At 69.8% G+C, this 42,526-nt stretch carries 39 protein-coding genes and 2 pseudogenes; 14 read left to right on the forward strand and 27 right to left on the reverse strand.

What is annotated here, in order from left to right:
* The 3 genes and pseudogenes from AB0G47_RS40190 to hemL all read right to left on the reverse strand — a co-directional run.
* Positions 1-263, reverse strand: a pseudogene (locus AB0G47_RS40190) (hypothetical protein); the annotation flags it as partial.
* Between the two features lie 256 nt (positions 264-519).
* The gene (locus tag AB0G47_RS40195; RefSeq protein ID WP_360780865.1) at positions 520-1,212 is read right to left on the reverse strand and encodes a histidine phosphatase family protein; all 693 of its coding nucleotides are present in this window, start codon (positions 1,210-1,212) and stop codon (positions 520-522) included.
* Entirely contained in the window at positions 1,209-2,534 is a 1,326-nt protein-coding gene (hemL, locus tag AB0G47_RS40200; protein ID WP_360780868.1) for a glutamate-1-semialdehyde 2,1-aminomutase, read from the reverse strand. Before hemL ends, AB0G47_RS40195 begins: the two co-directional genes overlap by 4 nt.
* A gap of 380 nt (positions 2,535-2,914) precedes the next feature.
* Here hemL and AB0G47_RS40205 point away from each other — a divergent pair, with 380 nt between their 5' ends.
* The gene (locus AB0G47_RS40205) at positions 2,915-3,355 is read left to right on the forward strand and encodes a hypothetical protein (RefSeq protein WP_135332860.1); all 441 of its coding nucleotides are present in this window, start codon (positions 2,915-2,917) and stop codon (positions 3,353-3,355) included.
* Positions 3,356-3,385: 30 nt separating this feature from the next.
* Here AB0G47_RS40205 and AB0G47_RS40210 read toward each other — a convergent pair.
* The 3 genes and pseudogenes from AB0G47_RS40210 to AB0G47_RS40220 all read right to left on the reverse strand — a co-directional run.
* Positions 3,386-3,664, reverse strand: a pseudogene (locus tag AB0G47_RS40210) (NAD(P)H-dependent oxidoreductase); the annotation flags it as partial.
* A 10-nt stretch (positions 3,665-3,674) separates the two neighbouring features.
* Entirely contained in the window at positions 3,675-4,778 is a 1,104-nt protein-coding gene (locus tag AB0G47_RS40215; RefSeq protein WP_360780961.1) for an LLM class flavin-dependent oxidoreductase, read from the reverse strand.
* 104 nt (positions 4,779-4,882) lie between these two features.
* Positions 4,883-5,494 carry a TIGR03086 family metal-binding protein gene (locus tag AB0G47_RS40220; RefSeq protein ID WP_360780870.1) on the reverse strand — a complete coding sequence of 204 codons (612 nt, stop codon included), beginning with the start codon at positions 5,492-5,494 and terminating at the stop codon, positions 4,883-4,885.
* Positions 5,495-5,576: 82 nt separating this feature from the next.
* Here AB0G47_RS40220 and AB0G47_RS40225 point away from each other — a divergent pair, with 82 nt between their 5' ends.
* Positions 5,577-6,431 carry a helix-turn-helix domain-containing protein gene (locus AB0G47_RS40225; RefSeq protein ID WP_360780873.1) on the forward strand — a complete coding sequence of 285 codons (855 nt, stop codon included), beginning with the start codon at positions 5,577-5,579 and terminating at the stop codon, positions 6,429-6,431.
* 240 nt (positions 6,432-6,671) lie between these two features.
* Positions 6,672-8,114: an MFS transporter gene (locus AB0G47_RS40230; protein WP_360780876.1), complete on the forward strand. Its 1,443-nt coding sequence runs from the start codon at positions 6,672-6,674 to the stop codon at positions 8,112-8,114.
* Here AB0G47_RS40230 and AB0G47_RS40235 read toward each other — a convergent pair.
* Positions 8,111-8,545 (reverse strand): MarR family transcriptional regulator, encoded by a 435-nt coding sequence (locus AB0G47_RS40235; RefSeq protein WP_360780964.1) that lies wholly within the window; start codon positions 8,543-8,545, stop codon positions 8,111-8,113. The genes AB0G47_RS40230 and AB0G47_RS40235 overlap by 4 nt on opposite strands.
* A gap of 231 nt (positions 8,546-8,776) precedes the next feature.
* On the opposite strand from AB0G47_RS40235, the gene AB0G47_RS40240 reads away from it, so the two are divergent.
* The 3 genes from AB0G47_RS40240 (at position 8,777) to AB0G47_RS40250 (ending at position 10,146) form a co-directional block, all read left to right on the forward strand.
* The gene (locus tag AB0G47_RS40240; RefSeq protein ID WP_266863568.1) at positions 8,777-9,112 is read left to right on the forward strand and encodes a YnfA family protein; all 336 of its coding nucleotides are present in this window, start codon (positions 8,777-8,779) and stop codon (positions 9,110-9,112) included.
* Positions 9,113-9,196: 84 nt separating this feature from the next.
* The gene (locus tag AB0G47_RS40245) at positions 9,197-9,973 is read left to right on the forward strand and encodes an SDR family NAD(P)-dependent oxidoreductase (RefSeq protein ID WP_360780880.1); all 777 of its coding nucleotides are present in this window, start codon (positions 9,197-9,199) and stop codon (positions 9,971-9,973) included.
* On the forward strand, positions 9,973-10,146 hold the full coding sequence (locus AB0G47_RS40250) for a hypothetical protein (RefSeq protein WP_360780884.1): 174 nt from the start codon (positions 9,973-9,975) through the stop codon (positions 10,144-10,146). The genes AB0G47_RS40245 and AB0G47_RS40250 overlap by 1 nt, the downstream gene beginning before the upstream one ends.
* 87 nt (positions 10,147-10,233) lie before the next feature.
* On the opposite strand, the gene AB0G47_RS40255 is transcribed toward AB0G47_RS40250, so the two are convergent.
* Positions 10,234-11,427 carry an RtcB family protein gene (locus AB0G47_RS40255; protein ID WP_360780887.1) on the reverse strand — a complete coding sequence of 398 codons (1,194 nt, stop codon included), beginning with the start codon at positions 11,425-11,427 and terminating at the stop codon, positions 10,234-10,236.
* A 192-nt stretch (positions 11,428-11,619) separates the two neighbouring features.
* Here AB0G47_RS40255 and AB0G47_RS40260 point away from each other — a divergent pair, with 192 nt between their 5' ends.
* The 3 genes from AB0G47_RS40260 (at position 11,620) to AB0G47_RS40270 (ending at position 15,065) form a co-directional block, all read left to right on the forward strand.
* Complete coding sequence (locus tag AB0G47_RS40260; protein WP_360780890.1) at positions 11,620-12,522, forward strand: DUF3558 domain-containing protein; 903 nt, start codon at positions 11,620-11,622, stop codon at positions 12,520-12,522.
* Positions 12,523-12,640: 118 nt separating this feature from the next.
* Complete coding sequence (locus tag AB0G47_RS40265) at positions 12,641-13,507, forward strand: DUF3558 family protein (protein ID WP_360780893.1); 867 nt, start codon at positions 12,641-12,643, stop codon at positions 13,505-13,507.
* Between the two features lie 172 nt (positions 13,508-13,679).
* A complete protein-coding gene (locus tag AB0G47_RS40270) occupies positions 13,680-15,065 on the forward strand; it encodes a DUF2637 domain-containing protein (protein ID WP_360780896.1) in 1,386 nt (461 codons plus the stop codon).
* A gap of 269 nt (positions 15,066-15,334) precedes the next feature.
* Here AB0G47_RS40270 and lysS read toward each other — a convergent pair whose 3' ends face one another.
* On the reverse strand, positions 15,335-17,077 hold the full coding sequence (lysS, locus tag AB0G47_RS40275; RefSeq protein ID WP_360780899.1) for a lysine--tRNA ligase: 1,743 nt from the start codon (positions 17,075-17,077) through the stop codon (positions 15,335-15,337).
* Positions 17,078-17,252: 175 nt separating this feature from the next.
* On the opposite strand from lysS, the gene argS reads away from it, so the two are divergent.
* Positions 17,253-19,019 carry an arginine--tRNA ligase gene (gene argS, locus AB0G47_RS40280; RefSeq protein ID WP_360780902.1) on the forward strand — a complete coding sequence of 589 codons (1,767 nt, stop codon included), beginning with the start codon at positions 17,253-17,255 and terminating at the stop codon, positions 19,017-19,019.
* Positions 19,020-19,121: 102 nt separating this feature from the next.
* On the opposite strand, the gene AB0G47_RS40285 is transcribed toward argS, so the two are convergent.
* The 3 genes from AB0G47_RS40285 to AB0G47_RS40295 all read right to left on the reverse strand — a co-directional run bounded on the left by AB0G47_RS40285 (position 19,122) and on the right by AB0G47_RS40295 (position 22,344).
* Positions 19,122-20,333, reverse strand: coding sequence for a PLP-dependent aminotransferase family protein (locus AB0G47_RS40285; RefSeq protein ID WP_360780905.1), 1,212 nt, complete (start codon positions 20,331-20,333; stop codon positions 19,122-19,124).
* Between the two features lie 133 nt (positions 20,334-20,466).
* Positions 20,467-21,777, reverse strand: a complete 1,311-nt coding sequence (locus AB0G47_RS40290; protein WP_360780907.1) for a helix-turn-helix transcriptional regulator — start codon at positions 21,775-21,777, stop codon at positions 20,467-20,469.
* Between the two features lie 93 nt (positions 21,778-21,870).
* Positions 21,871-22,344 carry a carboxymuconolactone decarboxylase family protein gene (locus AB0G47_RS40295; protein WP_360780910.1) on the reverse strand — a complete coding sequence of 158 codons (474 nt, stop codon included), beginning with the start codon at positions 22,342-22,344 and terminating at the stop codon, positions 21,871-21,873.
* 202 nt (positions 22,345-22,546) lie between these two features.
* Here AB0G47_RS40295 and AB0G47_RS40300 point away from each other — a divergent pair, with 202 nt between their 5' ends.
* Positions 22,547-23,425 carry an NAD(P)-binding domain-containing protein gene (locus AB0G47_RS40300; protein WP_360780913.1) on the forward strand — a complete coding sequence of 293 codons (879 nt, stop codon included), beginning with the start codon at positions 22,547-22,549 and terminating at the stop codon, positions 23,423-23,425.
* Between the two features lie 114 nt (positions 23,426-23,539).
* Here the strand turns inward: AB0G47_RS40300 and AB0G47_RS40305 are convergent, their stop codons facing one another.
* From AB0G47_RS40305 to AB0G47_RS40335, 7 genes are all read right to left on the reverse strand, one after another.
* Positions 23,540-24,517, reverse strand: coding sequence for a zinc-binding dehydrogenase (locus AB0G47_RS40305; RefSeq protein ID WP_360780916.1), 978 nt, complete (start codon positions 24,515-24,517; stop codon positions 23,540-23,542).
* A gap of 64 nt (positions 24,518-24,581) precedes the next feature.
* Positions 24,582-25,571, reverse strand: a complete 990-nt coding sequence (gene hemB, locus AB0G47_RS40310; RefSeq protein WP_360780918.1) for a porphobilinogen synthase — start codon at positions 25,569-25,571, stop codon at positions 24,582-24,584.
* A 161-nt stretch (positions 25,572-25,732) separates the two neighbouring features.
* Positions 25,733-27,391: a bifunctional uroporphyrinogen-III C-methyltransferase/uroporphyrinogen-III synthase gene (locus AB0G47_RS40315; protein ID WP_360780921.1), complete on the reverse strand. Its 1,659-nt coding sequence runs from the start codon at positions 27,389-27,391 to the stop codon at positions 25,733-25,735.
* Positions 27,388-28,347: a hydroxymethylbilane synthase gene (gene hemC, locus AB0G47_RS40320; protein ID WP_360780924.1), complete on the reverse strand. Its 960-nt coding sequence runs from the start codon at positions 28,345-28,347 to the stop codon at positions 27,388-27,390. Before hemC ends, AB0G47_RS40315 begins: the two co-directional genes overlap by 4 nt.
* Entirely contained in the window at positions 28,344-30,182 is a 1,839-nt protein-coding gene (locus AB0G47_RS40325) for a glutamyl-tRNA reductase (RefSeq protein WP_360780927.1), read from the reverse strand. The genes hemC and AB0G47_RS40325 overlap by 4 nt, the downstream gene beginning before the upstream one ends.
* A complete protein-coding gene (locus tag AB0G47_RS40330; protein ID WP_360780930.1) occupies positions 30,179-30,934 on the reverse strand; it encodes a redox-sensing transcriptional repressor Rex in 756 nt (251 codons plus the stop codon). Before AB0G47_RS40330 ends, AB0G47_RS40325 begins: the two co-directional genes overlap by 4 nt.
* 318 nt (positions 30,935-31,252) lie before the next feature.
* Positions 31,253-31,528, reverse strand: coding sequence for a glutaredoxin family protein (locus AB0G47_RS40335; protein ID WP_360780933.1), 276 nt, complete (start codon positions 31,526-31,528; stop codon positions 31,253-31,255).
* A gap of 125 nt (positions 31,529-31,653) precedes the next feature.
* Here AB0G47_RS40335 and AB0G47_RS40340 point away from each other — a divergent pair, with 125 nt between their 5' ends.
* From AB0G47_RS40340 to AB0G47_RS40350, 3 genes are all read left to right on the forward strand, one after another.
* Entirely contained in the window at positions 31,654-32,595 is a 942-nt protein-coding gene (locus tag AB0G47_RS40340) for an HAD-IB family hydrolase (RefSeq protein WP_360780936.1), read from the forward strand.
* 301 nt (positions 32,596-32,896) lie between these two features.
* A complete protein-coding gene (locus tag AB0G47_RS40345; protein ID WP_266863626.1) occupies positions 32,897-33,688 on the forward strand; it encodes an ECF subfamily RNA polymerase sigma factor, BldN family in 792 nt (263 codons plus the stop codon).
* Between the two features lie 267 nt (positions 33,689-33,955).
* Positions 33,956-35,185 (forward strand): DUF5667 domain-containing protein, encoded by a 1,230-nt coding sequence (locus tag AB0G47_RS40350; RefSeq protein ID WP_360780939.1) that lies wholly within the window; start codon positions 33,956-33,958, stop codon positions 35,183-35,185.
* Between the two features lie 65 nt (positions 35,186-35,250).
* Here AB0G47_RS40350 and AB0G47_RS40355 read toward each other — a convergent pair whose 3' ends face one another.
* The 8 genes from AB0G47_RS40355 to AB0G47_RS40390 form a co-directional block, all read right to left on the reverse strand.
* Complete coding sequence (locus AB0G47_RS40355) at positions 35,251-36,321, reverse strand: lysophospholipid acyltransferase family protein (protein WP_360780942.1); 1,071 nt, start codon at positions 36,319-36,321, stop codon at positions 35,251-35,253.
* Positions 36,322-36,335: 14 nt separating this feature from the next.
* Complete coding sequence (locus AB0G47_RS40360) at positions 36,336-37,382, reverse strand: NAD-dependent epimerase/dehydratase family protein (protein ID WP_360780944.1); 1,047 nt, start codon at positions 37,380-37,382, stop codon at positions 36,336-36,338.
* Positions 37,383-37,616: 234 nt separating this feature from the next.
* Entirely contained in the window at positions 37,617-37,715 is a 99-nt protein-coding gene (locus AB0G47_RS40365; RefSeq protein WP_003948845.1) for an AURKAIP1/COX24 domain-containing protein, read from the reverse strand.
* Between the two features lie 124 nt (positions 37,716-37,839).
* On the reverse strand, positions 37,840-38,049 hold the full coding sequence (locus AB0G47_RS40370; protein WP_266863634.1) for a helix-turn-helix domain-containing protein: 210 nt from the start codon (positions 38,047-38,049) through the stop codon (positions 37,840-37,842).
* Positions 38,050-38,180: 131 nt separating this feature from the next.
* On the reverse strand, positions 38,181-38,996 hold the full coding sequence (locus tag AB0G47_RS40375; RefSeq protein ID WP_360780948.1) for a phosphatase: 816 nt from the start codon (positions 38,994-38,996) through the stop codon (positions 38,181-38,183).
* A gap of 293 nt (positions 38,997-39,289) precedes the next feature.
* Positions 39,290-40,462, reverse strand: a complete 1,173-nt coding sequence (locus AB0G47_RS40380; RefSeq protein ID WP_360780951.1) for an acetoin utilization protein AcuC — start codon at positions 40,460-40,462, stop codon at positions 39,290-39,292.
* On the reverse strand, positions 40,413-41,636 hold the full coding sequence (locus AB0G47_RS40385; RefSeq protein ID WP_360780954.1) for an MFS transporter: 1,224 nt from the start codon (positions 41,634-41,636) through the stop codon (positions 40,413-40,415). Before AB0G47_RS40385 ends, AB0G47_RS40380 begins: the two co-directional genes overlap by 50 nt.
* A 140-nt stretch (positions 41,637-41,776) precedes the next feature.
* Entirely contained in the window at positions 41,777-42,421 is a 645-nt protein-coding gene (locus AB0G47_RS40390; protein WP_360780957.1) for an HAD family hydrolase, read from the reverse strand.
* Positions 42,422-42,526: the final 105 nt, after the last annotated feature.

Here is a 42,526-nt window from a genome sequence, read left to right on the forward strand (position 1 = left end):
GAGAAGACCACGAACTGCGGGGGCGTCTGCCCCGGCTCCAGCGGAACGGGCTTGGCGGGCTGCCGGGGCTGCTGCCCCGTAAAGGCCGTCGAACCGTCCCCGATCGGCTTTGCCGATTGCTTGTCGCCGCCGTTACCGCCCTTGGCAGGACCTGCCGAATGACTGTCGCCGCTGCCGCCGCCCGTGCCACAGCCCGCAAGTCCCAAAGCGGCCGCGGCGCCGGCCCCGAGGCCCAGCATTCCCCTGCGACTGATGTCGCGCATTCCATCCCCTGTTCGTCGCGCCCTCGCCCCGCCCATGCAGGTCACGCAGGACGGACGCCTCGTTAGAGGGCACGAAGAACAGAGGGGTTCCGACAACTAGGCACATATTGAGCGCCTTTTACCAAGAATGGACATAAAGTCGCGAACCGATTACCCGGCGTAGGCGCCCCATTAGGGGCGCGGGGAACTGCGCGACAAGCCACAACGACGCCGCAGATGAAATACGGCACGTGTCACGGCTATTCCAGCGGAGCGCTCACGCTCCGAACGCCTTGTCCTTCCCCTTCACCGGTTTGGCCCCTGCCAGGAGATGCACGGGGACGAGATCCCGCGCAGGCTCCGTGTACCCCACCGACACGATCTTGTCGCCGCGGTACGTGAACGTCGTCAGCGAGGCCAGCGTGCACTGCCGCTTGCGCGGGTCGTGCCACAGCCGCCGCTTCTCCACGAAGCTGCGCACGACCCAGATCGGCAGCTGGTGGCTGACGCACACCGCCTCGTGCCCGCGGGCCGCGTCCTTCGCCGCGTCGAGCGCGCCCATCATCCGCACGACCTGCTCGACGTACGGCTCGCCCCAGGACGGCTTGAAGGGGTTGACCAGGTGCTTCCAGTTCTCCGGCTTCTTCAGCGCGCCGTCGCCGACGCCGAAGGTCTTGCCCTGGAAGACATTGCCCGCCTCGATGAGCCGGCCGTCCGTCGCGAGGTCGAGGCCGTGCACCTTGGCGATCGGCGTGGCCGTCTCCTGCGCGCGGTCCAGCGGAGAGGCGACGACATGCGTGATGTCCCGGGACGCGAGGTGCTCGGCGACCCGGTCGGCCATCTGCCGGCCGAGCTCGGAGAGGTGGTAGTCGGGAAGGCGTCCGTAGAGGATCCCCTCCGGGTTGTGCACCTCGCCGTGGCGCATCACGTGGACGACGGTGAGCTCGTCGCCCGCTGCCGTACCGCTCATGCGGTGACCTCCGTAGCTTCCGCGGCCGCGCGCGCGGCACCCGGCAGGGCGGCGGCGATCCGCTCGATCGCCCGCTCGTCGTGGGCGGTGGACACAAACCAGGACTCGAACGCCGACGGCGGCAGATACACGCCCTGCGACAGCATCGAGTGGAAGAAGGCGGTGAAGCGGAACGACTCCTGCGCCTTCGCGTCGTCGTAGTTCCGCACCTCACGCTCGGTGAAGAAGACGGAGAACATGTTGGAGGCGTTCTGCAGCCGGTGCGCGACGCCCTCCTTGGTGAGCGCCTCCGTCACGAGTCCGCGCAGCCGCTCGGACACCGCGTCGACCTTCTCGTACGCCGCGTCGTCGAGGAGCCGCAGCTGCGCGAGGCCCGCGGCCGTCGCGATCGGGTTCCCGGACAGCGTGCCCGCCTGGTAGACCGGCCCGACGGGCGCGAGGTGCGCCATGACATCGGCGCGACCGCCAAAAGCGGCGGCCGGGAAGCCGCCGCCCATGACCTTGCCGAAGGTCATCAGGTCAGGACGTACGCCGTCGACGCCGTACCAACCCGCCTTCGACGTGCGGAAGCCGGTCATCACCTCGTCGGAGATGTAGAGGGCGCCGTTCTTGGCGCAGGCGGCCTTGAGGCCTTCGTTGAAGCCCGGCCGCGGCGGCACCACGCCCATGTTGCCCGGCGACGCCTCCGTGATCACGCACGCGATCTCTCCGGGGTACCGGTGGAAGACCTCGTGCACCGCTTCGAGATCGTTGTACGGGACGACGATGGTGTCGCCCGCCTGGGCGCCGGTGACGCCGGGGGTGTCCGGAAGGCCGAGGGTCGCGACGCCGGAGCCGGCGGCGGCGAGCAGGGCATCGACATGCCCGTGGTAGCAGCCGGCGAACTTGATGATCTTGGCGCGGCCGGTGAATCCGCGGGCGAGGCGGATGGCCGACATCGTGGCCTCGGTGCCACTCGACACGAGCCGCACCTGCTCGACGGGCTCGATGCGGGCGACGATCTCCTCGGCGAGCGCGACCTCGCCCTCGCCCGGCGTGCCGAAGGACGTGCCGCGCGAGACGGCCTCCTGGACGGCGGCGATCACATCGGGGTGGGAGTGGCCGAGGATCATCGGCCCCCACGAGCAGACGAGGTCGACGTACTCACGGCCGTCGGCGTCCGTCAGGTACGGACCGGTACCGGACACCATGAAGCGGGGCGTACCGCCCACAGCGCGGAACGCGCGCACGGGAGAGTTCACACCGCCGGGCGTCACGGCCGCCGCACGGTCGAAGAGAGTCTGCGAAACTGGGGCGCTATACGGGAAGCTCACATGAACCATGGTGTCAGAGGCTCCGGGCATCGTGTTCGGGCCCTGGTCCGGTCTCGGTCCGGGCCAGGTGCGCGGGCATCCTGCGGACAGGTGTTTCACCCCACGTTTTAGCGGGTGACCGTGGGGGAGGTCACTGACACGATGATCGGGTTGCGTGGCGGGCGCCGCGAGGCCTAGAAAAGCAGGGGCGGGGCGCCCTGGAAAAGCAGTCGGGTGGAGATATGCATCGCGGTGGCGGACTGGGCGAGGGGACCGACGGCCTGGGTCCCCGGCGTGCCCGGCGGATCGGCAAGCACCGGCGCGAGGCGGAAGCGGCCGACAAGCAGACTCCACGGACGTCGGAGCTGGGCGATTCGGAGCAGGACCGGGCGGCAACCAGGAGTGGCCGGGTGGGCGGGGTGACGTACAAATACTTCGGAGCCCCGGACGGCGCGACCGCCGCCCGTGTGCCCATTTCGATGCGCCCCGAGGAGCTGGGCGGCGATGAGCTCGGCATGGGCGGCATGTTCACGAAGATCAAGCCGGAGACGGTGGCCGCGATGGTCCTGACCGGCATCGAGGGCATACCCCTGCACAAGGTCCCCCCGCTCGAACTGGTCGTCCTGCACCCCGACTACGCCGTGGTCAAGCTCCCCATGACGGTCGTCGACCCGCTGCGCGGCATCGGCGAGGAGTCGGTCGGCGCCGCGGCGTTCATCTGGTCCACGGTCCCCGACCGCGGCGGCCCGCGCGACGCGTTCAACGTGTACCAACTCCTGCACGAATGGCAGGACTTCAGCCACCGGCTGCATGACGCGGGGCATCAGGCCTACTGCCTGGTGTGGCCCTGAGGCCCCGCGCCTCCCTCTTGGCGCGCCGCCCTACTCCGCCCGCAGCGCCGCGAGCTGCCTCTCGAAGGGGATCAGCTCCTCTTCCCGGACCGGCGCGGGCCGCATGATTCCGGCCAGCTCTCCGGCCGCCCGCTCGATGCGCTCGTCGAGTCCGTCCGCTCCCCAGTCCTCGGACGCCGCGTACACGGCCGTCGGCAGGACGACCGCCCGCAGGTAGGCGAACAGCGGGCGCATCGCGTGCTCCAGGACCAGCGAGTGCCGTGGGGTGCCGCCGGTCGCGGCGATCAGGGCCGGCGTACCGGCGATACGACGACGAGCTTCATGCGGTGGCCTCCTCGGTCTGTGCGGTTTGTGCGGCCGCCGCCACGCGGGCGGCGTGCGTCGGTGCGTCCGGGACGTTCGCCGGGCGGTTCTTGGCGAACTCCTCGCGCAGGACCGGGACGACCTCCTCGCCGAGGATGTCCAGCTGCTCCAGGACGGTCTTGAGGGGCAGGCCCGCGTGGTCCATCAGGAACAGCTGGCGCTGGTAGTCGCCGACGGTGTCGCGGAAGGACAGCGTCCGCTCGATGACCTCCTGCGGGGAGCCGACGGTCAGCGGGGTCTGGGACGTGAACTCCTCCAGGGACGGGCCGTGCCCGTAGACCGGGGCGTTGTCGAAGTACGGGCGGAACTCCCGCACCGCGTCCTGGGAGTTCTTCCGCATGAACACCTGCCCGCCGAGCCCGACGATCGCCTGCTCGGGCGTGCCGTGGCCGTAGTGCGCGTACCGGTTGCGGTAGAGCTCGACCATCTTCTTGGTGTGCTCCTGCGGCCAGAAGATGTTGTTGTGAAAGAACCCGTCGCCGTAGTACGCGGCTTGCTCGGCGATCTCCGGGGAGCGGATGGAGCCGTGCCAGACGAAGGGCGCCACGCCGTCCAGCGGGCGGGGCGTGGACGTGAACGACTGGAGGGGCGTACGGAACTTGCCCTCCCACGTCACGACGTCCTCGCGCCACAGGCGGTGCAGGAGCGCGTAGTTCTCGACGGCGAGGTTGATGCCCTGGCGGATGTCCTTGCCGAACCACGGGTAGACCGGGCCGGTGTTGCCGCGGCCCATCATCACGTCGGCCCGGCCTTCGGCGAGGTGCTGGAGCATCGCGAAGTCCTCGGCGATCTTCACCGGGTCGTTCGTGGTGATGAGGGTGGTGGAGGTGGAGAGGATCAGGTTCTCGGTGCGGGCGGCGATGTAGCCGAGCATCGTGGTGGGCGAGGACGGGACGAACGGCGGGTTGTGGTGCTCGCCGGTCGCGAAGACGTCGAGCCCGACCTCCTCCGCCTTCAGCGCGATGGCGACCATGGCCTTGATTCGCTCGTGCTCGGTGGGGGTGCGGCCCGTGGTGGGGTCCGGCGTCACGTCGCCGACGCTGAAGATCCCGAACTGCATGCCGGATCCGGACTGCATGGCTGACTCACTCTCCGCAGGTTGTTGACTGTTCAACTATGCCTACGGAACGGTGGGGGTGGTGGGGGGTATTCCCGGGGGGTCGGCTAGGCGGTCGCGGGGGTCCAGCGGGGGTCGCGGCCGGTGTCGGCGAGCAATCGCTCCAAGGCGGTGGCGTCTGCGGGTGCCGCGACCGGCTCCCCGAAGACGCCCATCTTCCGGGCCGTCGGACCGAAGCCCGCGACCGCTTCCTGGAGCGTCTCCAGTACGCCGCTGCCCTCCGGGGCAGGCCGGTACTCCTGCCCCGTGGCCCGTGCCAGGTCCCAGGCGTGCACGGTCAGGTCGAGCAGCGCCATGCAGCCGACAGTACGTGCGGGCATGTCCATCGCGCCCGTGGTGCCCTCGTCGGCGCCGGGCGCGGACCAGGCGGCCACCAGCTTTCGGGCTTCGTCCGCGAAGCGGTCGCGCCAGTCGGCGCCCTCGGCCACATAATCGGGGCTCTCGCTGAAGTCGGAGTTCCGCTTGGCGGCCAGCTCCTGGAACTGGACGATCACCTGGAGGAGGTGGTTGACCAGGGCCTTCACGTCGTAGTCGGCGCACGGGGTGGGGGCGGCGAGGCGGTCGTCCGGGATCGCGCGGACCACCGGGACGGCCTGCGCGGCGGCGGCGCTCAGCAGGTCGCCGATCTTGTACGCAGGGGTGTCAGAGGTGTCAGTCATGCCCCGACCGTAGGAGGGATCCCTGCCCGACGGCTTGAAGAAACGCGACGCCGGCACAAGCACCCCGCCTTACGATCCAGCCATGGCCGACGCCGCCCCCACCCCAGACGGCATCCCGCACAGCACTCCCCGCACCGACACCAAGGGCATCGTCGACGCGGCCGGGCTCTTCGCCCACGCGCGCTTCCGCCGCCACCTGGCCGCCCCCGCGCTGCGCCCCTACGTGGAGCAGTACTGGCTGATCGACTGGGACCTGACCCAGCCCTACGCCTCGCACGTCGTGCCGCACCCGTCCGTCAACGTCGTCTTCCAGGCACTCGCGGGACAGGAGCCCTTCGCCGAGGTGGCAGGCATCGGGCTCGACCTCTTCACCCAGAAGCTGGAGGGCCGCGGCCGGGTGTGCGGGGTGAAATTCCGGCCCGGCGGCTTCCGGCCGTTCGCGCCGTCGGAGCCGGTGTCCGCCTGGACGGGACGGCGAATGCTCCCCCTGACGGAGGTCTTCGGCGACGTACGCGAGGACCACTGGGTCGACGCGGTGCTCTCCCCCGACGACGAGCACGCACGCGTGGCCGCGCTCGACGCCTTCCTGCTGAGCCTGGGCCCCACCCCCGACCCGCAGGCGGACCACGCGACGGCCCTCGCCGAACGCATCCGCACGGACCGCACGATCCGCCGCGTCGGCGACTTCGCGCGCACCGAGGGCATGTCGGTACGGGCGCTGCAGCGGCTCTTCGCGGCGTACGTGGGGGTGGGCCCGAAGTGGCTGATCCTGCGGCACCGGATCCATGAGGCACTGGAACGCGCAGAGTTGGAGACGGACGTGGACTGGGCCGACCTGGCCGGCACGCTCGGCTACGCCGACCAGGCCCACCTGATCAGGGACTTCACCGCGACGGTGGGGGTCCCGCCGACGGCGTACGGAAATTCCGGCCCGTAAGCCCGTAAGCCCGTAAGCCCGTAGACCCGTCAGCCCGTAGGCCCGTAGGCCCGTCAGCCCGTCAGCCCGTCAGCCCGTCAGCCCGCAACTGAACCGCCTTGACAGCACCGGCCCCTCTCCCGCACATTTATCTGCGTCACGCAGCTTCTGCACAGCGCCGCGCAAATCTGACCCTGCCCCGCTGTGGCCGCGTACCCCAAGACCTCTCACATCCCGTATCCCGCAGATGAAGGACCCACCGTGCACACGGACTCCGCCACGCCCACCGGCGCGGCCACGACCAAAGACCACCCCCCGACGACCCCGAGGCGAGCCTGGGCCGTCCTCGCCGTCGTCCTCGCCGCCGACGTCCTCGACCTCGTCGACGCCACCATCACCAACGTCGCCGCCCCCACCATCGCCGAGGACCTCGCCGGCGGCCCCGCCCTCGTCCAGTGGCTCGGCGCCTCCTACGCGCTCGCCCTCGGCGTACTCCTCGTCATAGGCGGCCGCCTCGGCGACAAGTACGGCAGACGGCGCCTCTTCCTCCTCGGCCTCGCCGGATTCACCGCCGCCTCCGTCGCCTGCGGACTCGCCTTCAGCCCCGAATCGATCGTCGTCGCCCGGCTCGCCCAGGGCGCCTTCGGCGCGCTCGTCATCCCGCAGGGCTTCGGCATCCTCGGCGCGGTCTGGCCACGCGAGGAGATCGGCAAGGCGTTCAGCCTCTTCGGGCCCGTCATGGGGCTCTCCGCCGTCGGCGGCCCGATCCTCGCCGGATTCCTGATCGACGCCGACATCGCGGGCCTCGGCTGGCGCCCCATGTTCCTGATCAACCTCGTCCTCGGCGGCGCCGCCCTCATCGCCGCCGCCCGGCTCCTGCCCAAGGACTCCGGCGACCGCGCCACCTCCGTCGACGGCATCGGCTCCGCACTGCTCGGCGCCACCATGCTCGGACTGCTCTCCGGCCTGATCGAGGGCTCCACCAACGGCTGGTCCACCGCCCCGGTCGCCCTGATCGGCGCGGGGCTCCTCTCCTTCGCGCTCTTCTGCCGCCGCCAGCGCACCGCCGCGAGCCCGCTGATCCAGCCCTCGCTGCTGCGCAACCGGGGCTTCACATCGGGCCTCGTCCTCGGCGTCGTCTTCTTCGCCGCCATATCGGGCCTGCTCTACGTCGTCTCGCTCTTCCTGCAGACGGGCCTCGACCGCTCGCCGTCCGGCGCCGCACTGAACCTGATGCCGCTCTCCGCGGGCATCGTCATCGCGTCCATCGCCTGCTACCGCCTCATCGGCAGGTTCGGCCGCACGCTCATCCTCGCCGGGCTCCTGATCACCCTGGCCGGCACGGGCTCACTGCTCGCGCTGGTCGCCATCTCCGGTACAGGGGTGAGCAGTTGGGCGCTCGTGCCGTCCATGCTCGTCATCGGCCTCGGCATGGGCACCTGCTTCGGCACCGTCTACGACGTCACCATCGGCGACATCGCCCCCGCCGAATCGGGCAGCGCCAGCGGCTCACTGAGCGCGGTGCAGCAGCTGGCCAACGCGATCGGCGCGGCGACCGTCACCACGGTCTTCTTCAAGACCGTCCACGACGGCCCCGCCCACGCCATGACCGTCAGCCTCGCCGTGGTCGCGGGCATCACGCTGCTCTGCTGCCCCCTCGTACGACTGCTTCCGCGCAGGGCGCAGGAGGAACAGCATCACTAGCCGCCGATGGCCGGGGCGTCCAACTCCCCGCCCCGCAACCGCGCCACCTGCGCCGCACTGAACTCCACGGTGCGGCGCATGTGGCCGATCAGCAGGGCCAGTTCATCGTCGTCGTACCGCTCGAAGAGCGCGAACCAGCCGCCGCCGAGCCTGTCCCACATCCGCCCGAACTCCGCCACCTTCTCCGGCACGGTCGAGACCAGAACCCTGCGCCGGTCGGCGGCGTCCCGCTCGCGCACGACATAGCCCGCCTTCTCCAGACGGTCGACGAGCCGCGTCGCCGAGCCGGTCGTCAGACCGGTCAGCTCGGCGATACGGCCCGTGGTGACGGGCTCGGCCTCCAGGCTGAGCAGGTTCACGCACTGCAGATCGGTGGGGTGCAGCTTCAGATGATCGGCGACGGCCTGATTGAAGAGGGCGTACGAGGCCATGTAGCGCCGCGACTCGACGGACAACTCGTCCACCAGAGCCGCACGCCGCCCACCGGTCTTCTTGCTGGCCACGACGGACCACCCTCCTCAACCCATCAGAGATCCGCTTCAGACATCCGCGTCAGACATCTGCGTCAGACATCTGCGTCAGACATCTGCGTCAGACAGAAATCGTACGACGCAGAGATCTGGACGGGAGGCCCAGGGCGCGGCACATGCCACGATCTCCCCATGCTCATCGCCCGCTCCGCCGCCCTCTTCGCCGTCGCAGCCCTCTTCGAGATCGGCGGCGCATGGCTCGTCTGGCAGGGCGTGCGCGAGCACAAGGGCTGGGCCTGGATCGGCGCCGGCGTCATCGCGCTCGGCGTGTACGGCTTCGTCGCCACCCTCCAGCCGGACGCCGAGTTCGGCCGCATCCTCGCCGCGTACGGCGGCGTCTTCGTCGCGGGTTCGATCGCCTGGGGCATGGTCGCCGACGGCTACCGGCCCGACCGCTGGGACGTGACAGGCGCGCTGATCTGCCTCGCGGGCATGGCAGTGATCATGTACGCCCCGAGAGGCCGCTGAGAGTACGGGCGCTCCCGCCTATTCTTGGCGAAGGACAGGACAGGAACGTACGTACGTACGCATCAGAACGCCCAAGGAGCAGCCATGACCGCCGCGAACGCCGCGCCCGCCTCCCGCATCGCGATCGTCACCGGCGCGAGCAGCGGCATCGGCGCCGCCACCGCACGGCAGCTCGCGGCCGCCGGCTACCGCGTCGTCCTCACCGCCCGCCGCAAGGACCGCATCGAGGCACTCGCCGCGGAGCTCACGGCCGCGGGCCACGACGCGATGGCGTACGCACTCGACATCACCGACCGCACCGCCGTGGACGAGTTCGCGACCGCCTTCCGCAAGGTCGCGGTCCTGGTCAACAACGCGGGCGGCGCACTCGGCGCCGACACGATCGCCGCCGGGGACCCCGCCGACTGGCGCCAGATGTACGAGACGAACGTCATCGGCACCCTGAACGTCACCCAGGCCCTGCTCCCCGCACTCACCGCGAGCGCCGACGGCACGATCGTGGTCCTCTCCTCGACGGCCGGCCACGGCACATACGAGGGCGGCGGCGGTTACGTGGCCGCCAAGCACGCCGAACACGTCCTCGCCGAGACCCTCCGCCTGGAGATCGTCGGCACCCCGGTCCGCGTGATCGAGGTCGCCCCCGGCATGGTCAAGACGGAGGAGTTCGCCACGACCCGCTTCGGCGGCGACACGGAGAAGGCGGCGAAGGTCTACGCGGGCGTGGCCGCCCCCCTCACGGCGGACGACGTGGCGGACACGATCACCTGGGCGGTCACCCGCCCGCCCCACGTCAACATCGACCTCCTGGTGGTCCGCCCCCGCGCCCAGGCCTCGAACACAAAGGTCCACAGGGAACTGTGATGCCGACCCCCGAGGAGACACCGTCCCCTGGGCCGGAACCGACCGCCGAACAGCAGCGGCTGACCCAGGAGACGAAGAACGAGAAGCTGATGTGGTGGTACCTGGCGTACTTCCTCTTCGGCATCCACATCATCGCGTTCGTGATGATCTTCGCGATCAAACACGCGGAATGACCCCGAGGACCACGCGGAACTCCCCCTGCGGGCACGCGACTTGACCCCTGCCGACCTCCCGACATGCACCTGGTCCAGCTCCAGCGCTCAGCCCTTCACACAGATGACCTGCTTCAGCTTCGCGACGACCTGAACCAGATCCCGCTGCTGGTCGATGACCTGCTCGATCGGCTTGTAGGCGCCCGGAATCTCATCCACGACGCCCGAGTCCTTGCGGCACTCGACGCCCCGCGTCTGCTCCTCCAGGTCCTGCGTCGAGAAGCGCTTCTTCGCGGCGTTACGGCTCATCCGCCGACCCGCGCCGTGCGAGGCCGAGTTGAAGGACTTCTCGTTGCCGAGACCCTTCACGATGTACGAGCCCGTGCCCATGGACCCCGGGATGATGCCGAAGTCACCGCTGCCGGCGCGGATCGCGCCCTTCCGGGTGACGAGCAGATCCATCCCGTCGTACCGCTCTTCACTGACGTAGTTGTGGTGGCAGGAGATCACCGGCTCGAAGGTCACCTTCGCCTTCTTGAACTCCTTGCGGACCACGTCCTGGAAGAGCCCCATCATGATCGAGCGGTTGTACTTCGCGTACTCCTGGGCCCAGAAGAGGTCGTTCCGGTACGCCGCCATCTGCGGGGTGTCCGCGACGAAGACCGCCAGGTCACGGTCGACAAGGCCCTGGTTGTGCGGCAGCTTCTGGGCCACGCCGATGTGGTGGTCGGCGAGTTCCTTGCCGATGTTCCGGGATCCGGAGTGCAGCATCAGCCAGACCGAACCCGACTCGTCGAGACAGAACTCGATGAAGTGGTTTCCGGACCCGAGCGTTCCCATCTGCTTGGTCGCCCGCTCCTGACGGAACTTGACCGCATCGGCAACCCCATCGAACCGCCCCCAGAAGTCCTCCCACCCCGAGGTGGCGAACCCGTGCAGTCGCCCCGGGTCGACGGCGTCGTCATGCATCCCACGCCCCACCGGAATCGCCTGCTCGATCTTCGACCGCAGCCGCGACAGATCCCCCGGCAGGTCGTTCGCCGTCAGGGACGTCTTGACCGCCGACATTCCGCAGCCGATGTCCACGCCCACCGCCGCGGGGCACACCGCGCCCTGCATCGCGATCACCGAGCCGACCGTCGCGCCCTTGCCGTAGTGGACGTCCGGCATGACCGCCAGGCCCTTGATCCAGGGCAGCGTCGCGACGTTCTGCAGCTGCTGCAGCGCCACGTCCTCGACCGAGGCCGGGTCCGTCCACATGCGGATCGGCACCTTTGCCCCGGGAACCTCCACGTACGACATAACGTCCTCATTCCCCCGTAGTTCAATCAAAGTGTTGAAAGTCTTGAAACGCAAATACCGGCGCCAAGGTCAACGAAAGGGATGACGGACCGGCGTCCACGGCTGTGCGTGCGATACACATTGTGTCCACCGGTCGCCCACCAGCGGCAACCGAATATCCCCCGACATCCCCGGCGAGAAGGAGCCCATACGGTGCAGCGGAAGGCCTACGTACCAGGCGTCGCGGCTCTCCTCGCGGTGCTGCTCGCCGGCTGCACCGGCGGTGGCGGGCTCGGCGGAGAAGCCGACGACTCGAAGCCCGGCGAGCCCGGCAGCTCCACCGCGGCCGCCGAGCCGGGCAAGTACCGCACGCTCCCCGAGCCCTGCGGCGAGGTCGACCCCGCCACGCTCGACTCGATGCTGCCGGGCATCACGGAGATGCCGGACGAGGAGCAGCAGGAGAAGGCGTACGAGGGTGAGCCCACCGTCACGTACGACACCGACCGGCATGTGGGCTGCCGGTGGAAGGTGGAGTCCTCGGACGCCACGCACCACCTTCTCGTCGACTTCGAGCGGGTCGTGTCGTACGACACCGCCGTCAGCGATGACACCCGCGCCACCGAGGTCTATGCGTCGAAGGTGCAGAAGGCGGATCTGCCTGAGCCTTCCGGTAGCGCGTCGAGCGATGCCGACGCCGACGCCGATGCCGACGCCGACGCCGGTGGCGAGCCTTCGGACGGTGCGAGCAGTGCGGACTCGGGTGAATCCGGCAAGTCGGGTGACGAGGGCAAGGGGAAAGAGAAGGAGAAGGGGGACGGCGAGGCGAGCGGCAGTGCCTCCAGCGGTTCGCCCGAGGACGCTGCCACCCCGGCCGGGCTCCAGCCCCGCGTCCTCGACGAGTTCGGCGACGAGGCCTTCCTCGACGACGCCCTCACCACCTCCGCCTCCGCCACCCGGCACCGCACGGTGACTGTGGTGTTCCGCACGTCGAACGTCATAGTGACCATCGAGTACGACGAGCAGCCGGGGCGTCGCACCGACATCCCCGACAGCAAGGAAATGCAGGACAAGGCGCAGGAACTGGCGAGCAGCCTGGCCGACGGTTTCGCCGACTAGCGGCGGTTCGGACGGGCGACCGGCTCACGGGAAGCGGAGTCGTCCGCCGCGAGCACGGCGTACCGTGGCCCATCGAACCGATGATGTAGCCGTCCTGAGTGACTTGAGTGAAGGAACCATGCACCGACCAGCACAGCGACTCACCCGCATACTCACCTGCGCAGCCGCCGTACCGGTGATCCTCGTTGCCTCCGGCTGCTCCTCCGACTCCGACTCGGGCTCGGACGGGGCCAAGAAGGACTCGGGCTCGAAGGCCTCTGCCCCGGCCAAGGCGGGCGACAAGCCCGCGGCGGTGGAGAAGGCCGCGTTCGGCAAGCTGCCCGAGCCGTGTGAGGTCCTCTCGAAGAAGACGCTCGAGGACCTGGTCCCGAAGGCGAAGGACAAGTCGGGCAAGGCCGGCGACTCCGACGACACGTCGACGCGCGGCACCTGCACGTGGGACAGCCTGGAGAACAACGGCGTCGACGGCTCGCAGTTCCGCTGGCTCCGTGTCTCGCTGATGCGTTTCGACTCGGACGCGTCCCTGGGCAGCGGCGAGAAGCGCGCGCAGCAGAGCTTCGCCAACCAGGTCGCGGACGCGCAGAAGACGAAGGACGCGAAGGACGTCAAGACCGAGCCGGTTCCTGGCGTGGGCGACCAGACGACGACCGTCCGGTACGACCTGAAGAAGGACAAGGAAAGCTTCAAGCAGCAGACGGTCGTGACGCGCGTGGAGAACGCGGTCATCACGATCGACTACAACGGCGCGGGCCTCGCGGGCGACAAGGCGCCGGACGCGAAGGACCTGACGAAGGACGCGCAGAAGGCCGCGAAGGAGGCCGCCGCGGCGGTCGTCTCGGCGAACAAGTCGGCCGGTTCGGGCAGCGGCTCGGGCAGTGGCTCTGGTTCCAGCGCGGGCTCCGGCTCCGACTCGGGTTCGGGCTCCGGTTCCGACTCGGGCAGCGACTCGGACGACTCGTCCAGCCCGAAGAAGCGCAAGAGCTAACGCAAGAGCCAGCGCATCCGCTGCCTGCCTCGCGGGCAACTCGCAGCGCAGCAAAGGCAGTTGTGGAGCCCGGCCCCTGATGGGCCGGGCTCCTGCCGTACCGGCACACCTTCTTCCGCATACGTGTGCCAGGCTGTCGCTCGCAATAAACCGAACAGGGAGGGGTTCGCGGGTGGCCGCGATGCAGCTGACACGCACGCACCGAATACTCATCGGCGTGGTCGTCGCCGGTGCGGTCGTCATCGCCGGTATCGGTTTCGCGGGGTCGTACGCGGCCGTGCGCGAGCTGGCCGAGAAGAAGGGCTTCGGCAGCTTCTCGGTGGTCTTCCCGATCGGCATCGACGCGGGCATCTGCGTCCTGCTGGCGCTCGATCTCCTCCTGACGTGGATCCGTATCCCCTTCCCGCTGCTCCGCCAGACGGCGTGGCTCCTCACGGCCGCGACGATCGCCTTCAACGGCGCGGCGGCCTGGCCGGATCCGCTGGGCGTGGGCATGCACGCCGTCATCCCGATCCTGTTCGTGGTCGCCGTGGAGGCGGCGCGTCATGCGGTGGGCCGGATCGCGGACATCACCGCGGACAAGCACATGGAGGGCGTACGCCTCACCCGCTGGCTCCTCTCCCCCGTGCCCACGTTCAAGCTGTGGCGCCGCATGAAGCTGTGGGAGATCCGTTCGTACGAGCAGGTCATCCAGCTGGAGCAGGACCGCCTCATCTACCAGGCCCGTCTCCAGGCCCGCTTCGGTCGCTCCTGGCGCCGCAAGGCTCCGGTGGAGGCGCTGATGCCGCTGCGGCTCGCGCGGTTCGGCGTACCGCTGTCGGAGACGGCGCCCGCGGGGCTTGCGGCGGCGGGGATCGAGCCTGCGCTGCTTCCGCCCGTGCCGGTCTCGGCGTCGGCGGAACAGGTGACGGCGGAGCCGCAGCAGCCGGAGCTGACCGCACCCCCGACCCAGGCGGATCCGCTGACGGTGGAGACGGTGGAGTCGCCGGAAGAGCAGCAGCCCGCGGCCACGCACGAGAGCCCGTGGTTCGCGGCCCAGCACCCTTCATACGTTCCTGAGGAGCCGCACGATCAGTGGTACGCGGAGCAGCAGGCGTACGCGGATCAGCAGGCCTATGCCGAGCAGCAGGCGTATCTGGAGCAGCAGCAGGCGTACTTCGACGAGCAGGGCGCGGGTGCTGCGCCCGCCGCCGAGCCCGAGTTCCCCGTGCCCGCGGGTCCGGGCCGGACGAGGCAGCTCGGCGGCCAGCATCTGATTCCGGGCCCGCGCGAGGAGCAGGCGCCCGAGGAGGCACCGGAGACGCTGCCGGACGACGTACCGGGGCTGCCGGACGACGTCTCGCGTGACGACGCGTACTTCTCGGCGTTCCGCAAATACGTGAGCGAGCTCGGGGACTACCCCAACGCCCGCCAGTTCGGCCTGTACCTGATGGATCTGTACGGCGTCACGGGCCAGGCGGGAGGCCCTCCCGCGGAGAGCACCCTGCGCCCGTACCTGCGTGACTTCCGCAGCCGCTACCAACAGGAGCTGGACGCGGGCGCGGAGCACATCGCGTAGCGCGTACGACGGCCGCCGCGGGCTCTCTTGTCCGCGGCCAATCCGGACCGGGACCGCCCTCCACGGCGGGCGTCTCCCGCCCACCCACCCCGAACACCCCCGGGCAATCGGGCGGGTGGGCGGGAAAGATCCGCCGCGAAGTGGCGGTCCAGTCCGCGGCACGCAAAGCAAGGCGGCACCCCCAGAACCCCGACCCCCGGCAGCCAGGCCCCGCGGCACGCGAAAGGGCGCCGCCCAGACCACTGGACGGCGCCCCCGTTCACGTACCGCTAAGAGCCAAGCAGCTTCCGCACCCGCTCCGCACCCACGGCCAGCAGCAGCGTCGGCAGCCGCGGCCCCGTCTCCCGGGTCACCAGCAGCCGGTAGAGCAGCGCGAAGAACGACCGCTGCGCGACCTTGATCTCCGGCGGCAGTTCCTTCGCCGTGGCGTCCGCGGAGAACCCGGCCCGCACCTTCGGCACGCCGTACACCAGGTGGGTGAGACCGTCGAGGGACCAGTGCGAGTCCAGGCCCTCCAGGAGCAGCCGCAGCGACTCACGGCTCTCGTCGTCCAGGGACGAGAGCAGCTCCGCGTCCGGCTCCGAGCGCACGATCGTCCGCGCGTCGGCCGGGACCTGGGTGGTGATCCAGTTCTCGGCACGGTCGAGCCGCGGCCGCGCCTCGTCCAGCGAGGTGATCGGGTCGGACGGGTCCAGGTCCCGCAGGATGCGGAGCGTCTGGTCCTCGGCGCCGGCCGTGATGTCCGCGACGGACGCGAGCGTCCGGTACGGCAGCGGGCGCGGCGTCCGGGGCAGATCCCCCGCGGCGGTGCGCACCGCGCGGGTGTGCGCGGCGGCGTCGGCGGGCAGCACGGACCCGTCGGCGACCTTCGCGTCGAGCTTGTCCCACTCGTCGTAGAGCCGCTGGATCTCCTGGTCGAAGGCGATCTTGAAGGCCTGGTTGGGCTTGCGCCGCGCGTAAAGCCAGCGAAGCAGCGGCGCCTCCATGATCTTCAGCGCGTCGGCCGGGGTCGGCACGCCGCCCTTCGACGACGACATCTTCGCCATCCCGGAGATGCCCACGAACGCGTACATGGGACCGATCGGCTGCACGCCGTCGAAGATCTCGCGGACGATCTGCCCGCCGACGACGAAGGACGACCCGGGAGAGGAGTGGTCCACGCCGCTCGGCTCGAAGATCACGCCCTCGTACGCCCAGCGCATGGGCCAGTCGACCTTCCAGACCAGCTTGCCCCGGTTGAACTCGCTGAGCCGCACCGTCTCGGTGTGCCCGCAGTCCGCGCAGACGTACGCGAGCTCGGTGCTCTCGTCGTCGTACGAGGTGACGGTCGTCAGGTCCTTCTCGCAGGCGCCGCAGTACGGCTTGTACGGGAAGTACCCGCTGGTGCCGCCGCTGCCGTCGTCCTCGCTCGCGGCGCCGGAGCCCTCGGCGGCCTCCAGCTCGGCCTCGTCGACGGGCTTCTGCGACTTCTTCGCCGGGGCCTTCTTGGTGCGGTACTGGTCGAGGATCGCGTCGATGTCGCCGCGACGCCTCATCGCGTGCAGGATCTGCTCGCGATAGACCCCGGACGTGTACTGCTCCGTCTGGCTGATGCCGTCGTACTCGACACCCAGCTCGTCCAGCGCCTCGGTCATGGCCGCCTTGAAGTGCTCGGCCCAGTTCGGGTACGCGGACCCGGCCGGTGCGGGCACCGAGGTGAGCGGCTTGCCGATGTGCTGGGCCCAGGACTCGTCGATGCCGGGGACGCCGGCCGGGACCTTGCGGTACCGGTCGTAGTCGTCCCAGGAGATCAGGTGGCGTACCTCGTACCCGCGCCGCCGGATCTCGTCCGCGACCAGGTGCGGGGTCATGACCTCGCGCAGATTGCCCAGGTGAATGGGGCCGGAGGGGGAGAGTCCGGACGCGACGACGACCGGTTTGCCCGGGGCACGACGCTCCGACTCGGCGATGACCTCGTCCGCATAGCGGGAGACCCAGTCGGTGGTATCGGTGCTCTGAGCCACGATCGGCACGCCTTTCTTCTTCTACGTGAGTACCGCTTGACGCAGCCATTCTCCCAGCTCCACCCGCAACCGCGAAAACCGCTTTTCCCCCGCCCGCCCAGACCTCCGCCCGCGAAAACCCCTTTACCCCCCGTGGGATACTGGCCGGGTCTATCTGCACCTCGAGGAGAACGGCATCCACTCCATGGCCTCGGTCACGTCCCTCACCGCCTCCGTCCACCAGCGCCTCGCGGACGCCCTCTCGGCTGCCCTGCCGGAGGCCGGCTCCGCGGACCCGTTGCTGCGACGTAGCGACCGGGCCGACTTCCAGGCCAACGGGATCCTGGCCCTCGCCAAGAAGGCGAAGGCGAACCCGCGGGAGCTTGCGACGCAGGTCGTCTCTGCGATCACCGCCCCCGACCTGATCAAGGACGTCGAGGTCTCGGGCCCCGGCTTCCTGAACATCACGGTCACCGACAAGGCGATCACCGAGAACCTCGCGGCGCGGTACGCCGACACGGACCGCCTCGGCGTTCCGTACGCGGAGCACCCGGGCACGACGGTCATCGACTACGCCCAGCCGAACGTGGCCAAGGAGATGCACGTCGGCCACCTGCGGAACTCGGTCATCGGCGACTCGGTGGTCCAGATCCTGGAGTTCACCGGCGAGAAGGTCGTCCGGCGCCACCACATCGGCGACTGGGGCACCCAGTTCGGCATGCTCGTGCAGTACCTGATCGAGCACCCTGACGAGCTGGGCCACGAGCACACCGAGGGCCAGCAGGCGGGCGAAGAGGCGATGTCCAGCCTCAACCGCGTCTACAAGGCCTCGAAGGTGCTCTTCGACGCCGACGAGGAGTTCAAGACGCGGGCCCGGCGCCGGGTCGTGGACCTGCAGGCGGGCGACCCGGAGACCCTCGCGATCTGGCAGCGGTTCGTCGACGAGTCGAAGGTCTACTTCTACTCGGTCTTCAACAAGCTGGACGTGGAGATCGCCGACGCCGACATCGTCGGCGAGTCCGGCTACAACGACATGCTGGCGGAGACCTGCCACATGCTGGAGGAGTCCGGCGTCGCGGTCCGTTCGAACGGCGCGCTGTGCGTCTTCTTCGACGACGTGAAGGGCCCGGACGGCAACCCGTCCCCGCTGATCGTCCAGAAGTCCGACGGCGGCTTCGGGTACGCGGCGACCGACCTCTCCGCGATCCGCGACCGCGTCTTCAACCTGAAGGCGGACACGCTGCTGTACGTCGTGGACGCGCGGCAGTCGCTGCACTTCAAGATGGTCTTCGAGACGGCCCGCAGGGCGGGCTGGCTGACGGAGAACGTGAAGGCGGTGCAGCTCGGCTTCGGCACGGTCCTCGGCAAGGACGGCAAGCCGTTCAAGACCCGTGAGGGCGAGACGGTGCGCCTGATCGACCTCCTCGACGAGGCGATCGACCGCGCGTCGGCCATCGTCCGCGAGAAGGCCCAGGACCTCTCCGACGAGGAGATCGCCGAGCGCGGCGCCCAGGTGGGCATCGGCGCGGTGAAGTACGCGGACCTGTCGACGTCGGCGGTGCGGGACTACAAGTTCGACCTGGACCAGATGGTGTCGCTGAACGGCGACACGTCGGTGTACCTCCAGTACGCGTACGCCCGTATCCAGTCGATCCTGCGCAAGGCGGGCGACGTACACCCGAAGGCCCACCCGGAGCTCGAACTGGCCGACGCCGAGCGGGCGTTGGGCCTGCACCTGGACCAGTTCGCGGAGACGGTGGCAGAGGTCGCGGCGGAGTACGCACCGCACAAGCTGGCGGCGTACCTCTACCAACTGGCGTCGCTGTACACGACGTTCTACGACAAGTGCCCGGTCCTCAAGGCGGACACCCCGACCCAGATCGAGAACCGCCTGTTCCTCTGCGACCTCACGGCCCGCACCCTCCACCAGGGCATGGCACTGCTGGGCATCAGGACGCCCGAGCGGCTCTGAGCATCACGTGACGGTCCCGCGCTTCATACGAGGCGCGGGACCTGAGCGCCCCTTTAGGGGCGCGGGGAACTGCGCGACCAGCCACACACGACCCGCAGCCGACTACCCCCGAAGCGCACCCCCCAGCCTCCGCAGCCCTTCAGCAATCTCATCCGGCGTCTGCGTGACAAAGCACATCCGCAGGGTGGAGACATCCGCCTCCCCCGCCGCATAGAACGGCACCCCGGGAACGTAAGCCACGTCATGCTCGACGACCCCCGGCAGCAGCGCAGCCGTGTCGTACCCCTCAGGCAGCTTCGCCCACACGAACATCCCGCCCTCGGGCCGAATCCAGCTGGCCCCGTCAGGCAAGGCCGCCCCGAGGCCGCCCAGCATCGCGTCCCGGCGCACCCGATACTCCCCCGCGACGCGAGCCACATGCGCGTCGAGATCGTTGTCCGCCAAGTACCGCGCCGCGGCAAGCTGGTTGACGGTGGGCGTATGCAGATCCGCGGCCTGCTTGGCGATGACGCAGGCCCGCAGCAGCGCCGCAGGCCCCCGCAGCCAGCCGAGCCGCAGGCCCGGCGCCATCACCTTGGAGAAGCTGCCGAGCAGTACGGTGCGGTCCTCGGCCCCGGGGTACGAGGCGATCCACGGCACGCGCTCGCCCTCGAAGCGCAGCTCTCCGTACGGGTCGTCCTCGATGATCCATAGCCCCCTGCGGGCCGCGACGTCCGCGATCGCGGCGCGCCGCTCGGCGGGCATGGTGCGGCCGGTGGGGTTCTGGAAGGTGGGGACGGTGTAGAGCAGCTTGGGGCGGTGCAGGGCGACCAGTTCGTCGAGGGCGGCCGGGTCGATGCCCGCCTCGTCGCAGGGCACGGGCACGATGCGCGCGCCGGCGAACCCGAAGGCCTGCAGCGCCGCCAGGTAGCAGGGGCTCTCGACGAGTATGGTCTCGCCGGGCTCGATGAGGGCGGTGGCGAGGAGCGAGAGCGCCTGCTGCGAACCGGTGGTGATCACGAGGTCGTCGGCGCCGGTTGCCAGCCCGCGCACGTCGAAGCGTTCGGCGATGGCGGCACGCAGCGTCGGCTCGCCCTCGGTCGTGGAGTACTGGAGCGCGCGTTCGGGCTGCTCGGCGAGGACCGCGGCGAAGGCGGCGGCGATGCCGGCCTTGTCGAAGAGGCCGGGGGCGGGCAGACCGCCCGCGAAGTTGATCACCTCGGGCCGCGCGGTGACGGCCAGGATGTCCCGTACCGGCGAGCCGCCGACCGAGGCGGCACGCGCGGCGAGCGGCGGCGTGGGGACTGCGGCAGGGGCGGGCTCGGTCACGGTCACGGCGGCGGCTCCTTCGGCTCGGACAGCTGTGCCCGCACCCTAAGCACGTAGGTGTCGCCTACACGCGCCATTCCGGGATACGGACGGGCGGCCGCCGCCGCGGACTTCCTCGGCGCTCACCCGTCGAGGACGCTCACCCGTCGAGCGGGGCGATCCACTGCGAGCCGCCGTTGGGCCAGCCGTACGTCGGCCGCCCCTCGCGGCCGCTGGTGCGGAACGGCTTGCCCTGGTCGTCGATGCGGAGCACCCCGTGCCGTTCGCCGCTCGACCACTCCAGTTCCAGATACCAACGGACGTCGTGCGCCTCGGCGTTGGCCTTGATGTAGAAGACCTCGGGGTCGCTCTCGCTCACCTTGTACGGGAAGTCCCGCTGCCCCGCCTTGGGCGCGACACGCGGCGCGGCGTCGTCGAGGTCGACGCCGAAGGACTTGGTGTCGACGCCGCCGCCACAGCCGACTCCCATCGCGTAGTCGTTCCAGTCCAGTGGCGACGCGGTGCTCTGTACGCGGACGTCCATGCCCTGCAGTACGACGGTGTCCTTGCCCATGCCCTGCAGGGTGACCTCGATGAACTGCTCGCCCGACGAGACGGCCCCGAGGTCGGCGGCCCAGCCGGGGGCGTCCTGCTCGACCGGCGGCCGGGGCACCTGGTTCGGCTTGCGGTCGATCAGGAAGTGCTGGCTGCAGGGCTCTTCGTAGACGTACGGCCTGGTGCGCGCGGCGAGGGGCACGCCGAGGTCGCCGCCGCGCTCGTCCCCTTGCGGGGAGGGGGACTTGGCGCCGCCGCCGGCCGCGCCGCCCTTGCGCCCTTCAGAGGCGGAGGCGGAGGCGGAGCTCTTCTTCTCCTTGCCGTCGGGCGCGTGCTCCGCACCCTTGGAGGGAGAGGCGGAAGCAGAGGCCGAGGGCCCGCCGCCGGCGGTCACGGCCCCCTTCCGCTTGCCGCCGTCTCCATCTCCATCTGCATCGCCCTTGCCCGGAACTCCGTTCAGGGCAAGGGCGGTTGAAGCGAGGACCACGGCTACGGCCACAGCGGCGAGAGCAACGGCACGCCGCCGCAGGCCCCGAGGCCGCGCTGCCGGCACGTCCGCCGCTGCTGGCTGCTCTTCCTGCGGGTCGGCGAGCGCGGGCCTGGCTACCGGACCACCAGGGTCGGCGAGCGCAGGCCCAACTGCCGGGCCACCAGGGTCGGCAGAGCCCCGCTTCCCCCGCCCCGCGTCGGCAAGAATCCACCGCCGGTGGACCTCGACCAGTTCCTCCGGCGACGCATCGCACAGCCGGGCCAGCTTCTCCACCGTCGCGAACGCCGTGGGCACCGCATCCCCGTTGCAGTACCGATGCAACGTGGACGTGCTCACATGCAGCCGCTTGGCCAACGCCCCGTAACTGAGCCCGGACCGCCCCTTGAGCTCCCGCAACAACTCCGCGAAGTCCCCCGCGCCGCCCACCGAGCCCCTCCCCTGCCGTCAACCCCCGAGATCCATCCAAGCACGCCGCCGGACGGGAGGGGTGAGGCAGTTCGGGCTACCGGCCACTTCTGGTCACCCGAACATGCCGGGCTCGTAGTCGCCCGCCGGCTGCTGCACGATGACGTTCACGCGGTTGTAGGCGTTGATGAGGGCGATCAGGGACGCCAGCGCGGCCAACTGCTCCTCGTCGTAGTGCTTGGCGGCGTTCGCCCACGCCTCGTCGGTGACCCCGCCCGCCGCGTCCGCGATACGGGTGCCCTGCTCCGTCAGCTCCAGGGCGGCACGCTCGGCGTCGCTGAAGACCTTCGCCTCGCGCCAGGCCGCGATCAGGTTGAGGCGCACCGAGGTCTCACCGGCGGCGGCAGCGTCCTTGGTGTGCATGTCGGTGCAGAAACCGCAGCCGTTGATCTGGCTGGCGCGGATCTTCACCAGTTCCTGCGTCTCGGCAGGCAGCGTCGAGTCCGAGATGACCTTGCCCGCCGAGTTGAAGTGCCGCACGAGCTTGTTGGTGACCTCGTTGCCGAACAGGTTCAGCCTGGCTTCCATGACGAACTCCTCTGTATCGCTTCTTTGTGGCTACACATGTCTGACGGACGGGCTCGGCAAGATGTGACATCCCCCTGGTCCACCGCCCTGACCAGCTCACACACCATTCGGTAAGTACCGCACCAAAAAGTCGGTACTTGTTCTGTCCGAAGGACCCCCCGAGGATCAAGGCATCCCCAGACGCCCTTCCGAAGGAGCCTCCGTGCCCAGCGACAACGCCCCCGTATCCGTCCTCGGCCTCGGCCTGATGGGCTCCGCCCTCGCCGCCGCGCTGATCAGGGCGGGCCACCCGACGACCGTCTGGAACCGCACCGCCGCCAAGACGGGCCCTTTGGTCGCCCAGGGCGCGACCCCGGCGGCGACCGCCGCGGAGGCCATCACGGCCGCCCCGCTCGTCATCGTCTGCCTCACCACCAACGACGGCGTCCGCGCCCTCCTCACCCCGGAGACGGACGCCCTCGCGGGCCGCACGGTCGTGAACCTCACCAACGGAACGCCCGGCCAGGCAAGGGAGTTGGCCGACTGGGCGGCGGAGCACGGCATCACGTACATCGACGGCGGCATCATGGCCGTACCGCAGATGATCGCGACGCCCGCCGCGTACATCCTCTACAGCGGCACGGACGAGGACGCCTTCGCGACGCACCGCCCCACTCTCGCCGCGCTCGCCGACACCAAGTGGGTCGGCAAGGACCCCGGTCTCGCAGCCCTCTACGACCTCTCCCTGCTCACCGGCATGTACGGCATGGTGATGGGCGTCGTCCAGGCCTACGCCCTGATCGGCAGCGCGGGCGTGCCGGCGACCGAGTTCGCGCCGCTGCTCAAGGACTGGGTCGACGCCATGACGGACGGTGTCGTCCCCGGTGTGGCCGAGGCACTGGACTCCGGGCAGCACCTCACGGACGTCTCGTCGCTCGAGATCAACCAGGCCGCGCTGCCCAACTTCCTTACGGCGTACGCCCAGGCCGGCATCAGCGACGAGCTGTTCGCGCCGCTCCAGGGTCTCCTGGACCGCTCGATCGCCGAGGGCCACGCGGCGGACGGACTCTCGCGCCTGGCGACCCTGCTCAAGAAGAACTGACCGGTGCTCCCCGCCCCGTAAGGGGCGCGGGGCTCTGACATGTGCGGCTCCGCCGCGTGGGCACGACCAGCCCCCACCAACCCGCAGTTCATCACCCGCAAACCCAGCAGAGCGCTACGGCACGAGCACGACCTTGCCCGTGGTCTCCCGCCGCTCCATGGCCGCATGGGCCAGGGCCGCGTCCGCCAGCGGGAACGTCTGCACCGCGGGCACCAACTCCCCCTTGGCGGCGGCCTCCAGGGCCCGCCGCTCGTGCCCGGGCCCGTCCTCGGGGTGCTCCATCAGCCGCAGCAGGGCGTTGGCGACAGAGATCCCCCGCCGCTCCGCCACACCCGCGTCCGGCTCGAAGCCCTCCTGGGACGACCACCCGATGACCACGTACCGGCCGCCGTCACCGATCAGACCGAAGGCGGCAGCGGACTTCTCGCCGCCCACCCCGTCGAGTACGACGCTCACGCTCCGCCCGTCGAGGCGCTCCCGCACGAGATCGGTCCAGCCGGGCTCGTTGTAGTCGACGGCGAGATCGGCGCCGAGCCCCCAGACGGCCTCGACCTTGTCGGGCCCGCCGGCGGCACCGATCACGACGGCTCCGAGCTCCACGGCGTACTGGACGACGAGCCGCCCGACCCCGCCGGCGGCGGACGTCACCAACACCACGTCGTCGGAGGTGAGTTGAGCGACATCAAGCAGCCCCATGGCCGTCACCCCGGTCATCACCATCGACACGGCGGCCTCGTGTCCGAGCCCGTCCGGCACCTCGTGCAGCTGCCCCGTATCGGCCACGGCCAGCTCGGCGTACCCGCCGGGCACGCTGCGCGGGGTGACGACGGCCCGCCCGAGCCAGCCGGGATCCACATCGGGCCCGACCGCGTCGACGACCCCCGCGACCTCCCCGCCGAACACGGCAGGCAGCTCGGGCAGCGGCGGCGCCATGTCGCTCGCGTCGCCCCGCCGCATGACGGTCTCGACGAAGTGAACTCCCGCCGCTCGCACGGAGATCCGCACCTGGCCCGGCCCCGCGACGGGGTCGGGCAGGGTCTCGTACGTCAGATTCTCGGCGGGCCCGAACTCATGCAGAACCACGGCGCGCATATGTCCTCCTCAGAACGTCTATGCACACCACCCTGCAACCTCAAGCAAGCTTGAGGTCAACCTGTCACAGCTGCTTGGCGACCTCGGTGGCCCAGTAGGTGAGGATCATGTTCGCGCCCGCCCGCTTGATGCCGGTGAGGGACTCCATGATCGCCTTGTCCCGGTCGATCCAGCCCCGCTCGGCGGCGGCCTCGATCATCGCGTACTCGCCACTGATCTGGTACGCCGCCACCGGCACGTCCACCGCGTCGGCGACCCGCGCCAGGATGTCCAGGTAGGGTCCGGCCGGCTTCACCATCACCATGTCGGCGCCCTCTTCGAGGTCGAGCGCCAACTCCCTGAGGGATTCCCGGGCGTTGGCCGGGTCCTGCTGGTAGGTCTTGCGGTCGCCCTTCAGGGACGAACCGACGGCCTCGCGGAACGGGCCGAAGAAGGCCGACGAGTACTTCACCGTGTACGCGAGGATCGACACGTCCTCGTGGCCCGTCTGGTCCAACGCGTCCCGGACCACACCGATCTGACCGTCCATCATGCCGCTCGGACCCACCACATGGGCCCCCGCGTCGGCCTGGACCTGGGCCATCTCGGCGTACCGCTCCAGGGTCGCGTCGTTGTCGACACGGCCTTGCTCGTCGAGCACTCCGCAGTGCCCGTGGTCGGTGAACTCGTCGAGGCACAGGTCGGACATGACGATGAGGTCGTCACCGACCTCCGCGCGTACGTCCCGCAGCGCCAGCTGCAGGATCCCGTCCGGGTCCGTGCCGACGGTCCCCGCGGCGTCCTTCTTCTCCTCCTCGGGAACCCCGAAGAGCATGATCCCGGAGACCCCCGCCTCCAGCGCCTCGACGGCGGCCTTCTTCAGGCTGTCGCGGGTGTGCTGGACGACGCCGGGCATCGCGCCGATCTCCACGGGAGCGCTGATCCCCTCGCGCACGAACGCGGGCAGGATCAGATCGGCCGGGTGGAGACGGGTCTCCGCGACCATGCGCCGCATGGCGGGGGTGGTCCGCAGCCGACGGGGCCGCGCCCCGGGGAAGGATCCGTACTTGGTCACGATCTCTCTCACCTCACGCTGTTCTGTGTGATCCCCGGCCACACACAACCTCGATCCCGAAACGCCGGACGGGCTGGTTGCAACCAGCCCGTCCGGCGTTTGAGGACGAACTCGGCGAAGCCGGTGACTACGGTACGCCCGGCTCCGCCCGCCCCGCAGGGTCAGGGTGCCGTACGCCGCCTACGGGAACCCGGCCGCCGCTCACTCGGCCGCGTGACGGGATCACCGGCCTCCAGCGCGGCCGCCCTGCGGCGGGAACCGAACTCGGCCAGCGCCTCGGCCAGCTTGTGGACCGACGGCTCGGGAGCCATCACGTCCACCCGAAGCCCGTGCTCCTCGGCGGTCTTCGCCGTGGCGGGGCCGATACAGGCGATGACGGTCACGTTGTGCGGCTTGCCGGCAATACCGACCAGGTTCCGCACCGTGCTCGAAGAAGTGAAGAGCACGGCGTCGAAGCCGCCGCCCTTGATCGCCTCACGCGTCTCCGCCGGCGGCGGCGACGCCCGCACCGTCCGGTAGGCGGTCACGTCGTCGACCTCCCACCCAAGATCGATGAGACCGGCCACCAGCGTCTCGGTGGCGATGTCGGCGCGCGGCAGGAAGACCCGGTCGATCGGGTCGAAGACGGGGTCGTACGGCGGCCAGTCCTCAAGCAGGCCCGCGGCCGACTGCTCACCGCTCGGCACCAGATCGGGCTTCACGCCGAAGGCGATCAGCGCGGCAGCGGTCTGCTCGCCCACCGCCGCGACCTTGATCCCGGCGAAGGCACGGGCGTCGAGCCCGTACTCCTCGAACTTCTCGCGTACGGCCTTGACGGCATTCACCGAGGTGAAGGCGATCCACTCGTACCGCCCGGTGACGAGCCCCTTGACCGCACGCTCCATCTGCTGCGGCGTACGCGGCGGCTCGACGGCGATCGTCGGCACCTCGTGCGGCACGGCGCCGTACGACGTCAGCTGGTCGGAGAGCGAGGCCGCCTGCTCCTTCGTACGCGGGACGAGCACGCGCCACCCGAAGAGCGGCTTCGACTCGAACCACGACAACTGGTCGCGCTGGGCGGCGGCGGAGCGCTCACCGACCACGGCTATGACGGGCTGCCCGCCGTCGGGCGACGGCAGCACCTTCGCCTGCTTCAGGACCTGCGCGATGGTGCCGAGCGTCGCGGTCCAGGTGCGCTGGCGCGTCGTCGTACCGGCGACGGTCACCGTCATCGGGGTGTCGGGCTTGCGCCCGGCGGCCACCAGCTCACCGGCGGCCGCCGCGACGGAGTCGAGCGCCGTCGAGACCACCACGGTCCCGTCGGACGCGCCGACCTCGCTCCAGCAGCGGTCGGAAGCGGTGCGGGCATCGACGAAACGTACGTCGGTGCCCTGGGCGTCGCGCAGCGGAACACCCGCGTAGGCGGGCACACCGACCGCCGCCGCGATGCCGGGCACCACCTCGAAGGAGATGCCCGCGGCGGCGCAGGCCAGCATCTCCTCGGCGGCGTACGTGTCGAGGCCGGGGTCGCCGCCGACGGCACGCACGACCCGCCTGCCGCCCCTCGCTGCCTCCATGACAAGATTGGTCGCGGCTCGAAGAGAGGGCGCATCGGTGGTAGCTGACGCGTCGTCAACTGCCTGCGGGTGAGGTGTGTCCACACCTCCCCGGGCATGCGCGCGCACGACGTCGAGCACATCCGGCTCGGCGATCAGGACGTCCGCCCGGGCCAACGCCTCGACAGCGCGCAGAGTGAGCAGTCCCGGATCTCCGGGTCCGGCACCCAGGAAGGTGACGTGCCCGTGTGCGGGAAGGCCGGGAAGGTTCGAGGTGGGGCTCAAAGTACTCGCTCCCCCATCAGACCGGCCGCGCCCTTGGCAAGCATCTCGGCAGCGAGTTCGCGGCCGAGCGCCAAGGCTTGGTCATGCGTCTCGGGCACGGGACCGGTGGTGGACAGCTGCACCAGCGTCGAGCCGTCGGTTGTTCCGACGACGCCGCGCAGGCGCATTTCCTTGACAATCTGCCCGTCGGCCAGCAAGTCGGCCAGCGCGCCGACAGGCGCACTGCAACCGGCTTCCAGGGCGGCGAGCAGGGATCGCTCGGCGGTCACGGCGGCCCGGGTGTACGGGTCGTCGAGCTCGGCGAGCGCGGCGGTCAGCGACGCGTTGGACGCGGCGCATTCGATCGCCAGTGCCCCCTGGCCGGGGGCGGGCAGAACTGTGTCGACCGACAGGAAGTCGGTCACCTCGTCGATCCTGCCGACGCGGTGGAGTCCGGCGGCGGCGAGCACGACGGCGTCGAGCTCCCCCTTGTGCACGAATCCGATGCGGGTGTCGATGTTCCCGCGGATCGGCACGGTCTCGATGGTCATGCCGTGGTTCCGCGCATAGGCGTTCAGCTGCGCCATGCGGCGCGGCGAACCCGTGCCGATGCGCGCGCCGTTCGGCAGCTCCGCGAAGGTCAGGCCGTCGCGCGCGATCAGCACGTCACGGGGGTCCTCGCGCAGCGGCACGGCGGCCAGCACCAGGTCGTCGGGCTGGGCGGTCGGCAGGTCCTTGAGCGAGTGCACGGCGAAGTCGACCTCGCCGGCAAGGAGCGCGTCGCGCAGGGCGGTCACGAAGACGCCGGTGCCGCCGATCTGCGCCAGGTGCTCACGCGACGTGTCGCCGTACGTCGTGATCTCCACGAGCTCCACGGGGCGGCCCGTCAACTGGCTCACTGTTTCGGCCACTTGGCCGGACTGGGCCATGGCCAGCTTGCTGCGCCTGGTCCCGAGCCTGAGTGCCCTCTCGGTCATGCCCGGCCTCGATTCGGGTCGTTGTTCTCGTCGTGCTGGTCGTTCTGGTTGTTGAGGTGGTCGGCCCTGCTGACGGCGGCGACCGTCTGCGGGTCGAGGTCGAAGAGGGTGCGCAGCGCGTCCGCGTACCCGGCGCCGCCGGGCTCGCCCGCCAGCTGCTTGACCCGCACGGTCGGCGCGTGCAGCAGCTTGTCGACGACGCGGCGCACGGTCTGCGTGATCTCCGCGCGCTCCTTCTCGGCGAGTCCGGGGAGCCGTCCGTCGAGCCGGGCGATCTCGCCGGCGACGACGTCGGCGGCCATGGTGCGCAGGGCGACCACGGTCGGCGTGATGTGCGCGGCCCGCTGCGCGGCGCCGAAGGCGGCGACCTCGTCGGAGACGATCGCGCGGACCTGCTCCACGTCGTCGGCCATCGGGGCGTCGGCGGACGCCTCGGCGAGCGACTCGATGTCGACGAGGCGTACGCCGTCGATGCGGTGCACGGCGCCGTCGATGTCGCGGGGCATGGCCAGGTCGAGCAGGGCGAGCAGGACGTGCCCGGTCTCGACCATCGAGGGGCCACGGCGCTCGGGCACCCGCCCGGTGGCGGTCACGGCCGCGGCGAGCGCGGTGATGGTGCCGGCCTCGGCGCGCAGGTCGAGGGCCTCGTCGTCACGGCGCTCGGCGGGCGCGTTGTCGACCCAGGCGGCGTGCTGCTCCAGGGTCGCGGCATCCATCCCCGCGACGGCGTCCTCACCCATGACGGAGAACCCGACGCCGCGGTTGACGGCCGCGCCGTCGAGCGAACCACCGGTCGCTTCCACGCCGGCCCCCGACGACGCACCCGCGCCGGAGAGGCCGAGCGGGCAGGCTTCGTCCGCCGCGGCGCCCTCGGCACCTCGTGCCGCGGAGTCGTCGGCCGGGCGGCTCGCGCCACCCGTCACCGTCCCGAAGCGGGGGGCCGACCGCGGGGCCGCCACCGACGCGTGGGCCGTCGCCACGGCCGTCGGCGAAGCCGTACGGCCCGCCAGCGCCGCCGTCACGGCCTCCGCCGTCAGGACGAGCCCGGTCGCCCCGGTGCAGGAAACCGCCACATCGGCACGTGTCAGTTCGGCCGCCACCTGGTCCATCGCGACGGCGCGGGCGCTGGTGCCGTGGCCGCCGTCCGCCAAGATCTCGGCGAGCCGCTCGGCCCGCTCCAGGGTGCGGTTGGCGACGACGACCTCGTCGACCCCGGCCCGCGCGAGCGTCGCCGCGGCCAGGGAGGACATGGATCCGGCGCCGATGACCAGGGCGCGCTTGCCCTTGGCCCACGCCTCGACCGGCTCGCGCCCGGCGAGCTGCTCGAGGCCGAAGGTCACGAGCGACTGCCCGGCCCGGTCGATCCCGGTCTCCGAGTGCGCGCGCTTGCCGACCCGCAGGGCCTGCTGGAACAGGTCGTTGAGCAGGCGCCCCGCGGTGTGCAGCTCCTGCGCGCGCGCCAGGGTGTCCTTGATCTGCCCGAGGATCTGTCCCTCGCCGACGACCATCGAGTCCAGGCCGCAGGCCACCGAGAACAGGTGGTGGACGGCTCGGTCCTCGTAGTGGACGTACAGATAAGGGGTGAGCTCCTCAAGCCCCACACCGCTGTGCTGGGCGAGCAGCGTGGACAGCTCGGCGACGCCCGCGTGGAACTTGTCCACGTCGGCGTACAGCTCGATGCGGTTGCAGGTGGCGAGCACGGCCGCCTCCGCGGCGGGCTCGGCGGCGAGCGTGTCCTGCAGGAGCTTGGCCTGCGCATCGGGAGCGAGCGCGGCCCGCTCCAGGACGCTCACCGGAGCACTGCGGTGACTCAGCCCTACGACAAGGAGACTCATGCCGGCATCACGGCGGGGACGTCCCCGTCGGGTCCCTTCCGCTGCTGCTTGGCGTCGGCGGGCGGCATGGCCTCGTCGGCGGTCGCTTCCTCACCGGCCTTGCGCTGCTCGTGGAAGGCGAGGATCTGCAGCTCGATGGAGAGGTCCACCTTGCGTACGTCGACACCGTCCGGCACGGACAGAACGGTGGGCGCGAAGTTGAGGATCGAGGTCACACCGGCGGCGACGAGCCGCTCGCAGACCTGCTGGGCGGCGCCCGCCGGGGTCGAGATGACGCCGATGGAGACGCCGTTGTCCTTGATGATCTTCTCGAGCTCGTCGGTGTGCTGCACCGGCATGCCCGCGACGGGCGTGCCCGCCATGGCCGGATCGGCGTCGATGAGCGCGGCCACACGGAAGCCACGCGATGCGAACCCGCCGTAATTGGCAAGCGCCGCGCCGAGGTTACCGATGCCGACGATGACAACCGGCCAGTCCTGGGTCAGACCGAGCTCACGGGAGATCTGGTAGACGAGGTACTCGACGTCGTAGCCCACACCACGCGTCCCGTAGGAACCGAGGTACGAGAAGTCCTTGCGCAGCTTCGCGGAATTGACCCCCGCGGCGGCCGCGAGCTCCTCGGAGGAGACCGTGGGCACCGAGCGCTCCGACAGTGCGGTGAGGGCTCGGAGGTACAGCGGAAGCCTGGCGACGGTGGCCTCGGGAATCCCTCGGCTGCGGGTCGCCGGTCGGTGAGTTCGGCCAGTTGCCACGGTGCTCCTGCGGGTAGAGCGGGGCTGCAGGCGGTCACACGTCCCCAGACCGCCCCGTCGAATGCAGGCTATGTCTTTGTGAACGCGTGCACAAAGATGGTGTCCGATTTGCCCGGCCAACGTGACCGGGGTCACGCGCCCCCGGCGCACGATCCTGGAACCGGCGCTCAGACGGCGGCGTTGCTCACTTGATGGGGGCAAAACCGCACACTCTCCTCACGATCATCGCCCCCGAGACCAAAACCGCCCACGATCCTAAGGGACCTTTCGGGCCACTTGGACTCCTCAGTCAGTCTCGATCGGTCTCGATTCGGACTACTAGGCGAGCGCACGCCGAAGTCGATCTTCGTTCACCCGCCAGAAGGTGTGCTGTTCACCGTCGACCAGAACCACCGGAATCTGTTCCCAGTAGGCCCGGTTGAGCTCCTCGTCCTGCGTGATGTCCTTCTTCTCCCAGGCGACTCCCAGCTCGCCGCAGACCTTCTCGATCACCAGCTGTGCGTCATCGCACAGATGGCAGCCGGGCTTGCCGATCAAGGTGACCGTCCGGTCCTGCGGACGCTTCTTCTCCGTACGGCGAAAAATCGGGCTCATGACACCATTCTCGCTCCGCCGACGCGCCGCGCGGCCCGTCCGTTTAACGGTGCCGCCGCGAAGAGTTCACAGGGTCGAATCCTGCCGACTCCGGAACCACCGAACGAACTAGCTATGCTCACGGCATGGCCGCTCTCGGATGGCTCACCCCCCGTAGGCGCTCCGCCACGGCGCGGAGCGTGTTGGCAGGCGAGGCCTCGGCTGAGGCAGCGCGCAAGTCCTCCCAGGAGCTGGAGGAACTGGCGGAGGCCGCGCCCGACGAACAGGACCAGGAGCCGGAGTTCCCCGTCGTCGGCGACGACAAGGCCGCCGCCTTCTTCGACCTCGACAACACCGTGATGCAGGGCGCCGCGATCTTCCACTTCGGCCGCGGCCTCTACAAGCGGAAGTTCTTCGAGCGCCAGGAACTGGCCCGATTCGCCTGGCAGCAGGCGTGGTTCAGGCTCGCCGGCGTCGAGGACCCCGAGCACATGCAGGACGCCCGCGACAGCGCCCTGTCCATCGTCAAGGGCCACCGCGTCGCCGAGCTGATGTCCATCGGCGAGGAGATCTACGACGAGTACATGGCCGAGCGCATCTGGCCCGGTACGCGCGCCCTCGCCCAGGCCCACCTCGACGCGGGCCAGAAGGTGTGGCTGGTCACGGCCGCGCCGGTGGAGATCGCCACGGTCATCGCCCGCCGCCTCGGCCTGACCGGCGCGCTCGGCACGGTCGCCGAGTCCATGACCGGCATCTACACCGGAAAGCTCGTCGGCGAGCCCCTGCACGGCCCCGCGAAGGCCGAGGCCGTCCGCGCACTGGCCGGCGCCGAGGGCCTGGACCTGGCCCGCTGCGCGGCGTACAGCGATTCGCACAACGACATCCCGATGCTCTCGCTCGTCGGGCATCCGTACGCGATCAATCCCGACGCCAAGCTGCGCAAGCACGCCCGCGAGCGGGACTGGCGCCTGCGGGACTACCGCACCGGCCGCAAGGCCGCCAAGGTCGGCATCCCGGCCGCCGCGGGCGTCGGCGCGATCGCGGGCGGCACGGCCGCGGCCATCGCCCTGCACCGCCGCCGCCACTGAACATTCCGTCGGTCCTACCCCGTCCGGGCTCCCGCCAGTCCCGTTGGTAGCACTCGGCCACAACACGCCCCGCGCTTAGACGGAATGTGACCCGACCTGATCAATATCCGTTCACTGTCTGCTACTTGAACGGGCACGGATCGGCAACACAAGCGACGTAATCGGTGATTTAAGCAACTGGGTGTAGCGCCGCCTGTACGAAGCGTTATTCTCCTCAGACGCATAACGGACCTCACACGTCGCTACGACGAGTGAACGGTCCCGCACTGCACGTGATGGAAGCTCTGCCTCTGGGAGTCCCGTGTACCCACACGTCGGGGTTGACGCCTCGGGCCTGGCTACGCTGCGCGCAACGGTCGCCGACCGCTTGCGCGGCTTCGTCCCCACCGCGTACGCCGGCCCCGCCGTCCCCGCATTTGCCGTCCCCACGCCCGCCGGGCCGCTCTACGCCCTGGCGGACAGCGGCGCGGCGGTCAGCAGACGGACTCGTTCCGCCTCTGCCGCCACCTCAACCCCCACCCATCGCCGTCCCGCCGCGGACAGCGACAGCGCACGCATGATGGATCTCGTCGAGCGCGCCCAGGCCGGCGAGTCCGACGCCTTCGGCCGTCTCTACGACCAGTACAGCGACACGGTCTATCGCTACATCTACTACCGCGTCGGCGGCAAGGCGACCGCCGAGGACCTCACCAGCGAGACCTTTCTGCGCGCCCTGCGCCGCATCAGCACCTTCACCTGGCAGGGCCGCGACTTCGGCGCCTGGCTCGTCACGATCGCCCGCAACCTGGTCGCCGACCACTTCAAGTCGAGCCGCTTCCGCCTCGAAGTGACCACCGGCGAAATGCTCGACGCCAACGAGGTCGAGCGCAGCCCCGAGGACTCCGTCCTGGAGTCCCTCTCGAACGCCGCACTGCTCGACGCCGTGCGCCGCCTCAACCCCCAGCAGCAGGAGTGCGTGACGCTGCGCTTCCTGCAGGGCCTCTCGGTCGCCGAGACCGCGCGGGTGATGGGCAAGAACGAGGGCGCGATCAAGACCCTCCAGTACCGCGCCGTCCGCACCCTGGCCCGGCTCCTGCCGGACGACGCACGCTGACGCCACGGACCGCCGACGGCCGTCCATAGCCGTGGGTAGCGCTCAACTCACCTTCCGTGGCGGCCAGATGGCCGCCACGGACTTCTGGCGGTCCGATCATCCTTCGTCCGTAACCCAAGTGCCGCGACGCTCGTTGTGCGGGATGCAGGCTCCCTGTGGTCGCACCCTGATCACCTCCGCTCACTCATTCGTGTGGATGTGCTCAAGGTGTGCAACCCTCAGGACCCCCTGGGGAGTCGACCGTCATGACGAGAGGAGGTGCCGCCAGTGATCGCGAACGTATCGGCACACCGGCGGGCGAACGCCTTCGCCCAGGCCCTGGAGGAGCAGTCCGACCAGGACCCGGCGGCCGAGCAGACCGACGATTCCGTCACGCCCGATCCAGCGCTGTCCGAACAGGCGGCCCCGGACCGGATGTTGACCCTGGCGACCGGCCTCGGCGAGCTGCCGAAGCCGGAGCTTGATCCCGAGGTCAAAGTGGTCCAGCGGGCCCAGCTCGTAGCCGCCATGGAGGCCATGCTCCTCGAGGGCACGGCCGCGGGCGGCGGCACCACCGGCACATCGGTGCCCGAACAGCGGTCCCGCAAGGGCGCCCACCGGGCCACCGGGCTGCGCAAACTGCGGCCGCGCTCCCGGCTGTCCAAGGGCATCGCCGCGGGCGGGCTCACCGTCGGCGTCGCCGCCGGGGCGTTCAGCGGAGTGGCCGCGGCGAGCTCGGACGCGCTTCCGGGCGATTCGCTGTACGGCCTCAAGCGCGGCATGGAAGACATCAAGCTCGGCATGGCCGACGACGACGGCGACAAGGGCGAGATCTACCTCGACCACGCCTCGACCCGGCTGAACGAAGCCCGCCGGCTGATGGAGCGGGGCCGCACCGGCGACCTCGACCACGAGTCCCTCGGCGAGGTCAGGCGAGCGCTCTCCGGCATGCAGCACGACGCCGCCGAAGGCCACCGCCTGCTGCACGAGGCGTACGAGAGGGACGGATCGCTCGGCCCCATCCAGGCCCTGTCCGCCTTCTCCGAGTCGCACCGCAACAGTTGGAGCGACCTGCAGAGCCGCCTGCCCGTCCAACTGGGCGACGTGGGCGATCAGGTCAACTCGGTCTTCGACGCGATGGAGCAGGAAGTGGACCCGCTCCGCTCCCTGCTCCCCCGCACCCCGGACACCAGCGACACCCCGGACAGGCCAAGCCAGGGCTCCTCCGGCTCCTCCACCCCGGACGACCGCCCGTCCGCCCCCAAGTCTTCCCCCGGCGGCGGCTCGAGCAACGACAACAAGCCGCACCCGTCGAACTCGTACGGCAGCGGCGAGGACGAAGGCCTGCTCGGCGGCAACACGGGCGGCCTCCTGGACCCCCCGAAGACCGACACGACCCCGACCCCGTCGGACGGCAAGCCCGAGAACGAATCCCCCCCGGCCAAGCCGGGCGTAACAGTGCCCCCGCTCCTGCCGGGCCTGCTGCCGGGCTTGGAGATCGAGGGCGAGGACGAGTAGCAAGAACGCCGGCCGGGCTGGACATTCCAGCCCGGCCGACGTTTTGAGCCCCGTACACCGCCCCCTCAGAAGAACACGGACCGCCGCTGCACCAGCAGCTTGTACAGCGTGTGCTGAATCTGCTCCCGCACCTGATCCGTCAGGTTGAACATCAGCATCGGATCCTCGGCAGCCTCCGGCGGATACCCATCCGTCGGAATCGGCTCCCCGAACTGAATCGTCCACTTCGTCGGCAACGGCAACGCCCCCAGCGGCCCGAGCCAAGGAAACGTAGGCGTGATCGGGAAGTACGGAAAGCCAAGCACCCGCGCCAGCGTCTTCGCGTTCCCGATCATCGGGTAGATCTCCTCCGCCCCCACGATCGAGCACGGAACGATCGGCGTCCCCGTCCGCAACGCGGTGGAGACGAACCCGCCCCGCCCGAACCGCTGCAGCTTGTACCGCTCGCTGAACGGCTTCCCGATGCCCTTGAACCCCTCCGGCATCACCCCGACCAGCTCACCCCGCTCAAGCAGCCGCTCGGCATCCTCCGCGCACGCCAGCGTGTGCCCCGCCTTGCGCGCGAGCTCATTCACGACCGGCAGCATGAAGACCAGATCCGCCGCGAGCAGCCGCAGATGCCGCGCCTGCGGATGGTTGTCGTGCACGGCGACCTGCATCATCAGGCCGTCGAGCGGCAGCGTCCCCGAGTGATTGGCGACGATCAGCGCCCCGCCGTCGGAGGGGATGTTCTCGATGCCCTTCACCTCGACGCGGAAGTACTTCTCGTACAGCGGCCGCACCAGGGACATCAGCACCTGGTCGGTGAGCTCCTCGTCGTACCCGAAGTCGTCGACCTCGTACTCCCCGGTGAGCCGCCGCCGCAGGAACGCGAGCCCGCCCGCGATGCGCCGCTCCAGGCCGCCGCCGCCCCGCGGCTCGGGTGCGGTTCCCGGCTTCGGCGCCGGCTCCGCCGAAGGCACCGGCTCGGCCCGCTCCACCCCCGGCTCGCCGTCCTGCTGGGCCGGCATGGCCGTGACCTCACGCACGGCTGCCGGATCGTTCTTGCGCCGGGTCGCGCCCCTGCGCCGCGTCGGGCGCTGGGCGCCCCCGCGCGACCGGTCGTCGTCGAACGGAATGACCTTGGCGTCCGCCATCGTTGACGCTCTCCTCAGTTGGCGCTCTGGTTGCCCACGAAGGGCAGCGTGGCGATCCGGTCCAAGGCCCCGGCGACGGCCTGCGGCGGCAGAAGCCCGGGACCCCGACTGCGTACGAAATCCGCGAAGGTCTCCGCGGTGGTGTATTTGGGCCGGAAGCCCAGTGTCTCGCGCATCTGCCGTGTTGCGACCACTCGGCCGTGGGTGAGCAGCCTGATCTGCTCGGGCGAGAAGTCCGTCACGCCCACCGTGCGCAGCGCCTGGCCGACCCAGGTGACCGCGGGCATGAACACCGGGAGCGTAGGCCGTCCGAGCCGCCGCGAGCACTGCGAGAGCAGCAGCAGGCCGTCGCCCGCGATGTTGAACGTGCCGCTGTTGAGCGTCCCGCGCCGCGGGTCGTGCGCGGCCAGACGGAGTACCTCGATCGCGTCGTCCTCGTGCACGAACTGCAGCCGCGGGTCGTAACCGAAGACGGTCGGCAGCACCGGCAGCGAAAAGTACTCGGCGAGCGGTGAATCGGCGGCCGGGCCCAGGATGTTGGCGAACCTCAGCACACACACCGCCACGTCCGGGCGGCGGCGGGCGAATCCGCGTACGTACCCCTCGACCTCGACGGTGTCCTTGGCGAAGCCGCCGCTGGGCAGCGACTTCGGCGGTGTCGTCTCGGTGAAGACCGCCGGGTCGCGCGGCGCGGAGCCGTACACATTGGTCGACGACTTCACCACGAGCCGTTTGACCGTCGGTGACTTCTGGCAGGCGCCGAGCAGCTGCATGGTGCCGATGACGTTGGTCTCTTTGAGTGAACCCCGGCTGCCGCCGGCCAGCGCGGTGCCCGTGACGTCCATGTGCACGACCGTGTCCACGGAGAACTCGGCGAGCACCTTGGCGATCGCCGGCTGCCGGATGTCGGCCTGGACGAAGTCCGCGCCGCCCAGATGGTGCTCGGGAGGGACCGCGTCCACGGCGACCACCCGGTCGACCTCCGGATCGCGCTGGACGCGTCGGACGAACCGCCCGCCCAGTTGTCGAGCCACCCCGGTCACGAGCACGACCTTGCCCAAGATCAGCGCCTGCCTTCCCCAGCCCTCGAAGTCCTGACGCGCACCGTCATCACTCTCCCGGCACACGCTAGCGGGTCGATGTTGCGCTGTGATGACCGCCTGCTGCAGGAAGTGACGACAGCCACACCAGAGGCCCATAAAAGCCCAGGTGAACCCGGGAAACTCCGCGGAAAACGCCGAAGCCCTCCCGCCGGATGGCGGGAGGGCTTCGGGACGCGCTTGTACAGCTGTCGCTTACTTCTTGTTGCGACGCTGAACGCGGGTGCGCTTCAGCAGCTTGCGGTGCTTCTTCTTGGCCATCCGCTTACGCCGCTTCTTGATAACAGAGCCCACGACTACCCTCGCTCACTTCTCTTCACTAAGTGCGGGGCAGCAGACTGGGCCCACACGACCTACGTCGGCCTAGCCTACCCGCCTCTGAGTGAGGGACGTAATCGAGGTGGATCGAGGGACCCTGTCAGCCCGCCTCGACCCCTACATAGGACTCGCGGAGGTACTCATGAACCGCCTGCTCCGGGACCCGGAAGGACCTTCCGACCCGGATGGCGGGCAGATGACCGCTGTGCACCAAGCGGTACACGGTCATCTTGGACACTCGCATAACCGCGGCGACTTCCGCCACGGTCAGAAACGCAACCTCGTTCAGCGGCCTTTGGTCTGCAGCCATGACACCCCACCTGAACCTTCCGCACATGACGGGCACCGGCTTCCCCTTCCGGTGACTCTTCGTCCCTGCGCGCTCACTCCCAGACTAGGGGCGGATGATGCGAGTGGGGAAGAGGAGTAGCCATCGGCCGCCTACTGTGACAGACACGCTCGATTGAGTACATAGCGAGTAAGCGGTCGGTAGTAATCAGACCGCACAGCGTCATCAAGCGGAACGACGACGGACACCTGCCCCTCGGCCTCTCCGACGAACAGCGCGGGATCATCCGTATCCGCCAGACCGATCGCCTCAAACCCCAGCTGACCTGCCCCGCAGACCCATCCGTGGTCCCCGATGACCAGCTCGGGCAGGGGTCCCGGACCCTCCGCGGCGGCCGCGAGGGCGGCCCGAACCGGGAGCGGTGAGTGGGTGTGTGCGCCGGTCTCACTCCCGGTGGGACGCACGCCGGGTTCCCGCACCAGCGCGACTCCTTGTACGTAGTCAAGGTTGTACGTGCGTAGGCCGAACCGGGTCGTTATGTCGACACTGTTGCCCTGCGCGGGGGTGAGGACGGTGCACCCGGCCGCCGACAAGGCGTCCGCCAACGCGGCGTAGAACCCGAGCAGCCGGTGCGGATGCCCGGTCCCGAAGAGCACGGGAAGCCGCCGCCGCATGGCATCCGCGAGCCGCTCCGCAAAGGCGTCGAGCGCGGCCAGCGTCCGCTCGGGGTCGATGACATCGGCGCCCGTGGTGTGCCGGGGGTCCGCCGACACCCCGCACTTGTCGGCCATGAGCCCGAGCAAGTCCCGGGACTCCCAGTTCCATTCAGGGTCGAGCCCCAGCAGTATCCGCGGATCCCGGGCCGCGAAGAGCCGGTAGCTCCGCAGGCTCTCTTCCCGGGACGTGGCCACAGGCCCGGCCAACCGAGCCGCCAACAGATGCGCCCGCAGGGCGCCGGTGCTCAACACCCAGCCGATGCTGGCGCATCCCACCCCCCGGGACCCCCAAAACCCCGGAAACCCCCCACAGTTGGCGTAACGAGACGTACCCTCCCCGACAGGGCCCCAGCCGACGGCCAACCGTCCCGGATGCCCCCTACCCCCGCGGCCCCTCGCCTCGTTGTGGGCAGGCGCGCTCCACACCCCGCCGCCCTCGTTGTGGGCAGGCGTTCCGCACGGCGGAACGGGTGGGCACAACGCACAGCTACCGGGCACCGATTCAGCCATGCGCCCCCGCACGGGGCCCGGGGCGGAGCCCCGGATTACGCCAACAACCCCCGCAACGGAAACACCGCCCGCCGCGCAGCCAACACCGCCTGGTCAAGCCGATCGGCAGGGTCATACCCCGCCTCCCACTCCTTCCAGGAGACAGGCCACCGCCCATCCGTCATCCGCGCCGGCCCCAACTGCCTCGTACGGGCGAAGACTTCCTGCCGCCAGGCCTCCGGAATCACCTCGGAGGGCGAAATCTCCCGCCCCGCAGCGATGGCGACCAGATGCGTCCACGACCGAGGCACGACATCCACCACGGCATAGCCACCCCCACCCAGCGCGACCCACCGCCCCTCCGCGTACGCATGCGCCAACTCATGGCAGGCAACCTGCACCCCCCGCTGCGCATCCAGCGAAACGGCAAGATGCGCCAGCGGATCCTCGAAGTGCGTATCGGCCCCGTGCTGAGTGACAAGCACCTGCGGCCGAAAGTCCGCAAGCAACTCCGGCACCACGGCGTGGAACGCCCGCATCCACCCCGCGTCCCCGGTCCCCGCCGGCAACGCCACATTCACGGCCGACCCCTCCGCCGACGAAGAGCCCGTCTCCGAGGACCACCCCGTCTGCGGAAACAACGTCCGCGGATGCTCGTGCAACGAAATCGTCAGCACCCGCGGATCGTCCCAGAAGGAGGCCTGCACCCCGTCCCCGTGATGCACATCGACATCCACATAAGCGACCCGCTCGGCGCCCAGCTCCAACAGCCGCGCAATGGCCATCGACGCATCGTTGTAGATACAGAACCCCGAAGCGGCCCCCGGCATCGCATGGTGCAGCCCACCCGCGAAGTTCACCGCGTGCAGCGCTTCCCCGCGCCACACCGCCTCGGCCGCCCCAACCGACTGCCCGGCGATCAGCGCCGACACCTCGTGCATCCCCGCGAAGGCAGGATCATCCGGAGTGCCCAGGCCATAACTGCCGTCCGCCGACGACGGATCGGCGGACGCGGCCTTGACCGCCTCCACATAGTCCTCGCGATGCACGAGCCGCAGCGTCGAATCACCGGCACGCTTGGCCGCGACGACATCCATCTCACGGTCGAGCCCGAAGGCACCGACCAGACTTCTGGTCAGCGCGAGCCGGACCGGGTCCATGGGGTGCTCAGGACCGAAGTCATAGCCCGTTACTGCCTCGTCCCACATCAACTGTGCGCGGCCGCTCATGCCCGTCACCGTATCGGTCCGCTCCGGGGGCGAAGGACCGGGCATACAACAAGGTCACGAGCACCAACACCATGGGAACGAGCATCGCCCCGCGGTAGTTCCAGGCATCCCCCAGCGCCCCCACCAGCGGCGAACCGATCAAGAACCCCACGTAGTTGAAGACATTGAGCCGCGCCACAGCGGCATCCGACGCCCCCGGGAAGAGCCTCCCCGCCGCGGCGAAAGTCTGCGGGACGATCACGCACAGCCCGAGCCCCAGCACGGTGAAACCCAGGATGCCGGTCCACGCCCCGGGCGCCGCAGCCACGACCGCGAACCCGAGCGCGGCCACCACCGACCCAACCCGCACCACCGCCACGGCCCCGAACCGCCGGACCCCCAGGTCCCCGAGCCCTCGCCCCAGCAGCGTCATGACCATGTAGACGTTGTAGGGAACGGTCGAGACCTCTTCCGAGCTCCCCAACACATCCTGCAGATACTTCGCACTCCAGTTGGAGACGGTCGAGTCCCCGATGTACGCGAAGGTCATCACCAGACAGAGCGGAAGCAGCACCTTGAAGACGACGGGCCCGCCCTTCCCCTCACCGCCGTCACCCACAGCAGCCCCGGCACCGGCACTGGCATCGACGTACCAACGACTCCCCACCAACGCCGCGGGCAGCAGCACCACGACCACCGGCAGATACGACACGAACAGCGACAGATCCCAGTGCGCCCCCGCCCAAGCGATCGACGCCCCCGCGATCCCGCCCAGGCTGTACGCCGCGTGGAACCCGAGCATGATGCTGCGCCCGTAAGCCCGCTGCAGACTCACCCCGAGCATGTTCATGGACGCGTCGAGCGCCCCCACCGCGAGCCCGAACACCCCGAGCGCCACGGCGACCTGCCACAAGGAATCCCCCGCACCGACCCCGAGCAGCGCCAGGAGCACCACGGGCTGCGACCACCGCAGCACCCGGCTCGGCCGCACCCTCTTGACCATCCACTCCGTGCCGACGCTTCCGACACCGGCGAGGATCGGCACCGCGGCGAGGAAGACCGGCAGCAGGCCGTCGGATATCCCGTAGCGATCCTGAATGGCGGGAATCCGCGTCACCAGCAACGCGAAGGTGACCCCCTGCACCAGGAAGCTCAACGCCAAAGAGGCCCTGCCGCGCCGCAGCTCGTCCGTCATGGCTGCTGAGCGTAGAACCCCTGACTACTGGTGGGTAGATAGATCACCCACCCAATTCCTCGCACACGTCGCACGAAGCAGGGGCAGCCGGCGCCGCCCCTCACCGCCCGAGCCCGGCGACCTGCACCACCCCGCTCACGTCATACCAGCAGGTCAGGCAACTCCCCCATGTCCCCGAAGAGTTCAGTGGCCCCGGAAAGCCTCTCGGCGGGAGTCATCGCAGTGAACCCATACACATCCATCCCGGCGGCGACGGCGGCACGCACCCCCAGCGGACTGTCCTCGACCACCACGCACTTCTCGGGCGCGACACCCATCCGCTCGGCGGCGTGCAGAAAGAGATCAGGCGCCGGCTTCCCCCGCCCCACATCCTCGGAACTGAAGATCCGCTCGTCATCGAACCACCGGTCGAGCCCGGTACGCCGATGCCCGACCCTGATCCGCTCATGGCTCCCGGACGAGGCCAGGCAGTAAGGCACCCCGCCGGCGACGAGCTTCTCCAGCACCTCGAAAGCCCCCGCCACAGGCTCAAGATCCCGCTCAAAAGCCGCGAAGACCCGCGAGTGAAAGGCCGAGTCAAAATTCTCGGGCAGCCGCTGTCCGGTGCGCTCAAGAATCAGATCGTGTACGCGATGCATGGCGGCCCCCATGTAGTCGCGCAGGGAGTCCTCGTACGTGGTGGGGTGACCGAGCTCGGTCAGATAGCCCGCAAGAATGGTGTTGGAAATCGGCTCGCTGTCCACGAGAACGCCGTCATTGTCGAAGATGACCAGTTCGTATCGCATACCACGACCCTAAACGCAGAAAACCCCCGCACCGTATCCCGGTGCGGGGGTCTCCCATTCAAAAATAGTTCGGCGGCGTCCTACTCTCCCACAGGGTCCCCCCTG

Source organism: Streptomyces sp. NPDC021622 (assembly GCF_040640795.1).
Taxonomy (GTDB): Bacteria; Actinomycetota; Actinomycetes; order Streptomycetales; family Streptomycetaceae; genus Streptomyces.

Bases quoted from the DNA above. Each gene is read 5' to 3' on its own strand.
- AB0G47_RS40240 (WP_266863568.1), top strand. From the start codon at position 8,777: ATGCTCATCGCCCGCTCCGCCGCCCTCTTCGCCGTCGCAGCCCTCTTC.
- AB0G47_RS40225 (WP_360780873.1), top strand. From the start codon at position 5,577: ATGGCCGACGCCGCCCCCACCCCAGACGGCATCCCGCACAGCACTCCC.
- AB0G47_RS40245 (WP_360780880.1), top strand. From the start codon at position 9,197: ATGACCGCCGCGAACGCCGCGCCCGCCTCCCGCATCGCGATCGTCACC.
- hemL (WP_360780868.1), bottom strand. From the start codon at position 2,534: ATGGTTCATGTGAGCTTCCCGTATAGCGCCCCAGTTTCGCAGACTCTC.
- AB0G47_RS40355 (WP_360780942.1), bottom strand. From the start codon at position 36,321: ATGGCGGACGCCAAGGTCATTCCGTTCGACGACGACCGGTCGCGCGGG.
- AB0G47_RS40195 (WP_360780865.1), bottom strand. From the start codon at position 1,212: ATGAGCGGTACGGCAGCGGGCGACGAGCTCACCGTCGTCCACGTGATG.
- AB0G47_RS40250 (WP_360780884.1), top strand. From the start codon at position 9,973: ATGCCGACCCCCGAGGAGACACCGTCCCCTGGGCCGGAACCGACCGCC.
- AB0G47_RS40370 (WP_266863634.1), bottom strand. From the start codon at position 38,049: ATGGCTGCAGACCAAAGGCCGCTGAACGAGGTTGCGTTTCTGACCGTG.
- AB0G47_RS40385 (WP_360780954.1), bottom strand. From the start codon at position 41,636: ATGACGGACGAGCTGCGGCGCGGCAGGGCCTCTTTGGCGTTGAGCTTC.
- AB0G47_RS40265 (WP_360780893.1), top strand. From the start codon at position 12,641: ATGCACCGACCAGCACAGCGACTCACCCGCATACTCACCTGCGCAGCC.
- AB0G47_RS40380 (WP_360780951.1), bottom strand. From the start codon at position 40,462: ATGAGCGGCCGCGCACAGTTGATGTGGGACGAGGCAGTAACGGGCTAT.
- AB0G47_RS40325 (WP_360780927.1), bottom strand. From the start codon at position 30,182: ATGAGTCTCCTTGTCGTAGGGCTGAGTCACCGCAGTGCTCCGGTGAGC.
- argS (WP_360780902.1), top strand. From the start codon at position 17,253: ATGGCCTCGGTCACGTCCCTCACCGCCTCCGTCCACCAGCGCCTCGCG.
- AB0G47_RS40295 (WP_360780910.1), bottom strand. From the start codon at position 22,344: ATGGAAGCCAGGCTGAACCTGTTCGGCAACGAGGTCACCAACAAGCTC.
- AB0G47_RS40220 (WP_360780870.1), bottom strand. From the start codon at position 5,494: ATGACTGACACCTCTGACACCCCTGCGTACAAGATCGGCGACCTGCTG.
- AB0G47_RS40305 (WP_360780916.1), bottom strand. From the start codon at position 24,517: ATGCGCGCCGTGGTTCTGCATGAGTTCGGGCCCGCCGAGAATCTGACG.
- AB0G47_RS40335 (WP_360780933.1), bottom strand. From the start codon at position 31,528: ATGAGCCCGATTTTTCGCCGTACGGAGAAGAAGCGTCCGCAGGACCGG.
- AB0G47_RS40390 (WP_360780957.1), bottom strand. From the start codon at position 42,421: ATGCGATACGAACTGGTCATCTTCGACAATGACGGCGTTCTCGTGGAC.
- AB0G47_RS40255 (WP_360780887.1), bottom strand. From the start codon at position 11,427: ATGTCGTACGTGGAGGTTCCCGGGGCAAAGGTGCCGATCCGCATGTGG.
- hemC (WP_360780924.1), bottom strand. From the start codon at position 28,347: ATGACCGAGAGGGCACTCAGGCTCGGGACCAGGCGCAGCAAGCTGGCC.
- AB0G47_RS40215 (WP_360780961.1), bottom strand. From the start codon at position 4,778: ATGCAGTTCGGGATCTTCAGCGTCGGCGACGTGACGCCGGACCCCACC.
- AB0G47_RS40340 (WP_360780936.1), top strand. From the start codon at position 31,654: ATGGCCGCTCTCGGATGGCTCACCCCCCGTAGGCGCTCCGCCACGGCG.
- AB0G47_RS40235 (WP_360780964.1), bottom strand. From the start codon at position 8,545: ATGGCCTCGTACGCCCTCTTCAATCAGGCCGTCGCCGATCATCTGAAG.